Annotated in this window: 52 protein-coding genes (1 of these 52 running past the window's edge); 19 read left to right on the top strand and 33 right to left on the bottom strand. The window is 62.6% G+C overall.

Annotated elements, in window-relative coordinates:
- The 3 genes in view from ACE3PP_RS03125 to ACE3PP_RS03115 are tightly spaced (at most 8 nt apart) and all read right to left on the bottom strand, a layout consistent with a single transcriptional unit that may run on beyond the window.
- On the bottom strand, positions 1-691 hold the 5' portion of the coding sequence (locus tag ACE3PP_RS03125) for a phenylacetate--CoA ligase family protein (RefSeq protein ID WP_374377845.1). It extends 761 nt beyond the left edge of the window; only the first 691 of its 1,452 coding nucleotides appear in the window; the start codon lies at positions 689-691; its stop codon lies beyond the left edge, outside the window.
- 8 nt (positions 692-699) lie between these two features.
- Positions 700-1,419 carry a hypothetical protein gene (locus tag ACE3PP_RS03120; protein ID WP_374377843.1) on the bottom strand — a complete coding sequence of 240 codons (720 nt, stop codon included), beginning with the start codon at positions 1,417-1,419 and terminating at the stop codon, positions 700-702.
- A 3-nt stretch (positions 1,420-1,422) separates the two neighbouring features.
- Positions 1,423-2,103, bottom strand: a complete 681-nt coding sequence (locus ACE3PP_RS03115) for a DUF1345 domain-containing protein (RefSeq protein ID WP_374377841.1) — start codon at positions 2,101-2,103, stop codon at positions 1,423-1,425.
- A gap of 213 nt (positions 2,104-2,316) precedes the next feature.
- Between ACE3PP_RS03115 and ACE3PP_RS03110 the strand changes: the two genes are divergently transcribed.
- Positions 2,317-5,814: an indolepyruvate ferredoxin oxidoreductase family protein gene (locus ACE3PP_RS03110; protein ID WP_374377839.1), complete on the top strand. Its 3,498-nt coding sequence runs from the start codon at positions 2,317-2,319 to the stop codon at positions 5,812-5,814.
- Positions 5,815-5,847: 33 nt separating this feature from the next.
- Here ACE3PP_RS03110 and ACE3PP_RS03105 read toward each other — a convergent pair whose 3' ends face one another.
- From ACE3PP_RS03105 to ACE3PP_RS03060, 10 genes are all read right to left on the bottom strand, one after another.
- Entirely contained in the window at positions 5,848-6,294 is a 447-nt protein-coding gene (locus ACE3PP_RS03105; RefSeq protein WP_374377837.1) for a periplasmic heavy metal sensor, read from the bottom strand.
- The gene (locus ACE3PP_RS03100; protein WP_374377835.1) at positions 6,294-6,593 is read right to left on the bottom strand and encodes a hypothetical protein; all 300 of its coding nucleotides are present in this window, start codon (positions 6,591-6,593) and stop codon (positions 6,294-6,296) included. The genes ACE3PP_RS03105 and ACE3PP_RS03100 overlap by 1 nt, the downstream gene beginning before the upstream one ends.
- The gene (locus tag ACE3PP_RS03095; protein ID WP_374377833.1) at positions 6,590-7,180 is read right to left on the bottom strand and encodes an RNA polymerase sigma factor; all 591 of its coding nucleotides are present in this window, start codon (positions 7,178-7,180) and stop codon (positions 6,590-6,592) included. The genes ACE3PP_RS03100 and ACE3PP_RS03095 overlap by 4 nt, the downstream gene beginning before the upstream one ends.
- A gap of 107 nt (positions 7,181-7,287) precedes the next feature.
- Positions 7,288-7,923, bottom strand: a complete 636-nt coding sequence (locus ACE3PP_RS03090) for an EF-hand domain-containing protein (RefSeq protein WP_374377832.1) — start codon at positions 7,921-7,923, stop codon at positions 7,288-7,290.
- Positions 7,924-8,045: 122 nt separating this feature from the next.
- Positions 8,046-8,402 carry a hypothetical protein gene (locus ACE3PP_RS03085; RefSeq protein WP_374377830.1) on the bottom strand — a complete coding sequence of 119 codons (357 nt, stop codon included), beginning with the start codon at positions 8,400-8,402 and terminating at the stop codon, positions 8,046-8,048.
- The gene (locus ACE3PP_RS03080; RefSeq protein ID WP_374377828.1) at positions 8,399-9,358 is read right to left on the bottom strand and encodes an acetyl-CoA carboxylase carboxyltransferase subunit alpha; all 960 of its coding nucleotides are present in this window, start codon (positions 9,356-9,358) and stop codon (positions 8,399-8,401) included. Before ACE3PP_RS03080 ends, ACE3PP_RS03085 begins: the two co-directional genes overlap by 4 nt.
- Positions 9,359-9,389: 31 nt before the next feature.
- Positions 9,390-10,370 (bottom strand): CoA ester lyase, encoded by a 981-nt coding sequence (locus ACE3PP_RS03075; protein ID WP_374377826.1) that lies wholly within the window; start codon positions 10,368-10,370, stop codon positions 9,390-9,392.
- A gap of 117 nt (positions 10,371-10,487) precedes the next feature.
- Positions 10,488-11,426, bottom strand: a complete 939-nt coding sequence (gene xerD, locus ACE3PP_RS03070) for a site-specific tyrosine recombinase XerD (RefSeq protein WP_374377825.1) — start codon at positions 11,424-11,426, stop codon at positions 10,488-10,490.
- 11 nt (positions 11,427-11,437) lie between these two features.
- Positions 11,438-13,336: a hypothetical protein gene (locus tag ACE3PP_RS03065; protein ID WP_374377823.1), complete on the bottom strand. Its 1,899-nt coding sequence runs from the start codon at positions 13,334-13,336 to the stop codon at positions 11,438-11,440.
- A complete protein-coding gene (locus tag ACE3PP_RS03060; RefSeq protein WP_374377821.1) occupies positions 13,314-13,457 on the bottom strand; it encodes a hypothetical protein in 144 nt (47 codons plus the stop codon). Before ACE3PP_RS03060 ends, ACE3PP_RS03065 begins: the two co-directional genes overlap by 23 nt.
- Before the next feature lie 221 nt (positions 13,458-13,678).
- On the opposite strand from ACE3PP_RS03060, the gene ACE3PP_RS03055 reads away from it, so the two are divergent.
- From ACE3PP_RS03055 to ACE3PP_RS03040, 4 genes are read left to right on the top strand one after another with little or no spacing between them, the layout of a single operon-like run.
- Positions 13,679-14,353, top strand: a complete 675-nt coding sequence (locus ACE3PP_RS03055) for a shikimate kinase (protein WP_374377819.1) — start codon at positions 13,679-13,681, stop codon at positions 14,351-14,353.
- Positions 14,350-15,495, top strand: coding sequence for a 3-dehydroquinate synthase (gene aroB, locus ACE3PP_RS03050; protein ID WP_374377817.1), 1,146 nt, complete (start codon positions 14,350-14,352; stop codon positions 15,493-15,495). The genes ACE3PP_RS03055 and aroB overlap by 4 nt, the downstream gene beginning before the upstream one ends.
- Before the next feature lie 48 nt (positions 15,496-15,543).
- Positions 15,544-16,866: an HlyC/CorC family transporter gene (locus ACE3PP_RS03045; RefSeq protein WP_374377815.1), complete on the top strand. Its 1,323-nt coding sequence runs from the start codon at positions 15,544-15,546 to the stop codon at positions 16,864-16,866.
- A complete protein-coding gene (locus ACE3PP_RS03040) occupies positions 16,859-17,476 on the top strand; it encodes a DUF2889 domain-containing protein (RefSeq protein ID WP_374377813.1) in 618 nt (205 codons plus the stop codon). Before ACE3PP_RS03045 ends, ACE3PP_RS03040 begins: the two co-directional genes overlap by 8 nt.
- On the opposite strand, the gene ACE3PP_RS03035 is transcribed toward ACE3PP_RS03040, so the two are convergent.
- Both ACE3PP_RS03035 and ACE3PP_RS03030 read right to left on the bottom strand, forming a co-directional pair.
- Positions 17,473-17,745: a BolA family protein gene (locus ACE3PP_RS03035; RefSeq protein ID WP_374377811.1), complete on the bottom strand. Its 273-nt coding sequence runs from the start codon at positions 17,743-17,745 to the stop codon at positions 17,473-17,475. The genes ACE3PP_RS03040 and ACE3PP_RS03035 overlap by 4 nt on opposite strands.
- 14 nt (positions 17,746-17,759) lie before the next feature.
- Positions 17,760-18,248 carry a YchJ family protein gene (locus ACE3PP_RS03030; protein WP_374377809.1) on the bottom strand — a complete coding sequence of 163 codons (489 nt, stop codon included), beginning with the start codon at positions 18,246-18,248 and terminating at the stop codon, positions 17,760-17,762.
- Positions 18,249-18,363: 115 nt separating this feature from the next.
- Between ACE3PP_RS03030 and ACE3PP_RS03025 the strand changes: the two genes are divergently transcribed.
- The 3 genes from ACE3PP_RS03025 (at position 18,364) to cobT (ending at position 22,051) form a co-directional block, all read left to right on the top strand.
- Positions 18,364-18,993 (top strand): DnaJ domain-containing protein, encoded by a 630-nt coding sequence (locus ACE3PP_RS03025; protein ID WP_374377808.1) that lies wholly within the window; start codon positions 18,364-18,366, stop codon positions 18,991-18,993.
- A 176-nt stretch (positions 18,994-19,169) separates the two neighbouring features.
- Complete coding sequence (gene cobS / locus ACE3PP_RS03020; RefSeq protein WP_374377806.1) at positions 19,170-20,168, top strand: cobaltochelatase subunit CobS; 999 nt, start codon at positions 19,170-19,172, stop codon at positions 20,166-20,168.
- Positions 20,169-20,188: 20 nt separating this feature from the next.
- Entirely contained in the window at positions 20,189-22,051 is a 1,863-nt protein-coding gene (cobT, locus tag ACE3PP_RS03015; protein ID WP_374377804.1) for a cobaltochelatase subunit CobT, read from the top strand.
- A 3-nt stretch (positions 22,052-22,054) separates the two neighbouring features.
- Here the strand turns inward: cobT and ACE3PP_RS03010 are convergent, their stop codons facing one another.
- Positions 22,055-22,387 (bottom strand): hypothetical protein, encoded by a 333-nt coding sequence (locus ACE3PP_RS03010; RefSeq protein ID WP_374377802.1) that lies wholly within the window; start codon positions 22,385-22,387, stop codon positions 22,055-22,057.
- 193 nt (positions 22,388-22,580) lie between these two features.
- On the opposite strand from ACE3PP_RS03010, the gene ACE3PP_RS03005 reads away from it, so the two are divergent.
- From ACE3PP_RS03005 to ACE3PP_RS02995, 3 genes are all read left to right on the top strand, one after another.
- Positions 22,581-23,429: an SPOR domain-containing protein gene (locus ACE3PP_RS03005; RefSeq protein WP_374377800.1), complete on the top strand. Its 849-nt coding sequence runs from the start codon at positions 22,581-22,583 to the stop codon at positions 23,427-23,429.
- A 146-nt stretch (positions 23,430-23,575) separates the two neighbouring features.
- On the top strand, positions 23,576-25,087 hold the full coding sequence (locus ACE3PP_RS03000) for a UbiD family decarboxylase (protein WP_374377798.1): 1,512 nt from the start codon (positions 23,576-23,578) through the stop codon (positions 25,085-25,087).
- A complete protein-coding gene (locus ACE3PP_RS02995) occupies positions 25,084-25,962 on the top strand; it encodes a 5-formyltetrahydrofolate cyclo-ligase (RefSeq protein ID WP_374377796.1) in 879 nt (292 codons plus the stop codon). Before ACE3PP_RS03000 ends, ACE3PP_RS02995 begins: the two co-directional genes overlap by 4 nt.
- Positions 25,963-25,965: 3 nt before the next feature.
- Here the strand turns inward: ACE3PP_RS02995 and ACE3PP_RS02990 are convergent, their stop codons facing one another.
- The 6 genes from ACE3PP_RS02990 to ACE3PP_RS02965 form a co-directional block, all read right to left on the bottom strand.
- The gene (locus ACE3PP_RS02990; RefSeq protein WP_374377794.1) at positions 25,966-27,132 is read right to left on the bottom strand and encodes an acyl-CoA dehydrogenase family protein; all 1,167 of its coding nucleotides are present in this window, start codon (positions 27,130-27,132) and stop codon (positions 25,966-25,968) included.
- A 139-nt stretch (positions 27,133-27,271) separates the two neighbouring features.
- Positions 27,272-27,514, bottom strand: a complete 243-nt coding sequence (locus ACE3PP_RS02985; RefSeq protein ID WP_374377792.1) for a hypothetical protein — start codon at positions 27,512-27,514, stop codon at positions 27,272-27,274.
- A 70-nt stretch (positions 27,515-27,584) separates the two neighbouring features.
- Positions 27,585-28,289: a hypothetical protein gene (locus ACE3PP_RS02980; protein WP_374377790.1), complete on the bottom strand. Its 705-nt coding sequence runs from the start codon at positions 28,287-28,289 to the stop codon at positions 27,585-27,587.
- A 409-nt stretch (positions 28,290-28,698) separates the two neighbouring features.
- A complete protein-coding gene (locus ACE3PP_RS02975) occupies positions 28,699-29,571 on the bottom strand; it encodes a hypothetical protein (RefSeq protein WP_374377788.1) in 873 nt (290 codons plus the stop codon).
- A gap of 199 nt (positions 29,572-29,770) precedes the next feature.
- Positions 29,771-30,481 carry a hypothetical protein gene (locus tag ACE3PP_RS02970; RefSeq protein WP_374377786.1) on the bottom strand — a complete coding sequence of 237 codons (711 nt, stop codon included), beginning with the start codon at positions 30,479-30,481 and terminating at the stop codon, positions 29,771-29,773.
- Positions 30,481-32,082: a hypothetical protein gene (locus ACE3PP_RS02965; protein ID WP_374377784.1), complete on the bottom strand. Its 1,602-nt coding sequence runs from the start codon at positions 32,080-32,082 to the stop codon at positions 30,481-30,483. Before ACE3PP_RS02965 ends, ACE3PP_RS02970 begins: the two co-directional genes overlap by 1 nt.
- A gap of 446 nt (positions 32,083-32,528) precedes the next feature.
- Here ACE3PP_RS02965 and ACE3PP_RS02960 point away from each other — a divergent pair, with 446 nt between their 5' ends.
- Entirely contained in the window at positions 32,529-33,689 is a 1,161-nt protein-coding gene (locus ACE3PP_RS02960; protein WP_374377782.1) for an MFS transporter, read from the top strand.
- Between the two features lie 59 nt (positions 33,690-33,748).
- On the opposite strand, the gene ACE3PP_RS02955 is transcribed toward ACE3PP_RS02960, so the two are convergent.
- Entirely contained in the window at positions 33,749-35,266 is a 1,518-nt protein-coding gene (locus ACE3PP_RS02955; RefSeq protein ID WP_374377780.1) for an aldehyde dehydrogenase family protein, read from the bottom strand.
- Positions 35,267-35,501: 235 nt separating this feature from the next.
- On the opposite strand from ACE3PP_RS02955, the gene ACE3PP_RS02950 reads away from it, so the two are divergent.
- Positions 35,502-36,194 (top strand): hypothetical protein, encoded by a 693-nt coding sequence (locus ACE3PP_RS02950; RefSeq protein ID WP_374377778.1) that lies wholly within the window; start codon positions 35,502-35,504, stop codon positions 36,192-36,194.
- Between the two features lie 305 nt (positions 36,195-36,499).
- Entirely contained in the window at positions 36,500-38,269 is a 1,770-nt protein-coding gene (locus ACE3PP_RS02945; RefSeq protein ID WP_374377776.1) for a DEAD/DEAH box helicase, read from the top strand.
- 63 nt (positions 38,270-38,332) lie between these two features.
- Here ACE3PP_RS02945 and ACE3PP_RS02940 read toward each other — a convergent pair whose 3' ends face one another.
- The 6 genes from ACE3PP_RS02940 to ACE3PP_RS02915 form a co-directional block, all read right to left on the bottom strand.
- The gene (locus tag ACE3PP_RS02940) at positions 38,333-41,305 is read right to left on the bottom strand and encodes an HD domain-containing phosphohydrolase (protein WP_374377774.1); all 2,973 of its coding nucleotides are present in this window, start codon (positions 41,303-41,305) and stop codon (positions 38,333-38,335) included.
- A 47-nt stretch (positions 41,306-41,352) separates the two neighbouring features.
- Positions 41,353-42,045, bottom strand: a complete 693-nt coding sequence (locus ACE3PP_RS02935) for a substrate-binding periplasmic protein (RefSeq protein WP_374377772.1) — start codon at positions 42,043-42,045, stop codon at positions 41,353-41,355.
- A gap of 224 nt (positions 42,046-42,269) precedes the next feature.
- The gene (locus ACE3PP_RS02930; protein WP_374377770.1) at positions 42,270-43,595 is read right to left on the bottom strand and encodes a S1C family serine protease; all 1,326 of its coding nucleotides are present in this window, start codon (positions 43,593-43,595) and stop codon (positions 42,270-42,272) included.
- A 122-nt stretch (positions 43,596-43,717) separates the two neighbouring features.
- On the bottom strand, positions 43,718-45,622 hold the full coding sequence (locus ACE3PP_RS02925; RefSeq protein ID WP_374377768.1) for a propionyl-CoA synthetase: 1,905 nt from the start codon (positions 45,620-45,622) through the stop codon (positions 43,718-43,720).
- Between the two features lie 191 nt (positions 45,623-45,813).
- The gene (gene leuA / locus ACE3PP_RS02920; protein WP_374377766.1) at positions 45,814-47,511 is read right to left on the bottom strand and encodes a 2-isopropylmalate synthase; all 1,698 of its coding nucleotides are present in this window, start codon (positions 47,509-47,511) and stop codon (positions 45,814-45,816) included.
- A gap of 520 nt (positions 47,512-48,031) precedes the next feature.
- Positions 48,032-48,202, bottom strand: coding sequence for a YdcH family protein (locus ACE3PP_RS02915; protein ID WP_374377764.1), 171 nt, complete (start codon positions 48,200-48,202; stop codon positions 48,032-48,034).
- Between the two features lie 254 nt (positions 48,203-48,456).
- Here ACE3PP_RS02915 and ACE3PP_RS02910 point away from each other — a divergent pair, with 254 nt between their 5' ends.
- Positions 48,457-49,071: a UbiX family flavin prenyltransferase gene (locus ACE3PP_RS02910; protein ID WP_374377762.1), complete on the top strand. Its 615-nt coding sequence runs from the start codon at positions 48,457-48,459 to the stop codon at positions 49,069-49,071.
- Here the strand turns inward: ACE3PP_RS02910 and ACE3PP_RS02905 are convergent.
- A complete protein-coding gene (locus ACE3PP_RS02905) occupies positions 49,068-50,237 on the bottom strand; it encodes an MFS transporter (protein ID WP_374377760.1) in 1,170 nt (389 codons plus the stop codon). The genes ACE3PP_RS02910 and ACE3PP_RS02905 overlap by 4 nt on opposite strands.
- Positions 50,238-50,378: 141 nt before the next feature.
- Here ACE3PP_RS02905 and ACE3PP_RS02900 point away from each other — a divergent pair, with 141 nt between their 5' ends.
- Positions 50,379-50,921 (top strand): hypothetical protein, encoded by a 543-nt coding sequence (locus ACE3PP_RS02900; RefSeq protein ID WP_374377758.1) that lies wholly within the window; start codon positions 50,379-50,381, stop codon positions 50,919-50,921.
- Between the two features lie 6 nt (positions 50,922-50,927).
- On the opposite strand, the gene ACE3PP_RS02895 is transcribed toward ACE3PP_RS02900, so the two are convergent.
- Together ACE3PP_RS02895 and ACE3PP_RS02890 are read right to left on the bottom strand one after the other, a co-directional pair.
- The gene (locus ACE3PP_RS02895; protein WP_374377756.1) at positions 50,928-51,431 is read right to left on the bottom strand and encodes a TIGR02444 family protein; all 504 of its coding nucleotides are present in this window, start codon (positions 51,429-51,431) and stop codon (positions 50,928-50,930) included.
- Positions 51,421-52,518, bottom strand: a complete 1,098-nt coding sequence (locus tag ACE3PP_RS02890) for an ATP-dependent 6-phosphofructokinase (RefSeq protein WP_374377754.1) — start codon at positions 52,516-52,518, stop codon at positions 51,421-51,423. Before ACE3PP_RS02890 ends, ACE3PP_RS02895 begins: the two co-directional genes overlap by 11 nt.
- A gap of 83 nt (positions 52,519-52,601) precedes the next feature.
- Here ACE3PP_RS02890 and ACE3PP_RS02885 point away from each other — a divergent pair, with 83 nt between their 5' ends.
- The gene (locus tag ACE3PP_RS02885) at positions 52,602-53,510 is read left to right on the top strand and encodes a folate-binding protein YgfZ (RefSeq protein ID WP_374377752.1); all 909 of its coding nucleotides are present in this window, start codon (positions 52,602-52,604) and stop codon (positions 53,508-53,510) included.
- 20 nt (positions 53,511-53,530) lie between these two features.
- Here ACE3PP_RS02885 and ACE3PP_RS02880 read toward each other — a convergent pair whose 3' ends face one another.
- Positions 53,531-53,998, bottom strand: a complete 468-nt coding sequence (locus ACE3PP_RS02880) for a hypothetical protein (RefSeq protein WP_374377750.1) — start codon at positions 53,996-53,998, stop codon at positions 53,531-53,533.
- Positions 53,999-54,143: 145 nt separating this feature from the next.
- Here ACE3PP_RS02880 and ACE3PP_RS02875 point away from each other — a divergent pair, with 145 nt between their 5' ends.
- Positions 54,144-55,217 carry a P1 family peptidase gene (locus tag ACE3PP_RS02875; RefSeq protein ID WP_374377748.1) on the top strand — a complete coding sequence of 358 codons (1,074 nt, stop codon included), beginning with the start codon at positions 54,144-54,146 and terminating at the stop codon, positions 55,215-55,217.
- A complete protein-coding gene (locus tag ACE3PP_RS02870; protein ID WP_374377746.1) occupies positions 55,201-55,704 on the top strand; it encodes a cupin domain-containing protein in 504 nt (167 codons plus the stop codon). Before ACE3PP_RS02875 ends, ACE3PP_RS02870 begins: the two co-directional genes overlap by 17 nt.
- The last annotated feature ends 371 nt before the right edge of the window (positions 55,705-56,075 follow it).

Below are 56,075 nucleotides of genomic sequence, written 5' to 3'. Positions count from 1 at the left end.
TGAAGACCTCGCCGGCCAGCACCAGGCGTGGGTGGAAGCGGCCCCAATCGACCCCGCGCGCCCGGCCGAAATCGATCACTTCCTTCAAGAAAGGCGGATAGCCCAGCAGGATCGTCTGCTCGAAATCCGGCCCCAGCTTCTCGACAATGCGGACGATCTCGTCCGGCTTGTTGCCGGGGGTGGCGATCATCAGCCGATAACCCTTTTCGGCCAGCGCGCGCAGGCAGAAGGTCGTAAACATGCCGCCGACCCAGGTGCCCATCGCGAAGCAGACAACGGCGAGTGTCCGTTTTTCGTGCGCCTTGAACATGTCGCGGAAGACCTGTTCGAAGCGGACGGCAATCGGATATTCGTCCGCCGCCGAGCGCGGCCAGAAGGTCGGCTCCCCCGTTGACCCCGAAGAGACCGCGTAGAAATCGCAGCGCGCCCGATCGCCGCCGAAGACCAATTCATCCTGCGAGAAGCGGCGTACGTAATTCGCCTTGTCGAGGAGCGGCAGGCGCGCAAAATCGGCCGGCGTCGCAATGCCGGCGACATCAATGCCCTGCTCTTTCAAGAGCTGCCGATAGGCCGGGACGTCGGCCACAACGCGCAAGAGCAGCCCACGCGCGGCAGAAAAGCCGTCGCCGCTTTCACCCGGCGCCAGCAATGTCCCAAGATCATTTTCCAGAAAATCCTGTCTCGCGTTCATTTTGTGTCCTAGCGATATCTTTGAACGGTCTTGTTGCCATCAGCCGATTTCAACTGCCGCTCGTTTTTGGTATCTACCGCTGCTGCAATGGCATTGGGTTTCAAAAATGCCGGCAAGTTCACGCGGTCCGGTGAGTCGGCCCGGCGCTGCTCATACGACACTTGTTGCAGCCAGGCAGCCATTTCCACCGCGCGCTGCTTTTTGTTCGCAAACAGTGGCAACAAGGGATCCGTGTCGAAGACCAGATTGCCAGCCTTCAGTCGACGTTTCTCGGGAAGCACGAGGCCTGGAGGAAGATTATCGCCCACGATGCGCCACCAACTATGGGAGCCGACTTTGATCTCGATCGCCGCGAATTGCGTCACGGCTGACCATGACACACGTTTCCGACGCCAGAGTCTGCGAAAGGTCAGCCCGTGCTTGTCCATTTCCAAGAACCAGAGGGGGCTTCGCGGGAGTAGCTTGAGAACGCAGCCTATCCAACCAAAGAAAAAGGCTATCAACTCGAGCACATGATACCAATCGAAATGCGTCTTGGCTGACTGGCCACCCAAAATCTGCTCAGGAGCGAATTGGATCAAAGCAAAAACCGGCAGGAACAACAGGACGAGGATTGTCAGCAGCCATTGTCGACTGGGCCGAGGAACAAGCCGCAGGGGGAGCTTCAGAAGCGCCGACGGCACGGTTTTGGCGGGCAAAGTCAGATTGTTGGGGGTTGTTGGGCGCATAGGTCAGATCAAGCTGGCGGCGATGCCGACACTGAGCGCCAGGATCACGGTGTTGAGGAAAAAGCTGACGATGCCGTGGGCCGTCACCAGATGGCGCATCTCGCGCCCCGGGATGGTGACGTCGGAGACCTGGCATGTCATGGCGACGACGGCGGCGAAATAGATGAAGTCCCAATAGTCGGGCGCCTGGCCGCCGGGAAAGTCGAGCCCGCCCGCATTCTTGCCGCCTTCACCTTCATTGTAGAATTCGTGCGCGTAGTGGATCGCGAACAAGGTGTGGACGAGGAACCAGGACAGCACGATCGAGACGGCGCCGGTCGCGAGATAGAGCGGCTCGAGCGGGCCGCTCACCACCTTTGCCTGAGCGAGCACGCGGGCCGCGGCAAAGAGGCTGAACCCCGCCGCCAGCACGGTGAGGATGACGATCTCACCCAGGCTGATATCAAGCTCCCGCGCGCGGCGCGTGATGCGTTCGGGGGTTGAACTGAACATCATCAAGCCGGAAAGCGTCAGATAGACCAGGATGCCTGCATCCCAGGCGATGCTTGATGAAAGAGCCGCACTCCAGCCGGACGCGGCCAGGAGTGGATAGGCGACGAGGATAACGGCCGCCCCGGCGAGAAGCCTTTGCCGCCCTTTCACGTGCGATCCGAGCCCCGTGCGCCGGCTCCGTCTTTGCGCCATGCCAACCCAGCCTTTTCTTCGCCGCGATGCAGCAACAATTCTGCTGCGCATCGGCCCTGCCGACGCGCAATTTCAAACTAGCATGGCGAGGTGCCACGACAAAATCAGTCTAACTCAGGGATGCGGGCGTAAGCGGCTGGACAAAAGGGATGAATCGGATGATCGTCCGAACCATATCAGACTTCATCCGCCAGCTGCCGGAGCCGCCGACCCGTGACCAAGCTCGCCGCCGTTTCCCTCACCGACAAATACGAGATCGACACCGGCCGCGTCTATCTCACGGGCCTTCAGGCGCTGGTCCGCCTGCCCATGATGCAGCGCCGGCGCGACGAGCGCGCGGGCCTCAGCACCGCCTGCTATGTGACCGGCTATCGCGGTTCGCCCTTGGGCGGCATCGACCAGGCGCTCGTCTCGGCAAAGCCATTTCTCGACCGGCACAACATCCACTTCCAGCCCGGCGTCAATGAGGATCTGGCGGCGACCGCCGTCTGGGGTAGCCAGCAATCCGACCTGTTCGGCGACAGCAAATATGATGGCGTCTTCGCCATGTGGTACGCCAAGGGTCCCGGCGTCGACAGGAGCGGCGACGTGCTGCGCCACGGCAACCTTGCGGGCTCGGCCAAGAATGGCGGCGTGCTGCTGCTGGCCGGCGACGACCATACCTGCAAATCATCGACCACCGCGCATCAGAGCGAATATGCCTTCATGGATGCGGGGATTCCGGTGCTTTATCCATCGGGTGTCCAGGAGATCCTCGATTACGGCCTGCATGGCTGGGCGATGTCGCGCTATTCCGGCTGCTGGGTGGCGATGAAGGTGGTGGCCGACACGGCGGAAAGCTCTGGCTCCGTCTCGCTCGACCCGGAACGTTTCCACGTCACCACACCCACCGATTTCGACATGCCGGAAGGCGGGCTCAACATCCGCCTCCCCGCCTCGCCCTTCGCGACCGCCCAGGCGCTCGAGCAGGAGATGCGGCTCCACAAGTACAAGCTCTATGCCGCCCTCGCCTATGCCAAGGCCAACAACCTCAACCGGGCGGTGATCGACGGGCCCAATCGCCGCTTCGGCATCGTCACCTGCGGCAAATCCTATCTCGACGTGCGCCAGGCACTCGACGATCTCGGCATCGATGAGGATTACGCGCGCGAGATCGGCCTTTCCGTCTACAAGGTCGGCATGACCTGGCCGCTGGAGCGCGACGGCATCCGCCAGTTCGCCGAAGGGTTGGATGAAATCCTCGTCGTCGAGGAAAAGCGGGCGCTCATCGAGAACCAGCTCAAGGAGCAGCTCTATAATTGGAGCGAGAATGTGCGCCCGCGCGTCATCGGCAAGTTCGACGAGGCGCGCGAATGGATTCTTCCCTCGGCCGATGAGCTGACGCCCGCGCGCATCGCCCGCGTCATCGCGAAACGGATCGAGCGCTACCTCACCAGCGCCCGCATCCAGGAGCGCCTGAAGTTCCTCGACGCCAAGGAAGCGGCGCTCAAGAACTTCAACCCGCCGATCAAGCGCATCGCTTACTTTTGCGCCGGCTGCCCGCATAACAGCTCGACCAAAGTGCCGGAAGGCAGTGCGGCATTGGCCGGCATCGGCTGCCATTTCATGTCGCAATGGATGGACCGCAACACGGCGACCTTCACCCACATGGGCGGCGAAGGCGCAAGCTGGGTCGGCCGGGCGCCTTTCTCGAAGACCGAGCATGTCTTCCAGAACATGGGCGACGGCACCTATTACCATTCCGGCTTGCTGGCGATCCGCGCCGCGGTCGCGGCCGGGGTCAACATCACCTTCAAGATCCTTTTCAACGATGCCGTGGCCATGACCGGCGGCCAGCCGATGGACGGGCCGCTATCGGTCGCAATGGTCGCACAGCAGGTGGCAGCCGAAGGTGTCGGCCGTGTCGCCGTGTTGAGCGACGAGCCGGAGAAGTATGGCAGCGACAGCCAGTTCCCGCACGGCACCAGCATCGACCATCGCGACCAGCTGGACGCGGTGCAGCGCGACCTGCGCGCGATGAAGGGCGTCACCGTCCTCATCTTCGACCAGACCTGTGCCGCCGAGAAGCGCCGCCGCCGCAAGCGCAAGCTGATGGTGGACCCGCCCAAGCGCGCCTTCATCAACGAACTGGTGTGCGAAGGCTGCGGCGATTGCGGCAAGGTTTCGAACTGCGTCGCCATCGCGCCCGCCGAGACGGCGTTCGGCCGTAAGCGCCAGATCGACCAGTCGAGCTGCAACAAGGATTTCTCCTGTACCGAAGGCTTCTGCCCCAGCTTCGTCACCATCCACGGCGGCAGCCTGCGCAAGCCGCGCCCGAAGCAACTGGATGTGGCGGGGTTCCCCGAACCGGTTCTGCCGGTCCTCACGCGCCCCTACAACATCGTCGTGACCGGCGTCGGCGGCACCGGCATCGTCACCATCGGCGCGCTCCTCGGCATGGCGGCCCATCTCGAGGGCAAGGGCTGCTCGGTCATGGACATGGCGGGGCTCGCGCAAAAGGGCGGCGCCGTATTCAGCCATGTGCGCCTCTCGGAGAAGCCCGGCGATATCTTCGCGACGCGCATCGCGGCGGGGAATGCCGATCTGCTGCTCGGCTGCGACATCGTCGTCTCCGCCTCGTTCGATTCACTCGCCAAGCTTGATCTCGGGCGTAGCCGCGCCATCATCAACACCCATGAGGTTGCGACCGGCGACTTCACCCGCAACGCGGACTGGGATTTCCCGGCCGGCGATCTCAAGGACATCCTGACCAAGGCGGTGGGATCGGGCGCCATCGAGTTACTCGATGCGACGCGCCTGGCGACGGCGCTGCTCGGCGATTCAATCGCCACCAACCTGTTCATGCTGGGCTTTGCCTATCAGCGCGGCCTCATCCCCGTCGGCGGCGAGGCGATCGACCAGGCGATCAAGCTCAATGCCGTCGCGGTCGAGGCCAATCGCCAGGCCTTCGCCTGGGGCCGCCAGGCGGCACTCGACATGAGATCGGTCGAAGAGACGGCGGCACCGACCCATGCAGCCGAAACCGTGCCCGCATCCTTGACCGAGATCGTCACCCATCGACGCCGGCATTTGACCGCCTATCAGAACGCGGCGCTCGCCGATCGCTATGCGCAGTTCGTCGCCAAGGTTGAGGCGGCCGAGAACAAGATTCCAGGGTCGGATGGCGCGCTCGCCCGCGCGGTCGCCTGGAACTATGCGAAGCTCCTCGCCTATAAGGACGAATATGAGGTGGCGCGCCTCTATACCGATGGCAGGTTCCTTGAGGATCTCAACGACCGGTTCGAAGGTGATTTCGAGCTCCGCTTCCATCTGGCGCCGCCGATCATGGCCAAGCGCGATCCGGTGACGGGCCATCTGAAGAAGCAGGAATTCGGCCCCCGCATGCTGTGGGCGTTCCGCATCCTCGCCGGCTTCAAGGGCCTGCGTGGAACGGCCTGGGATATTTTCGGCCGCAGCGACGAACGGCGCACTGAGCGGCAGATGATCACGGATTATGAGGAGCTCGTCACTTCCCTCATCGGCAAACTGGACAGTGGCAACCTGCCCACGGCCATTGCCCTGGCATCGTTGCCGGAACAGATCCGCGGCTTCGGCCATGTGAAGGAAGCGGCCATCGCCCGTGCCGCGTCACAGCGTGCCGCCTTGCTCGCAAAGTTCGAAACGCCGGGCGGTGGCGCGAAGGTCGCGTCGCGGCCGCAGGCTGCCGAATAGAATTTAGGGACGCAGGATTTAGGGGCGCGGGATTTAGGGGCGCGGGCCGATCGCGCGCCAGCCTTCGGCCCATTGCTTGCGCTGCTCCGGCGTCAGTTCGCCGGCAATCTGGCCGAGACCTTCCTGCGCGTGGTGCAGCAGGCGTCCCGCCGATTGTTCCAGTTCGCCGAGCGCCGCATCGAGCGCCGCCGGATCGAACGGATCGGCCGCCAGCGCGTCGGCCACCTTGAGCCGCTGGGCGCGCATTGCCTCACGCTCCTGCTTGAACTCCGGCCCACGGGCTTTCAGCTTTTCCCGGATCACGCCGCGCAGTTCCGGTGGTACCGTCGCCATCACCATGCCGCCCTTGCCGCCCTCGGGTGCACCCCAAGGGGCATGCATGTGACCGGCCACCATGCCGGCCAGAAGAAAGAGGTTGAGGCACAGCGAAAGGATGGCCCCCGCCATCAGCCATTTCGCCTTGGCGCCGGAAATGGTCATCAGAAATCCCCCAGATCGTTGCTGGCGTATAGTGCGCTCGCCAGATAGATGTCCTGCTCCTCGGACGTCGTTGCGTTGCCCCACCCCATTGCGAACCCCATCGTCAGCGACAGGATGGCGGCACTGGCCGCAACACGGGCCGGCGAGAGGAACGTCATGAACCAGCCGCCGCCACCAGCGCGCGCCGAGCGCCGCGCCAGCGCATCGACGCGCTGCGCCAATGGGGCCGGTGCCGCTTCCATGCGCAGCGACCGCCCGAGCAAGGCTTCGAACTCGTCATCCCGCAATTGTTTCGTCATGGCTGCGTTCCTTCCAGTCTGGCGCGGATATCCTTCTTGGCGCGCACCAGCAGTGATTCATAGGCCTTCACCGATATCTCCATCGCCTCGGCCGCTTCCGCGTTGCTGAGGCCCACCGTGTAGCAAAGCGCCATCGCCTCGCGCTGGCGTTCAGGCAATTGCGCCATCGCCGCGCGCACCTGCGCTTCCTGTTCCGCCGCCATCATCTGCGATTCCGCACCCGGTCCCGGGTCAGCCAGCGGCAGATCGGGATCGAGCTGTTCGTTGCGCGGCCGGCGGCGCGCGTCGATGCACAAATTCATCGTCACCCGGTAGAGCCAGGTCGAAAATTTCGCCGCACCAGGTTGCCAGCTATCGGCCTTGCGCCAGGCGCGGGTGAAGGCTTCCTGCGCCGCATCCTCGGCATCGGCGCGCGATCCGGTGATGCGCAAAGCCAGCGAGAAGATCCGCGCGAGATGACGTTCGCGCAATCTGGCAAAGGCGCTCCCGTCACCGCTGCTGACCCGCAGCAGCAACCGGTCGTCCTCGTCACCTTCGGCTGCGGCCTGATCGTTGGCCGCCATGCGTGGTGGCAGTGTGTTCGTCACGATGACTCCGCGTGTGGCGATCCCGGACCTTGGTCCGGGATCGCTGCCGGTGTCAATGATGGCCACGCTGTCGCGCATGATGCCGGCCGGTTAGCGCTCTGCCGGCATCAAGGCTGCGGCGCCGGCTCGTCCGGCATGCCCATGCCTTCCGGTGCATCGGGGCCCTTGTGTCGACGCGGCATTTCATCCTTGGTGATCTTGCCGTCCTTGTTGGCATCGAACTTGGCGAACATCTGATCGCCCTTGGCATTCCATTCTGCGAGCGAGATCTTGCCGTCCTTGTCGGTATCGACACGGGTGATGCCCGGCTTGCCGTCGTCATGCGCCGGCCGCAAGGCCGACAATTCCTCGGCCGTGACCGAGCCGTCGCCATTGGCATCGGCCTTCTCGAACTTCAGCTTGCCGGCCTTCGGCCATTCGTCGGCCGTCACCTTGCCGTCACTGTTCTTGTCGAACCGCTTCAGGAATTTCTCGCCCATGTCGCCCGGTTTCGCATCGCGCTTGGCGCGCATGGAATCGTGGAAGGCCGTCATTTCGGCTTCCGTGATAAAGCCGTCGCCATCGGCGTCGATCGCCTTGAAACGCTCGGCACCCTCCGCCCCGAACTCGGCACGGTCGATGGCGCCGTCCTTGTTGGTATCCGCCTTCTGCCACATGCCCATCTCGGCAAAAGCCGGCGCGGCGATGGCGAAAAAAAGTCCGACAGCACCACCCAACAGCATGAGACGATTGGAATTTTTCATTTACCGACACTCCGTCATGAGGGGGCTCAATTGAGCCCGTTCATGGGATTACACGTCGGTCGGGCAAAGACCCTGCGCGGGATCGTTGCGGTTAGCCGCCAGGGTAGCCAACTGAGGGGCTGTTACATTTCCCCGGCGGAGAGAACGCCATCGCCATTGGCGTCGAGGCGGGCGAAGAGATCGTTGCCGCTCTCGATGAACTCGTCGATGCTGATCTTGCCGTCGCCGTCGAGGTCCGAGCCCTCGAACAGCGTCGAATTGCCCTGGCTGCCGGCATGATCGATTTCATCATGCGACAAATAGAGATCGCCGTTGGTGTCCGCCTGGTTGAAATAGCTCATGCGGGCTGCGTCGAAATCGATCGGCGACATGCCCTGCTCGGCACCGAATTCGCTCGGAAGGAACGGATCTTCCTGCGCCAGCGCCGGACCGGCAAGAATCCCCACCAGAATGATGACAGCGAGCGACGGGCGCGTCATGCGTTGAGACCCTGACGGCCCATGTCGAGGAACTTCTGCCGGCGCTCGGCGCGCACATCGTCGCCCGACAGATTGTCGAACTTCGCGAGTGCCGCTTCGATGGCATCCCCGAGGCGCGACGCCGTCTCACCGCGCGCGCGGTGTGCGCCGCCCAGCGGTTCGGCGACGATCTCGTCGATGACGCCAAGCTGCCGGAGGTCCTCGGCGGTCAGCTTCAACGCTTCGGCGGCATCCTTGGCCTGCTCGGCACTGCGCCACAGAATCGAGGCGCAGCCTTCCGGCGAGATCACCGAATAGACCGAATGCTCAAGCATGATGATGTGATTGGCGGCGGCAAGCGCGATGGCGCCACCCGAACCACCTTCGCCGATGATGGCGGAGACGAGCGGCACTTTGATCTTGAGGCAGGTTTCGATCGAACGGGCGATCGCTTCCGCCTGCCCGCGCGCTTCAGCTTCGACACCGGGATAGGCGCCGGGCGTATCGACCAGGGTCACGACCGGCAGACCGAAGCGCTCGGCCAGTTCCATCAGGCGAATGGCCTTGCGATAGCCTTCCGGCTTGGCCATGCCGAAATTGTGGCGGACACGGCTCTGCGTATCATTGCCCTTTTCATGACCCATGATCACGACGGGTCGACCGCGGAAGCGGCCGAGCCCGCCTTGGATCGCACGGTCGTCGGCAAAGGCACGATCGCCCGCCAAGGGAACGAAGTCGGTCACCAGCGCCGCGACATAGTCGCGGAAATGGGGCCGTTCCGGATGGCGGGCGACCAATGTTTTCTGCCAGGGAGTCAGCTTGGCATAGGTTGCCTTGAGCAGTTTCTCGGTCTTGCTCTGCAACTTGGCGACCTCTTCGGCGATGTTGATGTCGCCGCCGGTAGCCACATGCTTCAGTTCGGCAATCTTGCCGTCCAGTTCAGCAATCGGCTTCTCGAATTCGAGATAGGTCGCCATTCTTGTCACTTACTCCCTTGGCCGGCGTGGATTATTTCGCGCCGGAGATCTGCTTGGCCTTCGCCAGTAGCACCTCTGCCTGCCGGATAGAAGCCAAATCGATCAGGCGGCCATCCAGCGAAACGGCGCCCTTGCCCTCTTTCTGGGCCTGGGCCATCGCTTCCATGATGCGCTCTGCTTTCTTGACCTCGGCTTCGGCCGGGCTGAAGAGTTCGTTGGCAAGCGCGACCTGCGAGGGGTGGATGGCCCACTTGCCTTCGCAGCCCAGCACGTTGGCGCGGGCACCGGCAGCCTTGTAGCCATCGGCATCGCCGAAATCGCCGAACGGACCGTCGACGGGACGCAAGCCGTTGGCGCGCGCCGCCACTACCATGCGGGCGATGGCATAGTGCCACATGTCGCCCCAATGGATGTCACGGTTGCCGGCCGCATCCTTGTCGGTGAGGACCGAATAGGCCGGATTGGCGCCGCCGATATTCGTGGTCTTCGCCTTGGTCGAGGCCGCGTAATCGGCGACACCGAAATGCAGGCTTTCATTGCGCTTCGAAGCGGCCGAGATGGCGTGGACATTCTGCATGCCGAGCGCCGTTTCGATGATCATTTCGAAACCGATGCGCTTCTTGCGGCCGACGGCGGCCTCGCACTGCGTCACCAGCATGTCGACGGCGTAGACGTCTTCCGGCGTGCCGACCTTCGGGATCATGATGAGGTCCAGGCGTTCGCCGCCCTGCTCGATCACGTCGACGACGTCGCGGTACATATAGTGCGTGTCGAGGCCGTTGATACGGACCGACATCTGCTTGGTGCCCCAGTCGATATCGTGGAGCGCCTGGATGATGTTCTTGCGGGCCTGGGCCTTGTCGTCGGGGGCGACCGCGTCTTCAAGATCGAGGAAGATGACATCGGCTGCCGATTTGGCCGCCTTTTCGAAAAGCTGCGGCTGGGAGCCGGGAACGGCGAGTTCACTGCGGTTGAGGCGCGCGGGCGCCTGGTCGACGATCTTGAAGCTCATGTTTTCACTTCCTGCCCAGATGGTTGCGAGAGTTTTTGGCCCGGGGTCCGGGCTGCTGTCAATCCTCGCCTTTGCGCTGCACAATGCCTGTGCCATCAGCGGCATTGTTTAGCTTAATTACTTCTTGGCAGCGATTTCACGCTTGCGGGATGTGGATTTAGCCAGCGGATGGTGGGTTTCGACCAGTGTCTTCAGCCGTTCCTGCTGGACATGGGTATAGATCTGGGTGGTCGCGATATCGGCGTGGCCCAGCATCTTTTGCAAGGATCGCAGATCGGCGCCGTGATCCAGCAGATGGGTTGCGAAAGCATGGCGCAGGACGTGGGGCGAAATCCGGGCGGGATCGACCCCGGCCTTGAGCGCAATCCCCTTGAGCAATTGCCCGAACCGCTGCCGGGTCAAATGCCCCTCCTTGCCGCGCGAGGGGAACAGAAAGGGCGAGTTCTGCGCGCCGCCCAGGAAGCGCGGCCGCGCCTCGAGATAGGTTGTGAGAGCCGAGCGGGCGGGCGGGTTGAGTGGCACCAGCCGTTCCTTGCCGCCCTTGCCGCGCACCGTGAGAAATGGCTGGTCGCGCATCACCACGGCGACCGGCAGGCGCACTAATTCGCTGACGCGCAGGCCGGTGGCGTAGAGGAGTTCGACCATCGCCAGTAGCCGCGCACCCTCGGCCCCATCCAGTTCATTGCAGGCCTTGATGAGGGCCGCCATTTCCTCTTCGGACAGCAATTTGGGCAAGGGCCGGCCGAGCTTCGGCGCATCGAGCGCCGCTGTCGGATCGTCACCGCGCCGGCCATCCTCGACCAGGAAGCGATAGAATTGGCGCAAGGCCGAAAGCCGCCGTGCCTGGGTGCGCGGCGACAGATCGTTGTCGGCCAATTGGCCGAGATAGGCCCTGAGGTCGGCGGTGGCAGCCTTGGCCATTGCAATGTGGCGCGCGGCCAGAAATGTCAGCAGATCTTCAAGATCGCGCCGGTAGGCCGCCAGTGTGTTGTTGGCCGCATTACGCTCGGCCGCCAGCATCTCGAAGAAAGCGCCGATGGCCGGGTCCGCGCTCACCGCGCCAACTTTCACAGGCCGGCAAGAACGGCGATTTCACGCGCGATCCGGCGCGCATCGGCTTCGAGGCCCAGATCGATGAGGCTGCGCAGAGCACTGCCGAGAATGATCGGATCGGCCGCGATCGCCTTGTCGCCGCCGATGCCGACAAGGGCCAGGGTGATTGCCTCACCTTTGCGCTTACCGGCGGCTGCCGCCACGATCTCGGCGGCGGGCGAGCCCAGCGGGATGACGGGCGAGGCCTGGAACGACCCCGCGACCGTGGAAGTCACCGGCCGGTTGAGCCCGGCCAACAGGCTGTAGAGCAGTTCGACGCGCGGATTGGCGGTGCCGCTGGCCTGGGTCCAGGCAGCGACCGGATCACCACTGCCGGGGAGACCGGCGATCTGACCGAGGAGATCGAGCCCCTCCTTCTCACCCGGCCGGCTGAAGGCACGGGTATTGGCGGCGACGGTGTTGAGCCAGTAACCGCCTTTGTCGGTTTGACCGATGACAAACATCAGCCGTGCTGCCTGCGGGGCGAAGAAGGGCATGTCCCGCGAGGGTGCGATCTGGCTCGCCAGCGGTCCATAGAGCTCCGCCTGCACCAGATAATCGCCGCGCTGCTGGGCCTTTTTGAGGGCAGCGTCGATGGCGCGTGCCTTCTGCGCCGGCATCTGGGCGCGGTAGGCCGCTTGATAGAGCTGCGCCCGCAATTCGACCGTATCGCCCATGCTGATGGCGGTCGTCGGGTCGGCGATACCGGCCGGCATCTGCAGATAAAGCTCGGAGAGCTCCTGTGCCGGGATGAGGCCGAAACGATGCGCAAGTTCGGCAGCCGCCACGCGCTCCGGCAGGGGGCGTGTCGCATCGCGGGCGATCATGACGCTGCCACCGGTTCCGACCGGCACCACCGGCGCGGCGCCGATCGCATTGGGTGCCGGCATGCCGACCGTCTTCATCAGCGCAACGTTGAGCGGGTCGGGCACAGCCACGTTCTTCGGCACGCGCTTAGTCTCGCCGTTCGCGAGGGAGGCGAGCGCGATGAAATCCTTGGTGGCCGGGTCAGGATCGTTGCGCTCACGCAGGAGATCGAGGCCGAGCGAGGCCGGATCGTTCTGCTGGCGCATGATCTGGCAGAAGATGACGGCTCGGCGGAAGAAGAGATCCGGCACCTGATTGCGCGCCATCTGCTGGTCGACCATCTGGCAGGCGCCGTTGGTATCGTTGACGAGCAACGCCTTCTCGACAGCTTCCTGCGGATCCATCGGACCGCTCTGCGGGGTCCCTTGCGTCAGCGAGATTGCGGCATCGTTGAAGCCCATCTGGTGGAGCTTGTCGGCCCTGACCGGCTTCAAGGGGTCGACCGGGCCGGAAGCGCCGGCACTGGGCGCATCGGTCAGCAGCAGGCGACGCTGCAGATCGGCCAGCGACGGCACGCTGACCGGGGCCGGCAATTTCGGGACGAGGCCCATCAGCCGCGACACTTCCGATGCCTGCCAGATATCGGCACCGAGCCCCGTCGCGGCCGAAGCCGCCGGGATGTCCGGCATCGGCTGGGTCATGATTTCAGCCGGTGCGCTGGGTTGGCCTGGGGCAGGCACGGTCTGGGCACCGGGTTCGGGCGGCGGCGGCAACGGTGTCGCCGTCGGCGCAGCGCCTGGCTGTGGCGCCGGCTGCTGCGGGGCTGGCTGCTGGGGCGCCGGTTGGACGGGCGGCAGGGGCTGCGCCTCGATCCCGCCACCACTGGCCGGTGGTGTCGTGCCGGTCGTGTTCTGCGGCAGGCCGAGCGGCGTCGGCTCGCTGGAAAGGGCGAAAGCGGTATCGTGAACCGGCCCCAAGAGGGCGGAAACGGTGCCTAGCGCCAAAAGGGCCTGTTGCAGCCCAGCGCGCGCCGATGTCGAGGGCTTATTGCAGCGAGAGCCGGTCATTCGGGATCTGCAGTTCCACCTGCTGGGTCGGTGCCGGCAGCTTGTAAGTGCCGAGAAAAACGATTCCGCCCGCGATGACGACGACAGCGATGCCGATGATGGTGAGGATTGGCTTGCTCATGTCAGGAATTTCAACCGGTTAACCATGGCCCACCGCGACGGATTCGATGCATGCGCTCGGGTCGCGGCCGGGATCGGATTCACCATGCCACAGCGCCGGATTCGAATGCTAGTTCAAATACTAATCACGAATCCTGCCCCGCGGAGATCAACTCGGCGTGACCCCGTGTCACCGGGCGGCAGACCTTGACGACCGGGTTAAGTGCCTGATACCCACGGCAAATGGTCGACACAACGCATGATACGGCGGCCCTTGGCGGCAGCCTCAACCCACCCACGGGCAGCAATGGCCGCGGTGCCGCGCGCGAAGGCGCCGAGCACGGCCTCGACCGGGCGCTCGCCCAATCGGTGCTGGCGCGACTGAAGCAGCCCCTGGTCCTGGTCGGATTGATGGGCGCCGGCAAGAGCTGCATCGGCAAGCGTCTCGCCGGGCACCTCAGCCTGCCCTTCGTCGATGCCGACCGCGAAATCGAAGCGGCGGCCGGTTGCTCGATCCCCGATATTTTTGCCGCGCATGGCGAGAAGGCCTTCCGCGACGGCGAGCGTCGCGTGATCCAGCGCCTCCTCGGCAATCCGGTGCATGTGCTGGCGACCGGCGGTGGCGCCTTCGTCGATCCCACCACCCGGGCCCTGGTCAAGGAACGCGCCATCTCGATCTGGATCCGCGCCGATCTCGACCTGCTGCTGAAGCGCGTCTCGCGCCGCAACGACCGCCCCTTGCTGCAGAATGTCGATCCGCGCGCCAAGCTTGCCGAGCTCATCGAGCTGCGCCATCCGTTTTATGCCGAGGCCGACATCATCGTCGACAGTGCCGACGGCCCGCCCGAAGTGACCTTGGGGCGCGTCATGGAAGCGCTCGGCACGTATCTTACGGAAAGGGAGCCGGCGGCATCATGACGGCTGCCAAGGCTTCTGCCCATGATCTCGCGCGGCCGGAGCGTTTGCGCGTCGATCTCGGTGACCGCAGTTACGACATCCTGATCGGCCGCGGCCTCATCGCTGCCGCGGGCGAACATATGGTGCCACTGCTCGCCAAGCGGCACGTCGTGATCATCACCGACGCCAATGTCGCCAAGCTCTATCTGGAAGGCCTGACCCGCTCGCTTGAAAAGGCCGGTGTCAAGGTCGACAGCATCATCCTGCCCGCCGGCGAGGCGACCAAGAGCTTTGCCGAGGTCGAACGCGTGACCGGCCTGCTGCTCGACATGAAGGTCGAGCGCGGAACGACGCTGGTGGCGCTCGGCGGCGGTGTCATCGGCGACCTTACCGGCTTCGTGGCGGCGATCACCTTGCGCGGCATCGACTTCATTCAGGTGCCGACCACGCTCCTCGCCCAGGTCGATTCATCGGTCGGCGGCAAGACCGGCATCAACACGCCGCATGGCAAGAATCTGGTCGGCGCTTTCTATCAGCCGCGCCTGGTCCTTGCCGATACGGCAACGCTCGACACGCTGCCGCGCCGCGAACTTCTCGCCGGCTACGCGGAAGTCGCCAAATACGGGCTCATCGACGAACCCGGCTTTTTCAGCTGGCTTGAGGCCAATGGCATAGACGTGATCGAAGGCGACGAGGCCGCGCGCCGCCACGCCATCGCCGTTTCCTGCGCCGCCAAGGCCCGCATCGTCGGTATCGACGAACGTGAAAGCGGCGCGCGCGCGCTCCTTAACCTCGGCCACACGTTCGGCCATGCGCTGGAGGCCGAATGCGGCTTCAGCGACGAGTTGCTGCATGGCGAAGGCGTCGCCATCGGCATGGTGATGGCCTTCGACCTGTCGGTGACGCTGGGCATCTGCCCGGCCGATGATGCAGCGCGCGTTCAGCGACACCTGGCCAGCGTCGGCCTGCCGACCGCGCCCGGCGCGGTCCAGGGCCGGTTCTGGTCGAGCGAAAGATTGGTCGAGCATATGGGGCGGGACAAGAAGGTGAAGGATGGCCGCATCGGCTTCGTGCTGGCGCGCGGCATCGGCAAGACCTTCCATCCGGCCCATGTCGACCTTGCCCAGGTTACGGCGATCCTGGAGACCGCTATCGCCGCGTGATCCGCGCAGTCCGCGCGTCGACCCTCTTCTCCCTCGTGGATGGTCAAGATGGATTGGCTTTTGCTGAATATCGGCGCCTTGCTTCTGCTGGTCGTTGGCTCGGCGTTCTTTTCCGGCTCTGAAACAGCCCTTACCGCCGCCTCTCGCGCGCGCATGCTGACCTTGGGGCAGCAAGGCTTCAAGCGGGCGATCGTCGTCAACAAATTGCACAGCCGCATGGAGCAGGTGATCGGCACCATTCTGCTGGGCAATGCCTGCGTCAACAGCTTCATCGCCATTCTGTCGGCCCAGGTCTTCGGTGCCTGGTTCGGCGATGTCGGCGCCGTCTATGCCGGCATCGTGGCAACCATCATCATCTTCGTCATGGGCGAGGTCCTGCCAAAGACATTCGCCATCAACAATGCCGACCGTTCGGCCTTGACGCTGGCACCGATCGTTCTTGTCCTGGTGCGCGCCATTGCGCCGATCACGCATCTGACCCAAATGATCTGCAGCGGCATTCTGCGCCTCCTCGGTGCAAACATCGTCAATGAGCTGGGCGCCGAAGAGCGGATCGAGGAATTGCGCGGCGCCATCGCCCTCCATGCCGGCGCGGACGAAGAAATCCGCGAAGCCGGGCAAATGTTGCATTCGATCCTGGATCTCGAGGACGTGCCGGTTTCCGACATCATGGTGCACCGGCGCAACATGACGATGATCGATATCGAGCAGCCGATCGAACAGTTGGTGGCGGAGGTGCTGCAAAGCCCGCATACGCGCCTGCCGCTCTATCGCGGCCAGGCCGACAACATCATCGGCGTTCTCCATGCCAAGGCCTTGCTGCGCGCCGTCCAGGCCAACCAGTGGAAGCTCGACGGTATCGACATCGTGAGCCTTGCCTCGCCGCCCTGGTTCATTCCCGACCAGACCAATCTCCTTGCGCAGCTGGAAGCCTTCCGCAAGCGGCGCGAGCATTTCGCCATGGTCGTCGACGAATACGGCGCCCTGATGGGCATCGTGACGCTTGAGGATATTCTAGAAGAAATCGTCGGCGACATTTCCGACGAGCATGATGTGACGGTGGCCGGCGTGCGGCCCCAGACCGACGGCAGTCTTGAGATGGACGGCACGGTGACGATCCGCGACCTCAACCGCGAATTCGGCTGGCGCCTGCCGGACGAGGAAGCATCGACCATTGCCGGGCTGGTGCTGTTCGAGGCGCAGCAGATTCCGTCGCCCGGCCAGGTTTTCGCCTTTCACGGCTGCCGCTTCGAGATATTGGAGCGGCAACGCAATCAGATCACCAGATTGAAGGTGACACCGCCGCGCGACTCACGCGCCATCCCAGGGGCTACTCCCGCCGGCCCGACGAAAGCAGCCATTCATGGATAACCCGCTCGACATTCAGCCCGCACCCGCACCGCGCGAGGCGCTGCACACGCGGCGCTATGATTTTCGCGGCTACCGGCGGGCGGACGGCCTCTTCGATATCGAGGGGCGCATGGTCGACACCAAGGATTATGCCTTCCCGAACGATTGGCGCGGCTCGATCGAGCCGGGTGATCCGGTGCATGATATGCGCATCCGCCTCACGCTCGACGATCATTTCACGGTCGTGGACATCGCCGTGGCGACGGCGGCGGCACCCTTTTCCGTCTGCGGCGACATCACGCCGGCCTTTGATGTGCTGAAGGGCAGCACGGTCGCCAAGGGCTGGAGCCGGACCTTGCGCACGCATTTTGCCGGCGCCCACGGCTGCACCCATCATGTCGAGATGCTGCGCGCCCTGGGCACGGTCGCCTTCCAGACCATCTATGGCTATCGCGAAAAAGCCAAGCGCGACGCGGGCCTTACCAAGACGGATGGCCCGCCCACCGAAGCCAAACCGGGCAAGCGCCCCGGCTTCATCGATACGTGCCATGCGCTGGCCAGCGACGGTGACGTTGTGCGCACGCATTGGCCGGACTTTTACGAGGGCCAGCCGGCAAAGACCGGGAGCTAGGCCTCGCCCGGCGCCTTGACGACCAGCGCCAGAGCGTGGACGCCGGCATTGAGATCGTCGGCGAGGGCTGCATAGACGAGGCGCTGACGCTCGACGCGGCTTTTGCCGGCGAAGGCTGCGGCGGTGATCTCGACCTTGAAATGGGTCTCGCCGCTTTCCTTCCACGCCGCATGGCCGTGATGCTGGTTGGTCTCGTCGATCACGTTGAGTTCGGATGGCGCGAATGCCGCCTTCAGCTTCGCCGCCATGCCTTCCGCAACCTTGCCCATGCCGCCCTCAATCCTTACGCGGCTGCGCCGCAGCACTTCTTGTATTTCTTGCCCGAACCGCAGGGGCAAGGATCGTTGCGCCCGACCGAGGCCACGCGGCGCGGCGGGGCCTTGGGGTTAAGCTCGCCATCGACATAGACCCAGCGGCCGTTCTCGCGCTTGAAGGTCGCCTTCTCGTGGTGGATGCCGGTCTGGCCCTGGCGCTTGAAACGGGCGATGAATTCGACCTCGCCGGTCTCGTCCTTTTCGCCACCGCCGACGACGTGCCGGATTTCCAGCCCGCGCCAGTCGATCTCGTTGATCATCATGTCGCCATGTTCGCGGTCGAAGGGTTCCTGCATGTCACTGGCGTGGGTCTTGTCGATATAATCGAGATTGCCCAACTTGAAGGCGCTATAGCGCGAACGCATCAGGGCCTCGGCCGTGGGAGCCGGCGCGCCGTTGATCAAGGGCTGGCAGCACGCTTCGAGCTGTTTCCCGGAACCGCAAGGGCAAGTCGTCATGAGATCAAATCCGTCAGATAAAATTGTGTGGTTCTATTAGGTTAACCTGCGACATCCGGGCTGATGAAAGACCTCGCCCTTGCGATAACGCCGCGCGACCCTCATACTTAATTCCATGTCGAAAGAACAGACCATCCGTTTCCGGCGCCGCAGCCATTTCGATCCTGACCCGCCGCCGCGCCCGGTAACCTGCAACCATGCCGGCTGCAAGGAAGCCGGCACCTTTCGCGCGCCCAAATCACGGGACCGGCTCAACGATTACTACTGGTTCTGCCTGGACCACGTGCGCGAATACAACCGCACATGGGATTATTATGCCGGGATGGGACCCGCCGAAATCGAAAAATCGGTGCGATCTTCCATCGTCGGCGATCGGCCGACCTGGAAACTGGGTCAGCGCACCGCCAGCGGCCGGCAATACAAATTCGCCAACGGCACCCGCTTCGACCTGTTTCCTGAGGACGTTCAGGCCGATATCGAAGCCCGCATGGGGCAGGCCAAGCAGCGCGCGGACAAGGAAGCGCGGGCGCGGGCACGACGAAAACTGTCGGCGGAAGACCAGGCGCTGGCTGTCCTTGATCTGGTGGCCCCGGTCGATTGGGATGTGATCAAGGCGCGCTACAAGGCCTTGGCCAAGCAATTGCACCCCGATTCCAACGGTGGTGACAAAGAGGCGGAAGAACGGCTGAAAGTGGTCAATCAGGCCTACAGCACGCTGAAGCGCGCGGCCGCCTCCGTCGAATAACAGACCGGCACTGGACCATTGCTGCCCCAATCGATGGGCTCAGCTGGCGAATCCGTGCGGAAAATGGCCTTTTGGCAAGCAGGGCTGCTCTGCAGGGAATGACCTAGTCAGCCTGCTGGAATTGCCCTAAAAAGGGCCCCCTTCGAATGCGTTAACGATCCGACGAGCTCCGTATCATGGTCACCCAGAATCTTGCCCAAATCGACAAATCCTCGCAGCCCGACATCAACATTTCGGTCCGCCAGATGTTCGGCCTCGATTCCGACCTTCAGGTGCCGGCCTTCAGCCAGCGCACCGAACTCGTCCCGGATCTTGATGAATCATACCGCTTCGACCATGACACGACGATGGCAATCCTCGCCGGTTTCGCCTTCAACCGCCGCGTCATGATCCAGGGCTATCACGGCACCGGCAAATCGACCCATATCGAGCAGGTGGCGGCGCGCCTCAACTGGCCCTGCATCCGCATCAACCTCGACAGCCATATCAGCCGTATCGATCTCATCGGCAAGGATGCGATCGTGCTCAAGGACGGCAAGCAGGTCACCGAATATCGCGAAGGCCTGTTGCCCTGGGCGCTGCAGCATCCGACCGCCCTCGTCTTCGACGAATATGATGCCGGCCGCCCCGACGTGATGTTCGTGATCCAGCGCATTCTCGAAGTCGAGGGCAAGCTGACGCTCCTCGACCAGAACAAGGTCATCCGCCCGCACCCGGCCTTCCGCCTGTTCGCCACGGCGAACACGGTGGGCCTCGGTGACACGACCGGCCTCTATCACGGCACGCAGCAGATCAACCAGGGCCAGATGGACCGCTGGAACATCGTCGCCACGCTGAACTATCTGCCGCACGATGACGAAGCGAACATCGTCGTCGCCAAATCGCCGACCTATGACAATGAGCAGGGCCGCAAGACGATCGGCGCCATGGTGGCCTGCGCGGAGCTGACCCGTTCCGGCTTCATCAACGGCGACATTTCGACCGTCATGAGCCCCAGAACCGTCATCACCTGGGCCGAAAACGCGCGCATCTTCGGCGATGTCGGCTTTGCCTTCCGCGTCTCGTTCCTCAACAAGTGCGACGAGCTCGAACGGCCGGTCGTGGCTGAATATTATCAGCGCTGCTTCGGCCAGGATCTGAAGGATTCCGCGGTCCAGGCAAATATCCGGGCGTAACGGTCGACTAGAGGGATCTGATGTCTGGGCCGAAGAATCCGGTCGAGGAGTTCCGCCGCGTCACTGGCGCCACCATGCGCGCCATGTCGGGAGACAGGGAACTGCAGGTGAGCTTCGCGCCCAATCAGGGGCCCGCGAGCTTGAGCGGCAGCGAGGCACGCCTGCCGCTGCCCGGCCGGCACTTGCCGGCGGCCGACGTGGCACTCGCCCGTGGCGAAGCGGACGCGATCGCGCTGAAGCTCCGGCACCACAATCCCAAGATCCATGCCCGAGAAGCGCCGAAGAGCCAGCTTGCCCGCGACATCTTCCAGGCGCTGGAAACCGCGCGCGTCGAAGCGATCGGCACCAAGCAGATGGACGGTGTCAAACAGAACCTCAACGCCGCCCTCGACGAGCATTGCCGGCAAAAGGGCTTCGTGCGCGTAGCTTCGCGCCAGGAAGGGTCCCTCCCCGATGTGCTGCGCCTGCTGGCGCGCGAGACGCTGACGGGTCAGAGCGTGCCCGATCTTGCCAAGGGCATGGTCGATCTGTGGCGTGGCGACCTGCCGCAGAAGGTGCGGGAGGATATCGAGCGCCTCAGCGAATGCCTCGACAGCCAGAAGGCCTATGCCAAGGCGACGCGCCGGCTGCTGGCCGACATGGAGCTGGAGGCAAGCGAGGACGATTTCGATCCCGAGGACGAAGAGCCCGAGAACCAGGACGAGCCGGACCAGGACAACCAGGACCAGCAGCAGACCAAGGGCAAGGAAGAACAGAAATCCGACAGCCAGATGGAGCTGGAATCGGAAGCGGCCGAGAGCGCCGCGGCGGAAGCGGAAGATGTCGATTCCGAAGAAACCGACATGGAAATGGATGCGGAGACCGGCGACGAGAAGCCCGGTTCGCCCAAGCGCCGCAACGAACCGGATTTCAGCCGCCGCAACGAGGCCCCCTACAAACCCTTCACGGCGCAGTTCGACGAAGTGGTCGACGCTGCCGAACTCTGCGACCCGGAAGAACTGTCGCGTCTGCGGCAGTTGCTCGACCAGCAATTGACGGCGTTGCAGGCCGTCGTCGCCAAGCTCGCCAACCGGTTGCAGCGGCGCCTTCTGGCCAAGCAGAACCGGTCGTGGAACTTCGACCTTGAGGAAGGCATCCTCGATGCCTCGCGCCTGCCGCGCGTCGTGGTCAATCCGGACCTGCCGCTCTCCTACAAGCAGGAGAGCGATACCGAGTTCCGCGATACGGTCGTCTCGCTCCTCATCGACAATTCGGGTTCGATGCGCGGCCGGCCGATCACGGTTGCGGCCATGACCGGCGATATCCTGGCCCGCACCCTGGAACGCTGCGGCGTCAAGGTCGAGATTCTCGGCTTCACGACGCGCATGTGGAAGGGCGGTCAATCGCGTGAAAGCTGGATTGCCGCCGGCAAGCCCGCCAATCCGGGTCGCCTCAACGACCTCAGGCACATCGTCTACAAATCGGCCGATGCTCCGTGGCGGCGCGCCCGCAAGAATCTGGGCCTGATGCTGCGCGAAGGTATTCTCAAGGAGAATATCGACGGCGAAGCCTTGCTGTGGGCGCACAACCGGCTCGCGGTCCGTTCCGAGCAGCGCAAGATCCTGATGGTCATCTCGGACGGCGCGCCGGTCGACGATTCAACGCTGTCGGTCAATCCGGGGAATTATCTCGAGCATCATCTGCGCGATGTCATCGACTGGATCGAGACGCGCTCCAATGTCGAACTGGTGGCGATCGGCATCGGTCACGACGTCACGCGCTATTACCGGCGCGCGGTGACGTTGGTCGATGCCGAGCAATTGGGCGGCACGGTGCTAGAGCAGTTGGCGGCCCTCTTTGAAGAAGACCACCGCAAGGGCGGTAAGAAAGGCTTCGCCGCCTAACGACTAGCGACGGCGGTGGCGCGACTTGCGCGCCGTCGCTTTCACGACGGCCGGCTGAGCGTCCCAGTGCGTCGCCGTTTCGGCATGACCGCCCGCCCCGTCTCCATCATCCTCTTCGCTTTTCAGCGACATGATCGCCATGCCCATTTGCAGGCTGGCGAAAGTGAGGCCGGTGAAGAAGGTCAACAGGGCGACCGCCAGAATGCCCAGCGAAGATGTCTCGACCAAGCTGCGCAGGCCGCCGACATCAAGTGCAAAGATCACGCCCACGAAGACGGCCGCCGCGGCATAGCCGATCAGCGCGTGTCGCAACATGAACTTTACCAGGGTTGGCATGGGTCAACTCGCTCAGTCTGCATCCAGGTTCAACATATGTAGTATTGCACGGTTCCGACGTCATCCCTAAGTGGTCATTTTGCCGCGAATTGTTGATATTTCGTGATCGAAGATTTCCGCGCCCGCCATCGACCCGAATCGAATACTCGGTTTATCTTCCTCGGAAGAATTCAGCCCCTTCAGGAGGATCGTCATGGCCGCAACCCGCTTACGCACCGCCGTGGCGCCCCTGGCCCTCATTCTCGGTCTTAGCGCCGTCCTGATGGGTCCGGCCCGCGCCGATCTCGCCGCCGCCGAGGCCGCGATCGCTGCCAAGAAATACGACGCCGCCATTGCCGAGCTCCAGCCGCTGGCCGATGCCGGTGACGGCTATGCCAAGTGGAAGCTCGCCCAGCTCTATCTCGCCGGTCATGGCGGGTCCGCGACGGAAGGCGTCGAGTTGTTGAAGCAGGCCGCCGAAGCCGGCGAACCGGAAGCCCAGTCCCGCCTCGGCGTGCTCTATGCCAAGGGCGAGGGCGTGCCGCAGAGCGATGTCGAAGCCTATAAGTGGCTGTCACTGGCAACGCGGGGGGCCGCCCCCGGCGTCTCGCGCGTGATGGCGGAGACAAACCAATCGATCGTCAGCCAGCGCATCACGGCGGAGCAGCGGGCCGAGGCTGTGGCTGCCTCCGAACAGGCGGCCACCGTCTATCAGCCGGCTGCATCTGCTGCTCCGGAACCGGCACCAGTCGTCACCGAGACCCCACCGGCAGATACCGAGGTTGCATCCCTGCCACCCGCCGAGGAGCCGGTGAGCGGTATTCGCCTGCAGCTTGCCTCCGTGCCCAACGAAGCTGATGTCGACGGCGAATGGGCGCGCCTCAAGAAGCGCATCGGTGCGCCGCTCGATGGGCAGTCGCTGCACGTGGAGCGTGCCGATCTCGGCACCAAGGGTGTGTTCTATCGCTTGCAGATCGGCCCCTTCGCCGATCGTGCCACCGCCAACGCCACCTGCAAGGACATCAAGGCCGCCGGTGGCGATTGCCTGCTGGTCGGTCCCTGACCTCGCGCGAAGAAGATCACCAGCCGATATTTAACATTGCGCCGACGGTGAACGCAGCGGTACCTGGCGCGAGGAATAATCCTATCGCAATGCCTATCGCCCGGAGCCTAGCCCGGCGGATTGAAACCCGCTAAATTGCCGCCGCTATGCCATATGAATCCCTGCGCGATTTCATCTCGAAGCTGGAGAGCAGCGGCCGCCTCGTGCGGGTCGCTGCACCGGTCGACCCGCATCTTGAAATGACCGAGATCCAGACCCGCCTGCTTGCCGAAGGCGGGCCGGCGGTGCTGTTCGAGAATCCGGTATCGAGAGAGAGCGGCAAGCGTTACCGCATGCCGGTCCTGGTCAATCTGTTCGGCACCGTCGAACGTGTCGCCTGGGGCATGGACCGCGAACCGGCGGGCCTGCGGGCGCTCGGTGAGACACTCGCATTCCTCAAGCAACCCGAACCGCCCGGCGGCTTCAAGGAAGCTTGGGAGATGCTGCCGCTCCTGAAGACGGCGCTTGCGATGAAACCGAAACAGGTCGGCTACGCGCCCGTGCAGGATGTCGTCCTCACCGGCGATCAGATCGACCTTGCCGAATTGCCGATCCAGGGCTGCTGGCCGGGTGAGCCGGCGCCGCTCATCACCTGGCCGCTGGTCGTCACCAAAGGGCCCGGCAAGGGTAAGTCCGACGATTTCAATCTCGGCATCTATCGCATGCAGGTCTTGGGCAAGAACCAGACCTTGATGCGCTGGCTGAAGCATCGCGGCGGCGCGCAGCATCACGCGCGCTGGGCGGCCGAGAAGCGCGAACCCTTCCCCGCCGCAATCGTCATCGGCGCCGATCCGGGCACCATCCTCGCGGCCGTGACGCCGGTCCCCGACACGATGTCGGAGTATCATTTCGCCGGCATGCTGCGCGGGAAGAAGGTGGAACTGGTCGATTGCAAGACCGTGCCGCTGCAGGTCCCGGCCAATGCCGAGATCGTGCTCGAGGGCCATGTCTCGCTCGAAGACTATCGTCCGGAAGGCCCCTATGGCGACCATACCGGCTACTATAATTCGGTCGAGCCCTTCCCCGTCTTCACGGTCAGCGCCGTCACCATGCGCAAGGACCCGATCTATCTTTCGACCTTCACCGGCCGCCCGCCGGACGAGCCTTCGGTGCTGGGCGAGGCATTGAACGAAGTCTTCATCCCGCTCCTCACCCAGCAATTCCCAGAGATCGTCGATTTCTGGTTGCCGCCGGAAGGTTGCTCGTATCGGATCGCCGTCGTCTCGATGAAGAAGGCCTATCCCGGTCACGCCAAGCGCGTGATGTTCGGCGTCTGGTCGTTCTTGCGCCAGTTCATGTACACGAAGTTCGTCATTGTCGTGGACGACGACATCAACGCGCGCGATTGGAAGGATGTCATGTGGGCGATCTCGACCCGCATGGATCCGGTGCGCGACCTGACGCTGGTCGAACGCACGCCGATCGACTATCTCGATTTCGCCTCGCCGGAGAGCGGGCTTGGCGGCAAGGTCGGCCTCGATGCCACCAACAAACTGCCGCCCGAGACGCATCGCGAATGGGGCGAGAAGATCGCGATGGACCGCGATGTGGTCGACCGCGTCAGTGCGCGCTGGGCCGAACTGGGCCTGCCGGGCAGCGGCAAGGCCATCTGGAAATGAGGCCGGCCGCGGAAAGCTGGGACGCGGTGAAGCCGTGGCGCAAGGAAGCGCGCGCCAAGATTCTCGCCGCCCGCGCCGCCTGTCCGCCCACCTTGCGCCAAGGCATGTCCGCCGCCCTTATGGAGCGGCTGCATCCTTTGCTGGAAGAGGCCGAGGGACCGATCAGCTTCTATTGGCCGTTCCGCGGCGAGCCGGATCTGCGGCCGCTCATGCGCACATTGGCGGCCGACGGTTTCGAGATCGCACTGCCGGTCGGAACCAAGATCGGCGAGCCGCTCACCTTCCGTCCCTGGTCGCCGGGCTGTGCGATGGCGCGCGGCATCTGGGACATTCCCATCCCGGCGACCGATCTTGAAGTAACGCCGCAGACGATCGTCGCGCCGCTGGTGGGCTTCGACGCAGCACTTTACCGGCTGGGATATGGCGGCGGATTTTTCGACCGCACCTTGGCGGCGCGGAAGCGGCCAGCCGAAGTCATCGGCATCGGCTTCGCACTGTTCCAATTGCCCAGCATCAAGCCGCAACCGCACGATATTCCGATGGGCCGCATCGTCACGGAACGCTCAGCCGGCCTCAAGCCCGGCAACGATGCCGCTTCGCCGGTCTGCTATGCAGATGAATCCGACCGCTACTATGCCGGCGATTTCGACGCGGCCGAGATCGCGGAGGCGCTCCAAGCGCTTGCACGCCACTTGCCGCCGGAGCGCCTGCCGCTGCTCGATTTCATCTATTGGCGGCTCGGCACGGAACCACCGTCAAGCGGCGGCAGCGCACCGGCCGATCTTGAGAACTTCTTCGCCAAGCTGTTGCCGCGCGTGTCGGACGACGGCATCCACGCCGCCCTCCAGGCCTTGCGCGCCACGCTCTTGACCTGAGGATTACTGTTCCTTCGACCGCAGCATCTCGCGCGAGATGATGTGGCGCTGGATCTCGGACGTCCCTTCCCAGATGCGTTCGACGCGAGCGTCGCGCCACATCATCTCGAGCGGCAATTCCTCCATCAGACCCATGCCACCGAAGATCTGGATCGCCTGGTCAGTGACCCGGCCCAGCATTTCAGTCGCGAACAGTTTGGCCATGCCGGCTTCGCCATCGGTCATGGTGCCGTTCTGCAGCTTCCAGCAGACATAGGCGGTGAGCGCATCGGCCGCCGCGATTTCCGTCTTCATGTCGGCGAGCTTGAACGAGACGCCCTGGAACTTGCCGATGGTCTGGCCGAACTGCTTCCTGGTCGCCGCCCAATCGAGCGCCAGTTCCATCGCGCGCTCCGCCTTGCCACAGCAATTGGCGGCGATGAAGACCCGCCCGCCCAGCAGCCATTCGCTGGCCACCGCGAAGCCCTTCCCTTCCTCGCCCAGGATCTGCCGCTTGTTGAGGCGCACATTGTCGAAGAAGAGTTCCCAATTGTCATAGGCGCGATAGGAGACGCAGCGCGGGCCGCGCCGGATGGTGAAGCCGGGCGTGCCGCGATCGACCAGGAACGCCGTGATGCGCTTCCGGGGGCCGCGCTTCGTTTCGTCAACGCCGGTCACCGTGAAGACGATGGCATAGTCCGGTTCCCAGACGCCGGTAATGAAATGCTTGCCGCCGTTGATGATGTAATCGTCACCGTCGGCTTCAGCCCGCGTCGTGATCGACATGGCATCCGACCCGGCGCCGGGTTCGGTCAGTGCGAAGACTTCCGACTTCTCGCCGCGCACGGTCGGCAGCAGATACTTGTCGATCTGCTCATCCTTGCAAGCCATGAGGATGTAGGACGGTCGGCCGACGAACTTTTGCACCGCCCAATTCGCCTTGCCGAGTTCGCGCTCGAACAGCATCTGCGACATGACATCGAGGCCGGCGCCACCCACCGATTCCGGCATGTTGGCTGAATAGAGACCGAGCGCCTTGGCCTGTTCCTTGATCGCGAGCCCGATCTCCTTGGGCACATGGCCCAGCTTGTCGACCTCGCGCTCGACCGGATAAAGCTCCTTCTCGACGAAGGCCCGGGTGGTCTCGACCAGCAGGCGCTGCTCGTCGGTTGGCTGGAAATCGAATGGCATCGAACGAACCCCGTGACAAAAAGCGGATAGCACAGCCCAGGAAGGCTGGATTTCGCCTACCTATAGCCTGTGTCACGGCAGGATAAAAGAGTTATTTTACGATCGTACAATAACTCTTTTATCAGTACCTCAGGGCTCCTCAATCCTCGGGCGCTTTGGCGCTGTGTACATCGGCATCCCGCCCACCGCGATTGCTCCAGAAGACCGCCGCCATCAGCGCGATGCTGAGCGCCGAGACGAGAACGCAGCCAACGATCAGCGCCGCCATTCCCCGCCAGCTGATATCGAGCGGCTGGAAATCATTGAACGCCCAGACAGCGAGGCAAACAAAGGCAATCAGCCCGGCGGACGTGGCGGCATAGATGAAAAGCCAGCGCTTCATGCGACTATCTCCGCATCAAGATTTCGGCAACCACCGTAATCACCGCGCCAGCACGCGGATCGTTTTGCCCTTAGACCAATCCCAGCACCGGCTTCAGCCGGTCATTATAGGCGCAGAACCCCTCGAAGGTGAGATCCGGATTGTCATTGAAGACGACATAGACCCCATCCATCAACGACTTCACCAGCGGCACCTTGCCCGTAAGCCGCTTGATCACTTCATCAGGGCCGTAGCCAAGCGCGCGTTGGCAGAGTTCGGCGTCCCAGTATTCAACGACGTTAAGCGTGAAGATGTTGTTGCGGCCATTGACGTCGATGCCTGGCTTCTTCCGCAGCGCCTCGATCTCGGCAGCGTGGATGTTTTCGTACTTCACGACGTAGCTTCCGAAATATCCGTGGCCGGCATATCCCCCGAACGCCTCCATCACTACCGGCAGATGCTCATGCAGCATCGATCGATAGTCTAGGCGTCGGCTGTGGGTTGGAAAGGTAACCCAGACCTTGTCGTCGTAAGTGACGTCATCACCATATACGTAGGTTTCACCCCGGTAGACGTACCGCCCCTGGAGTTCCAATCCGGAAATACCGTATTCAACATCAAAGCTAGCCCCCAGATACTCTCCACAATCCGGCACTGGCGGAACTTCGAGACCTTGCCATCCGAGAGGGGCCGGAAGTTCCTGCATATTGCTGGCAAATGCCTGATGCCGATCTTCAATCGACTCATCGTGGCGCGCTCGATAATGCATATAGAAATCAACAACATTGCGTTTCATTGTTTTCTGACCCCAACTTCAACATACGACGCGTAGCCGTGTTTACGAATAAAACTCAGCGCCGCTTCTGCTGCTTCGTCGCTATCAAACTCATTCATCGGACGATAACCCGGGTTTTGCCCGTCGGCATCCTGACCGCCTTGATTGCTCTAGAACACCACTGCCATCAGCGAGACGCTGAGGGCCGAAGCCAGGATGCAACCGACGATCAGCGCCGCAATTCCCCGCCAACTGATATCGAGCGGCCGGAAATCGTTGAACGCCCAGACAGCGAAGCAAACGAAGGCAATCAGCCCGGCGGACGTGGCCGCACAGATGAACAGCCAGCGCTTCTTGGGACTATCTCCGCCCTAAGGATTGCACGATCGCTCCGACCGCCCCACCGACTGCCGGGCAGTTGCGCGGCTTGCTAGGCCAAGCCCAGCACCGGCTTCAGTCGGTCATTGTAGGCGCAGAACTCCTCGAAAGTGAGATCCGGATTGTCGTTGAAGACGACATAGACACCATCCATCAACGGCCGCACCAACGGCACCTTGCCGGTGAGGCGCTTGATGACTTCATCGCGGCCGCAGCCCAGTGCGCGCTGGCAGAGTTCGGCATCCCAGAATTGGGCGGGCTGTAGCGTGAAAATGTTGTCGCGGCCGTCAGGATCAGCGTTGGCTTTCTCACGGAGAGCACTCCGTTCGGACCGATGCAGGTCCGAGTATTCTGAAGAGTAGAATTTTACATAGGCTGCTGCGCGATAACCACGCACGGCGCCTATCGCTTCGGGGAACTGACGGCACAATGTATCTCGGTACTCGTCGACGTTCAATTTTTTCACCTCAAACGCGAATGTGTCATCCGATGTCTTTTCGTCATAGATGTAGCGCGTGTCCCTAATTCGATAGGCTCCACGGTGCTTCAAATTAGCGTTGCCGTACCTCACGCTGTAACATGCAGCCAAGTCTCCTCTGTCACGAATAGGCGCAGATGGAACCAATGCATTCTTCCATGACAATGGAGAGTTCAAGGCAATCATCCGTTGCCAACGTTCTCGATACAGATCGTCGATGGACTCTTTCGGATCTGGCCGCTGATAGATCCATAGATCCACACGATGCTTACTCATCACTTCTTCCTCAGCTTCTTGAATTTTGCTCGTGCGTGCTTCGTAGCCGTAGTTGCCGAAGATCGAATTTTCTGCGATGCGCGTGATATCCTTGTGCCCTATACATCGGCGCTCTTCTACCCACCTCCATCGCCGCAGGAACAGAAGCAGGCGTCGGGTTCGCCTCAGCATTGTGTCGTTCGCTGCCGCCTAACTGGCTTCCGCCTCGCTACTCGCTCATCCGCGCTGGACACGGCCTCCACTGCAACCAATCAGCCCGCATCCTCGCCAGCAAGGAACTTGTTTCGGCGGCCGCGCGCCAGACGTGTCTTGCTCGTCTTCGCTGCAAGTTCTTCAGATTTCCCCGCTGGCGATCGTGCCGTTGCGATGACTACTGCAGCCCCAGCACCGGCTTCAGTCGGTCATTATAGGCGCAGAACTCCTCGAAGGTGAGATCCGGATTGTCATTGAAGACGACATACACCCCATCCATCAACGGCTTCACCAGCGGCACCTTGCCCGTAAGCCGCCTGGCCACTTCGTCGCGGTCATAGCCAAGTGCGCGCTGGCAGAGCTCGGCATCCCAGTATTGGGCAGGTTGAAGCGTGAAGATGTTGTTGCGGCCATTGACGTCCACACTTTTCTGAGCTTTGAGCCGCTGCAGTTCAGCCTTGTGGAGTTCGTCGAAATCGACCGTATACAGGCCAAAATAGGCAGCTGCTCTATAGGCAGACGATGCCGCGACCAGGTCAGGAAAATGCACCGACAGCAAATACCGGTAATCGTACTTCTTCGACGCAAGATCGAACTCAATGGAAATGCGATCGTCGTCAGAAGAAAGATCGTCGAGATGCTTCGCGTCCCGGATCATGTAGCTGCCGGAGCAACGCACACTTCTGTCAGGATAGCGCATCACAAATGATGCCGAGTAACTTCCCTCACGGCGGTTCGGCACTTCCGGGGTTTCCAATCCCTGCCATCCAAAAGGTGCCGCGACCTGCCCCAAGGATTGGGTCAACTCCTTATGTCGCGTGGCAATGGACTGCCGCGTATCTGGACGCATGTATAGCCACAACCCAAGTTGAGTATCGTAATTGATCATTACTGCCTCACGCGTACAGAAATCAAATCGCCATAGCCGCTACTGGCCAAGAACATAGCTGCCACTTTTGCGGCATATCTAGTCTGAAATTCGTATACGATTTTATATTGGGCTCCATCCACGCCGTCGGTATTGTTCTGGTGCACAGCCTTCTTTATGCGCTCAAGTGTATCTTTCAAATCATTCATTGCGGAAGGCTTCCAGAGCGGGAGAGAGCGCTTGGCATCGATAAGCAAAATGTGGCTACCGTCCTTTGCGATCTCAATTCCATCGAACCTGATAAAGTTCTTGCCGTCAGGGTTGTCGTATCGTAGCGCGGGAACCACGCGCTTCTTGTGTTCGATCGAACTGAAAGCACCGACCGTACCATCATGAAAGATCTTCGCGGGTTCTTTGCCTGTAAAGCTCTCGGTCATGTAGAAGAGCCCCCGATTTCGCCCAGTTAGGGCCTCAGCTTGCAGTTGAGTGAGAGCGATTATTTCATTGCTCGGAAGGTACTGATCAAGGCTGTTGCCGCGGGTGAGGGGTGACTTCTGCAGATCGAGAGCTCCTTCGCTTCTTGCGATCTTGCCGTCGTCCAGGAGATCGCCAAGGACCTTCTCGCCCTTCTTCACCAATCGGTGATTGAGCATCCCGGGCGCAACACCTAAAGCGACGAGCCCATAATCTTCCCACCCCCATTGATCGCCGTGCTCTTTCCAGTCCTTGAAATCAGCAAGTGCGCCGGACAGATCACCGACGATTGGAATGAAACTCGTGAGGAGCTCGACGCCGGTGCCGGTGAGGCCCTGCCGTTCCTGAGCGGCGGTGCTTTCGTATCTCTCCTTCAGGAGGTTGCTGTCGTAGGCATCTCCAAAGGATTTTCCGTCCAAGTAAGCGCCGGCCGCACTGAAGCCCGCGCGTGCTTCGTCACCATAGTTACCGAGGATTGAATTCACGGCGATCCGCGCCAAATCGTCCTCAGTCTGGGTGTCTGCATTCTTCTGCGCCTCCTGCATCGCTGCAAATCGGCCGCCCATCGTTCGTCCGGCGCCGGCATCGGCTTGAAGATTGCTTTTCGCAGGCACTGCAGGTGATGGCTGAGTGACTGGCACCATCTGCGGCGCCGGCTTCACGTCGGCAGCATTGTCATTCGCCGCCGCCTGCACGGCCTTCCACTTCGCCACCCATTCATTCGCGCCGGGCATGGTTCCGGCGGCAGCGATTTGGTCCATGCTCTTGCCGGTGAGAAACCTGTTGCGGTGATCGCGGGCGTCCTGGCTCTCGATCGTCTTCTGGTTCATCTGGCGATACTTGCCGTCCGGCCCCTTATAGAGGCCCGGCATGGCTGCCCCGGCGAGGCCCGCTTGCGCCAAGCCGGCGGTCTGCGGATCGATCTCCTTGCCAAGTGCCCAGGTGTCGGCATTGACGCCCTGCAGGTACGAACTGCCCTGCCACGTCTCCCGTGCTTGGGGCGAGGCGAATTTGAACACGCCGTTTTCCCAGCTGCCGAGAATGCCGTTGCCGTCATCGTTGGCGGGCCCAGGTGCAACAGGTTTGGATGGGGCGAGCGGTGTTGCAGGCGGCCCGGCATTGGGCCGAGGGCGCGGGACGATAGGCATGCCAATCTCCAATGAAATTATATTTTCAACGTAACACAAAATACGTCATTTGTAAAGAACAAAATAGGAACTGTTGCTTAGATAATTGCTTTGGGCCGATTTTCGTCCTCGCAGAAAATGAATGATGATTCAGATTTTGCGTTTCATCGAACTGTAATTATTGACTTTTTGTCGACACTCGGCTACGTTGCCGACCTCAGAAGGAACTCCAATGACCTATCCGCGGCGAGACATGGAATTACGCATGACCGGGCTCTGGCTCGGGCGGCATGCGCTTGTCCAGCTGCCGGATCTGCCGCCGAGCGGACCGCTCGAACGCGGCAACATCGAACGCTAGAGCTCCCCTCGCTTCCATCCATTCGAGCTTTAAGACGTTCCTGAACGGACCGCGCGGAGGCGCGCGCCCGCTTCACCCGTTGCTGCCGTCCGTTGCCGGAGTTTCGACCATGCGCACCCCGCTTTTCCTGTTCCTCCCCGCCCTCATCGCCGTCGCCGGTTTCGAGACGGCGCTGGCCCTCGTCTCGCCCCTGGTGTCCTTGCGGCTTGAAGAGGGCGGCGTTTCAACCGGCATGATCGGCTTCGTCGCCTCCGCCTATTCGCTGGGCTATCTGGGCGGCACGCAGATCTGCCGACAGCTGATCCTGCAATTCGGCGCACGTTCCACTGTGGCGCTGCTCGCCGTCATCGCGGCTCTCAGCCTCCTCGCTCATGCCCTGCTGTTCGATGTGTTGTTCTGGCTGGTGCTGTCGGCCTTGTGTGGATTTGCCATGGCCGGCATCTACACGATTGCCGAAAGCCTGCTCAATGTGCTGGCCAGCCGCGGCAATCGTGGCCGCCTCTACAGCGTCTACATGACGGCATCGTGGTTGACGGCCGGCGCCTCGCCCATCGCCGTGCTGGCGGAAGGCAGCGGCGGCGTCATGAGCTTCATCATCGCCGGGGCCATCATTACGCTCACCACTCTGCCGGTGCTGATCTCGCGCCGGGCGGAACTGCCGGTGCCCGCGCATGGCGCGTTGGGGATGAAGCATTTCCGCGCCGTGCCGCCGGTGGCACTCGCCATCTGCTTCGGGTCCGGCATCATCAATGGCGGCCTGCACGGTTTGCTGCCGAGCTATGCGGTGGAAACGGGCCTGAGCAATGGCGATCTTTCCCTGCTGCTGACCGTCGCGGCGATCGCCGGCATCGCCGGACAGTTTCCTGTGGGACACCTTTCCGACCGCGTGCGCGAGCGCATCTCGGTCGCCAAGGGGATCGTCTTTCTGGGGCTGGCCCTTTGTGCCGGCATGGCACTCTTTGCCGGTGGCGGGATGATGACGCTCGTGATGTTCGTCGGTCTGCTCACCGCGATCATGGCGCCGATCTATGGTGTCGGCGCGGCCCTCGCCAATGACCGCGCCCGCGGCGGCTGCACGCTGGCAACGACCGGCGCGCTGCTCTTCGTCAACGGCATCGGTGCGGCCGTAGGCCCGCTCGGCGCCGGCTTTGCGATGGAAGCCTGGGGACCGACCGGCCTGTTCCTGTTCCTGGCTCTGGCGAGCGCCGCGATCGGCCTCGTCACCGCCTGCCATCGCCGCCTGGAACGCGTCTGGGTGATCGCGCGCTGAAACGAAAACGGGGTGCAGTTGCCTGCACCCCGTTCCATCGATTCCAACTCGGCGACGTATTAGCCGATGTCGAACTTCACACCCTGCGCAAGCGGCAGCTGGTCCGAATAGTTGATGGTGTTGGTGGCGCGGCGCATATAGGCCTTCCACGCATCCGAGCCGCTCTCGCGGCCACCACCGGTTTCCTTCTCGCCGCCGAAGGCACCGCCGATTTCGGCACCCGAGGGGCCGATATTGACGTTGGCGATACCGCAATCGGACCCGACGGCCGAGGTGAAGAGTTCCGCCTCGCGCACGTCGCGGGTGAAGATGCAGGAAGAGAGGCCCTGCGGCACCTCGTTCTGCAGCTGGATCGCATCGGCGAGGTTCTTGTACTTCACCACATAAAGGATCGGCGCGAAGGTCTCGTGCATCATGACCGAGCTCTGCTTGGGCAATTCGACGATGGCCGGCTTCACGTAATAGCCATTGGCGCAGCCGGAGACGCTGACGCGCTCGCCGCCGACCACCTTGCCGCCCTCAGCCTTCGCCTGCTTCAGCGCGTTCTGCATCCCTTCGAAGGAGGCCGCATCGATGAGCGGACCGATCAAGGTCTTCGCATCGAGCGGGTTGCCGACCGGCACCAGGCCGTAGAGCTTCTTCAGGCGCGGCAGCAGCTTTGCGTAGATGTCTTCATGGACGATGAGGCGGCGCAGCGTCGTGCAGCGCTGGCCCGCGGTGCCCACGGCGCTGAAGAGAATGGCGCGCTCAGCAAGCTTCAGATCGGCCGACGGGCAGACGATCATGGCGTTGTTGCCGCCGAGTTCCAGGAGCGAGCGGCCGAAGCGCTTGGCGACGCGCGGCGCCACTTCGCGGCCCATGCGGGTCGAGCCAGTGGCGGAGACGAGCGCCACGCGCGGATCGTCGACCATCACCTCACCCACTTCGCGGGCGCCGATCAGCACTTCAAGGAGACCGTCCGGAATGGCGGTGCCGGTTTCCTTGGCAAAGCGCGCTGCCGCCTTGGCGAAGATCTTGGCGCTGGCGAGGGCCGTCAGCGGTGTCTTCTCGCTGGGCTTCCACACGACGGAATTGCCGGCTACGAGGGCCAGGGCCGTGTTCCACGACCAGACCGCCACCGGGAAGTTGAAGGCCGTGATCACACCGACGACACCCAGCGGATGCCAGGTTTCCGCCATGCGGTGGCCGGGCCGTTCCGAGGCGATGGTGAGGCCGTAAAGCTGGCGCGAAAGACCGACCGCGAAATCGCAGATGTCGATCATTTCCTGCACTTCGCCGAGACCTTCGGTCTTGATCTTGCCGGCCTCGATCGAGACCAGTTCGCCGAGTGCCGCCTTGTGGGCGCGCAGTTCCTCGCCGAGCAGGCGCACAAGCTCGCCGCGCTTGGGCGCCGGCACCTGGCGCCAAGCCTGGAAAGCGGCCTGGGCCTTGGTGATCTTCTTCGCGGCACCCTTGGCATCGTCGCAGACGAGCCGCGCCACTTCACCGCCCGTGATGGGCGAGCGGACGATGAGATCGCCCTTTTTCAGCGCCTTGGCATCGAGGCCCAGCGACTTCAAAACCTTGTCGATTTTCATGATCGGGTAGCTCCAGTTGAAAGGCGGCCCCTGCATGAACCAGCAATGGCAACCTTGTCAACCGACCCCACCGGTGGGACTTTGCCGCACCTTGAGGAACTTCCGCCGAACTCTGGTATTTGGGCGGGCGCCGAGCCCCACCGGAGCGCTTGCCGCCGGCTCGGAAGCCAGCAAGAATACCGGCCGAGACTCCGGGGCTTTACCAACCATCCCTCTGATGTATGGAGACTATTTGATGTTGCACCGTTTGTCGGGACAGCTTCTTGCCAGCTTGAAAAGCGCTGTCATCGCCGGGAGCGCGATGGTCCTGATGGCGGCAACAACCCCTGCATCGGCAGAAAGCCTCCTCGATATCCCGCCGGTGCCAGAATCAGGCCCCGACCAGTCCTGGGCCGCCATCGCCGAAATGGTCATGGTCTATTACGACGTGCCCAATACCGGTCCCGGCGACATGCAATGCAGCATCGCCTATTACCTGACCGGCACGCCGAACTGCTACAAGGCTCAGGATGAAAGCGAATTCACGGCGGTGAGCCGCGCCATCAAGGGCTATCCGCAATTCGCCCATGAATCTTTCGGCGAACTTCCCATCGCCATGCGCTGGGAAGAAGCCAAGACCATCCCACCCGCCGAGATCATCCAGGAGATCCGCTTCGAGCGCCCCATCCTGGTTCAGATCGAACCGGCCCGGAACGAGGGCGAGGCCAAGGCACAGAAGCGCGCCGTCCTCATCGTCGGCTTCGACGGTACCGCCGACAATCTGCAGCTCATCATCAACGACCCCAAGGTCTATCCCGGGACCCAGAACCCCTATCTGGAGTTCGGCGGGCACGTCCGCGACAATAGCGGCCAGTACCAGATCGGCTATGCCGACTTCCAATCCTTCCTGAAATGGTCGGCGACCCTCTACAAGATCAAGCCGGACTGATATTTTGTTGGAATTGCTGGCTGTTTTACCGCTGCGACACCTGAAAGCGTCAAACATCTTGACTTATTGACCGCACTGCATCATATCTACCCTGCATTTCCCGGTGATTGCGCGCATTCGCCACTGACTGGCCGGTCCAACCGGCCCACATGTCGGCGTCCGTCCCGGGATACATTTTCCACGTCATAGAGTCTCAAGCGGCGCGCCTTGGGTTCGCCCGCCGGCTATTCGCCAGCGCGCCCTCGGGTTGCGCCGGTCGTCTCTCCTTGCGGCATGACACCAACTGCCGAAAAGGATTTCAGGCATTGAATACGCATACCCCGACCGCCGGCACCAACGATGTGCTGGCCGACTTCGCCTCGCTCAATCTGGTCGAACCGTTGATGCAGGCCGTGACCGAGAGCGGTTACACTAAGCCCACCCCCATCCAGGCGCAATCGATCCCGGCGCTGCTCGAAGGCCATGATTTGCTGGGCCTCGCCCAGACCGGCACCGGCAAGACCGCGGCCTTCACCCTGCCGATGTTGCAGCGCCTGATGGCGCACCGCAAGCAGCCGCAGCCCAAATCGATGCGCGCCCTCATCCTGACGCCGACCCGCGAACTCGCGGTGCAGATCAACGACAGCATCAAGACCTATGGCCGTCATCTGCCGCTGCGCTCGACGGTGATCTTCGGTGGCGTCGGCCAGGTTCCGCAGATCAACACCATGCGCCGTGGCATCGACTTGCTGGTGGCGACACCGGGCCGTTTGCTCGACCTCATGAACCAGGGTCATGTCACCCTGAGCTCGGTCGAGTTCTTCGTGCTCGACGAAGCCGACCGCATGCTCGACATGGGCTTCATCCGCGACATCCGCAAGATCGTCGCCGCCCTGCCCGCCCGCCGTCAGACGTTACTCTTTTCCGCCACGATGCCGGCGGACGTGACGGATCTCGCCCACAGTCTGTTGACGAAGCCAAAGCGAGTCGAGGTCGTGCCGCAATCGACCACGGCCGAACGTATCGATCAGATCATCTACATGGTGCCCCGTGCCAACAAGCGGAAGCTCCTCGCCGAGCTTCTGAGCGCACCCGACGTTACCCGTACCATCGTCTTCACGCGCACCAAGCGCGGTGCCGACCGCGTGGCCGAGAACCTCGAGCGTGACGGCCACAGCAGCGCCGCCATTCACGGCAACAAAGGCCAGAGCGCCCGTCAGATCGCGCTCAACTCCTTCCGCAATGGCTCGGTAAAGGTGCTGGTGGCGACCGACATCGCCGCGCGCGGTATCGACATCGACAATATCAGCCATGTCGTCAATTTCGACCTGCCGCTGGAACCCGAGAGCTACGTCCACCGCATCGGCCGTACCGGCCGGGCGGGCGCCGCCGGCATCGCCATCAGCCTGTGCGACGGCGAAGAACGCAGCCTGCTGCGTGATATCGAAAAGATCGTGCGCATGAAATTGCCCGTGGTCGACGACCATCCGCTGGCCGTCGGTGCGGATACGGACTCAGGCGAGCAGATCACGCTCGCCAAGGCGCAGCGGATCCGCGAGACGCGCGAGCTGGACCAGTCGCGGCGCGAGCATCGGACCGGCGAGGATCGTGGCCGCCGCAGCAGCCCCAAGCGCGGTGAATCGCGCCACGAGCGCAACCATAACCGCAAGCCCGACCATGCCGGCCAGGAATCGCGGCCGCATCGGGCGGAACGCCCGGCCCAGAACGACCGCCCGCAGCGCAGCGAACAACACCAGCGTGGCGAACGACCGCTGCGTGAGGATCGCCCGCAGCGCAGCGACGCTCAGCGTAGTGAACGGCCCCAGCGCAACGATCACCCGCAGCGAAGCGATCGCCCGCAGCGGAACGACCGGCCTCAGCGCATGGAAGAAGGCGAAAGCCGCTTTGAGGCCGAGCGCCGCATGGCGGCGGCCCGTCATGGTGCGGCACCGCGCCACCGCGATCCGGTCCGACCGGATGGCGAGCAGCGCCGCATCGACTATCGGGGCCGCGCCGAGCAACCCGAACGGGCGCAACGCGAAAAGCGTGGCGGCGGCCAGAGGCCGCAGCGCACCGGCAAGGGTTCACCTCGCTGATTGAACTTGAAGTGCAAGACGCCGGCGATCATCGCCGGCGTTTTTGTTTTCAGCCCCTTCTAGTCAGGCGGCGGGCCTCATCTTGAGGACGAAGTCGATATCCGGCTCGTCGATCTGATCGGGCTGCAGGAACGCTTCGGCATATTGCCGCCAGACCCCGCTTTGCAGGAACAGGTCCAAGAGATCCGGATCCAAGTGATTGTCCTTCTTCATGAAGGCCATGATCTTGATCGCTTCGGACAGCTTCTTAGCCTTCTTGTAGGGCCGGTCGGCCGCCGTCAGCGCCTCGAACACATCGGCAATCGCCATCATGCGCGCAACCGGCGACATATCGGCCCGCTTCAAGTGCTTCGGATAACCGGTACCATCCATCTTTTCATGATGGCCACCGGCAATTTCCGGCACGGCCTTGAGATGCTTCGGAAACGGCAGGCTTTCCAGCATGATGATCGTCTGCGAGATGTGATCGTTGATACGATATCGTTCTTCTTCGGTGAGCGTCCCGCGACCGATGCTGAGATTGTAGATCTCGCCCAGATTCATCTTGTAGCGCGGCAGCTTCAGCTGGAAGCCCCACGGATTGTCCGGCGCGATGATGTCGCGCTTCTCCAGCGGCATGATGTGATCGTCACGATCGGCAAGCAGCGGTTCGTCGATCGGAAGGGGCGGTTCCGGCGTCCGATCCATCCGCTTCTTCTCTTCATAGGAAAGACCCAGCCGATTGCTGAGTGTGCGCCGCCAGCGCCGCGTGCCGATCTGCTTGATCCGCGCGATCTTCGCAGGGTCCATGAATTCGCCACCTTCATTGCACGAGGCGACGAAGGCGAATTCCTCATCAAGTTCCCGGTGGCGGGTCTCCAATTCACGGCGCAGCGACGCCTCGTCCCCGCCGGCCAAGAGCTGCTGCCAAAAATCAATCTCGGCATCCCGCTTCAGTATTTCGAAACGCATCCGGATCTCATGAATGCAGTCGTAAATCGTCTCCAGCTTGGTCGCCTTGTCGACGACATATTCCGGGGTCGTCACCTTGCCGCAATCATGCAGCCATGACCCGATCTCGACGGCCTCCCATTCCTCGGCATTGAGGGAGAAGTCCGCGAAAGGACCGCTGGTCTGGGCACAAGCCGCTTCGGCCAGCATCTTGGTCAATGCCGGGACGCGCGCGCAATGGCCGCCCGTATAACTTGACTTCGCATCGATCGCACCGGCGATGAGCTTGATCAGCGCGTCCATCAGGTCCTTCTGCGCCTGCAGCAATTGCTTGTTCTCAATGGCGATGCCGGCGGAACTGCTGACGGCACGCATCAGTTCGATCAAGCGCGTGCTCGGTGACCAGGCACCATCAGCCTGGTTCCGCGTCCTCACCAGGATTTGCGCACCGATCGGCTCTTGCTTGCGATTGAACAGAGGCACGATCAACAGCGCAATGCGATAGGCGTCTTCGGCCTCGACCATCTCGCGCAGCCCCAGTTGATCGAGCTCGCTATACTCAAGCCGCCGCTCAATCAGGCCAATGCGCCCTTCCCTGACGAAGGCGCCGATTTCACCCTTGATATCAACCGCCGACAGATTCAGTGAACCGGCGATGTGCTCGCCGACACGCGTGTGATGCCAGCGCACGATCTCAGGCTGCAGATACCCGCCCGATTCATCCAGCAGATAGATGGCACCCCCGTCGCTCTCAACAAGGTCTATTGTTTCACGCAACACCAGGTCCAGAAGCGGACGCAAGTCTCGCTCCGCGCTTAGCGCATGCCCAATATCCATGAACTTGCGCAAGGTCACCTTCATCCGGTGCAATGAGCGGCCGAGATCGCCCACTTCCGTGATCGGCGTCTTGACCTTCACATCCTTCTCAAAGTCGAACGCCGCGATCGCAGCGGTTTCCCGCGCCAGCCGGGTCAGAGGCTTCGCCAGCAACCTTGAACCGAACCAACCGAAAGGCAAGGCCACCAACAGAATGAGAAACGCTATCGTCACCTGGCTTTCAACAATCTGCCTGGCGCCGGCGAACAATTCGTCCTCGGGAATTGCCACGAGCATGCTTACCGTATTCTTGCCTTCGATAGTGATGCTCGTCCGCGACAGCTGCCACTGCCTGCCTTCAACGACAGCCGTATTGCGCGCGCCTGCTTCGTTAAGCTGTGCCGCCTGCGCAAGGACAGGAACGTTGAGTTCCTCCAGGCTGACCAGCCGCAAGGATCCATCCGGCCGTGCCGCCGTCATGCGGGCACTGTCGCGATAGGCGACGACCTGCCCACTCCCGCCGATCAGGGCCAATTCAGACGAAGGCGTGATACGAATGCTGCGCAGTTCGGCAGCAATCGATTCAAGTGTCAGATCGAGAGCCACAATCACGGCACCATCGGCCGAGCGACTGGCCAATGTCGCGCCGACCGATTGGGTCGTGAAGAAGATGTAGGGTTCCGTCAGAACAGCGTTGTTCTGGGCGGTGGCCATCTGGAACCAGGGTCGCGTCCGCGGATCGAACCGGTATCTCGGCATGAAGCGGGCATCCAGTAGTTTTCCATCCGCATCATAGTAGCGATACTCGCCGATCATCGTTCCGACCACATCCTGGCTGATCGATTGCACCAGCAGTACCGCCTTGGCCGGCGCCTCGACGGCCTTGCGTACGCGATCGTCGCGCAACGGCCGGAACAGGATGAACTCGCCATTCGGATAGCCGATATAGAGCGCATCCGTGATCGGGTTCTGGTTCAAGGCATCCATCACCAGCGGCAATTGTTGCAGCCGCTCGGCGAGCGTGCTCGCACTGGAAAAGCCGCTATGTGCCAGCAGGGTGATCTGGTTTCGCGCCGGCGATAGAATACGCTGAACCTTTTCGCTGAGCGTATCGCGAATATAGCGCGTAGTTTCGGTGGTCGTTTGCAGCAGAATGTCCTGCGCGCCACGGTAGGTTTGCCAGGCAAAGATCGCAACGACCAGGACCAGCAAGAGTGTGACACCCAAGGTCGCCAGGATGTGCAGGGGCAGTTCCAAGCCCGACTTGGATCGCTTTTCTAGCGCCGGCATTTGACGATACCTCGTGGCAAGGAGATATGGTTTGCGTCCATCTTCTCTCAGTACTCGGCTAGTTGCGGCAAGGCTTCGGCGGCGATATGGCCCGCCGCCAGGCGATGCATCGTGCCATCGATGCGCATCTCTTCGATGAGGCGCAACCAATTGTCGGCTTGCGCACCTGAGAAGGTCCGTCGCGACAAGGCAACCCCGCTGGGCGTCGGCGGTGCGGGCGATGCGTCAACCAGCTTGAACTTCTCGCGCTGCGTCGACTTCAGAAAGTAATAGTAGGTCATCGACGCCGCCAGAATGGCCTGCACGCGCCCCTGCTCGAGAGCGGCATAGAGATCCTGGTGGGTGGCGAACTCGATGACCCGTGCATCTCCCAACAGCGACTTGAGATGATAGTCATAGAAATTGCCGTAGCGATAGCCGCGGACAAGGCCAAGCTTGGCAGATTTTCTGGCAACGAAGGTCGGGAAGTCCGCGGGAGAGGCGCCCTTTGCGGCGGGCACCACCATCATGTTCTTAAAGCCGAAATAGGTTACGAAATGCGCGAGCTTCGCGCGTTGCGGCGTTGAGATCTGGCTGGTCGCGAGATCGATCCGGCCATCTTCGATCCCCGGCCAGATGTCGATGCGCGGCACCTCGGCAATCTCGAAGCTGCAACCTGAGCGGCGTGCCAGCTCTTTCAGGACATCTGCATCCACGCCCTGCCCAAAATGCGACATGGGACCGAGTTCGACTGTCGCCACCCTCAGTGGCCGGGTACAGCCATATCGCTCGGCCGGACTGGCGGTCTGCGCATAAGACGTGCTGGCCACGACAGACCAGACAAATCCTAACATCCAATTTTTGGCGATGGCTCGAAACATCTGGGACCTGCCGTTTGTCACAGGGACATTAGGCCGACCAGCTTAACTTTTTATTAGCGATACTTTGGCCGGGCCGGATTTCAACCCGGCGGTCGACCGTCGCGCTAGTCCAACTTGATGCCGAGACGGTCCAGCGCGTCGGCAATCGGGACGAAGAAATTGATTCCGACCAGATGCGAACCGTCATCGGTGAGGCCGGATTGCGAAATACCGACCACGTTGCCCCGGGCGTCGAGCAGCGGACCACCACTATTGCCCGGCTGGATCGTCGCGTCGGCCTGGATGAGCGGCAAGCCATGCTCATCGCGCTGGATCTGGCTGACGATCCCGCGCGTCACCGTTCCGGCCAGGCTGGGATCGAGCGGCGAGCCGACGGCATAGACCTCCTCGGTCAATGCCACGGAGCCTAGGCGCAGCGGCAACGGTGTATAGGCACCGCCCTCGACGCGCAGCAGCGCCACATCGCGCGCGGGATCGCTGCGCAAGGTGGTGGCATAGGCGGTGACGCCGTTGATGAGAACCACCTTCACCCGCTTGGCGTTGAGGGCGACGTGATGGTTGGTCAGAATAAGATCCGGTGCGACGAAGAAGCCCGACCCTTGCCCGGTGCCGCTGAAGAGGGTGACGACCGATGCCTGGATGCGGCTCATATTGCTCCCGATCGGTGTCTCGAAGGCGGCACTGCGAGCAATGGCCAGCGCCGGCTGCTCGGCCACGCCACCCCACCCGCCCAACGGCACCTCAGCCGCCACCGGCGCCTTCTCCCGACGCACCAGAAGATCGTGAAAACGCCTATCCCCGGCAAGATTGCGCGCGGCGCCGGTGAAGGCTTTGATAATCAGAGCCACTTCGCCATCAGGGACTCCCTCTGGGAGTTCGGCCGACCCGCTCGTCCGCGTTTCCAGAACGACACGCTGCTCCAACGTCGAATAGACCTGCCACGTGACGTCGATGCGCCCCAGTCCGCTTTGCGTGCCCTTCCACTGGCCGCCCCACGTGACCTCGTCACACACATCGAGCGTCACAGTGTCGACACGCCCTCCGACCAGGTATTCGGGTGCGCGCTGTGCGTCGCCGTAATTGCCGAACAGTGCATCCGGATCCCCGACGACATTGTAATTGGCGTCTTTGAGTACACGGTAGAAGCTGTCCGTCATCTCTTCATCTTGGACAGTGATCTTGCCGGCCGCCCAATGGATTGGCTCTGGCACCATGCTTTGGCCACACAGTTTGAAATTGTTGTCGCGGTAAGTGCCGATGGCCTGCCCGCGCTCCAAATTGAATTGGACCCGGTCCAACTGAATGGGGGCAAGGTCTTCGCCCTGGGCGGCAACGGTCATCGCCACGGGGGCCGGTTCGACATGGGTTTGCGCACAAGCCGTCATCATGAGGCCCGCGGCCAGCCAAACCGTGATCGTGCGACCCCGCATCAGTCCCCTCATCGTTCCCCCAAAATTGCAATGGCGGCCCGATCAGGCCGCCATTGCAATTTTGGTGGAACAAAGTGCGTACTGTAAAGAGAAAAATCTATCTCTTTACTAAACCTTTGCGGTCACCCCTGTTTGTTGGCGTAGCCGACGCCCTTCAGCGCCAGTTCGATCTCACCGAGGATTGCCGGATCGTCGATCGTCGCCGGCATGTTGAAGGGCTTGCCGTCGGCGATCTTCTGCATCGTGCCGCGCAGGATCTTGCCCGAGCGCGTCTTGGGCAGGCGGTTGACCACCGTCGCCGTCTTGAAGGCCGCGACCGGACCGATCTTGTCGCGCACCAGTTGCACGCTTTCGGCGACGACCTTTTCCGGCGCCTTGGCAACGCCGGCCTTCAGCACCAGGAAGCCCAGCGGCAATTGCCCTTTGAGTTCGTCCTCGACGCCGATCACGGCACACTCGGCGACATCCGGGTGGCTTGCCAGCACTTCCTCCATGCCGCCGGTGGAGAGGCGGTGCCCCGCCACGTTGATGATATCGTCGGTGCGGGCCATGATGTAGACATAGCCGTCATCGTCGATATAGCCGGCATCCGAGGTCTCGTAATAGCCGGGGAAGTGGTCGAAATAGCTGCGCCGGTAGCGCTCATGCGCGTTCCACAAAGTGGGAAAGGCCGATGGCGGCAGCGGCAGCTTGCAGACGATGTTGCCGATCTCGCCCGGCTTCGCCGGATGTCCGTCATCGCCCAGCACGCGCACATCCCAGCCGGGTGCCGCGCGCGTCGGCGAGCCATGCTTCACCGGCAATTGTTCGATACCCAGGCAATTGGCGGCGATGGCCCAGCCGGTCTCGGTCTGCCACCAGTGATCGATCACCGGGACGCCCAGCTTTTCCTCGGCCCATTCCAGGGTCGGCGGGTCCGACCGCTCGCCGGCCAGGAACAAGGCGCGCATCGAGCTGATGTCGTATTTCTTGATCAGCTCGCCATTGGGGTCGTCGCGTTTGATGGCGCGGAGCGCGGTCGGCGCGGTGAAGAGGGTCCGCACCTTGTGCTCCTCGATCACGCGCCAGAAGGCCCCGGCATCCGGCGTACCGACCGGCTTGCCTTCATAGAGCACGGTCGTGCATCCATAGAGGAGCGGCGCATAGACGATATAGGAATGCCCCACCACCCAGCCCACGTCGGACGCGGCCCAGAAGACCTCGCCGCGTTCCATGTTGTAGATGTTGCGCATCGACCAGTTGAGCGCCACGGCATGGCCGCCATTGTCGCGCACGACGCCCTTGGGCGCGCCGGTCGTGCCGGATGTATAGAGAATATAAAGCGGATCCGTCGCTTCGACCGGCACGCAATCGTGAGGCTTCGCTCCCGCCGCGATCTGCTTCCAATCATGATCGCGCCCGGGCTGCATCTCGGCCAGCGCCTTCTCGCGCTGCAGGATGATGCAATGCTGCGGCTTGTGCTTGGAAAGGTTGATCGCCTCGTCAATGAGCGGCTTGTAGGCGACGACACGGTTGACCTCGATGCCGCACGAGGCGCCGACGATGATCTTGGGCTGGCAATCGTCGATCCGCGTCGCCAGTTCCTTCGCGGCGAACCCGCCGAAGACGACGGAGTGGATGGCACCGATGCGGGCGCAGCCCAGCATGGCGACGACGGCCTCCGGCACCATCGGCATGTAGACGATGACGCGGTCGCCGCGCCGTACGCCAAGTGCGGCCAAGGCGCCGGCAAAGCGCGCCACCTCGTCCAGGAGTTCGGCATAGGAAATATGGCGCTTGGTCCCGGTAACGGGGCTGTCATAGATGATGGCCGCTTGCCCGCCGAACCCGGCCTCGATATGGCGGTCGAGGCAGTTAAAGGCGGTGTTGCACTCGGCCCCGGCGAACCAGCGGGCGGCGGGCGGGTTGCTGCCGTCGATGACATCTTCCCAATGCTTGAACCAGTGCAACTCCTGCGCGGCGTGGGCCCAGAACTCCTCCGGATGCTCGATCGAATGACGATAAATGGCGTCGAACTTCTGCGACATGCGCGCTGCCCCTCCCGAAACCCGGTCGCCATGACGGCGACTCTTCTCGCAGTCGCAGTATCGTCATAACCTTGACCGAGGCAAGGATTTCGAGGTCCGACTTAGGTCGGTGCCGGTGGCTTTAGAAAAAGGGACCGTTCTCGGCGAGAACGGTCCCCATTTTCTTCGGGAACGCATAAATGACAGCGCCGTCAATTGGCCGCAGCGCCGACCTTGCCGTTGGCGACACGGTTGGTGGCACTGATAATCGCTTTCAACGACGCGGTCACGATGTTGGAATCCTTGCCCACGCCGAAGACCGGGCGGCCATCGGGCATCGCCATCTCGACATAGCTCACCGCATTGGCGTCGCTCCCGGCGCCGACCGAATGTTCGCGGTAGTCGACTACCTTGAGGTCGATGCCGGAATGCTTCTTCATCGCATCCATGAAGGCGTCGATCGGCCCATTGCCGCGGCCGGTGATGGTGATCTCCTTGCCCTTGTCGCGGATGCTGGCCGTCAGGTTGCGCAATTCGCTGGCATGGCTGTCGGCCAAGGTCTGGTGGCCGACGAAGGCATAAGGCTGGTCGAGCGACAGATACTCGTCGTTGAACGATTGCCAGATCTGGGTGGCGGTAATCTCCTTGCCGGTCTTGTCGGCAATGTCCTGCACGGCCTGGCTGAATTCGACCTGCAGGCGCCGTGGCAGCGAGAGGCCGTAATCGGTCTCCAGCACATAGGCGACGCCACCCTTGCCCGACTGGCTGTTGATGCGGATGACCGCTTCATAGGAGCGGCCCACATCCTGCGGATCGATCGGCAGATAGGGCACCGCCCATTCGCCGCTGTTCGATTGCTTCATCGCCGCGAAGCCCTTCTTGATCGCATCCTGGTGCGAACCCGAGAAAGCCGTGAAGACGAGATCGCCCGCGTAAGGATGGCGCGGATGGACGGGCAGCTGGTTGCAATACTCGGCCGTCCGCACCAGCTCGTTGATGTCGGAGAAATCGACCTGCGGATCGAGCCCCTGTGTGAACATGTTGAGGCCCAAGGTCACCAGATCGACATTGCCGGTACGCTCGCCATTGCCGAACAGCGTTCCCTCGATGCGGTCGGCACCGGCGAGGATGCCGAGTTCAGCCGCGGCGACCCCGGTGCCGCGATCATTATGCGGATGCAGCGAGATGATGGCCGCTTCTCGGTTCTTCATCTTGCGGCAGAAATATTCGATCTGGTCGGCATAGATGTTGGGCGTCGACATTTCGACGGTGGCCGGCAGATTGATGATGCAGGGCTTCGCCTTGGTCGACTGCCACACATCCATCACCGCCTCGCACACCTCGATCGCATAATCGATCTCGGTGCCGGTGAAGCTTTCCGGGCTGTATTGGAAGACGAACTCGGTATTGCCTTTCTGCTGCTTGGCGAGGTCGCGCACCAGGGTGGCGCCGTGCACGGCGATTTCCTTGATGCCCTTCATGTCCTGGTTGAACACGACGCGCCGCTGCAGGGTCGAGGTCGAGTTGTAGACGTGGACGATGGCGCGGCGGGCGCCCGCCAGCGCCTCATAGGTGCGGGTGATGAGATGGTCGCGCGCCTGGGTCAGGACCTGGATGGTGACGTCATCCGGGATATGCCCGCCCTCGATGAGCTCACGGCAGAAATCGAAATCGGTCTGGCTGGCCGACGGGAAGCCGACCTCGATCTCCTTGTAGCCCATCTTCACGAGCGTCCGGAACATGCGGAGCTTGCGCTCCGGCCCCATCGGTTCGACCAGCGCCTGGTTGCCGTCGCGCAAGTCGACGGAGCACCAGATCGGCGCCTTGGTGATGGTTTTTCCCGGCCATTGTCGGTCGGGCAAATTGATCGGCTGGAACGGCTTGTACTTGGAACTGGGGTCGATACGCATGGCACTTTCCTCGTGCGGAATTTCATCAAAAAGGGCGTGGGTGCGAAGCGACTCTTAAGCCGCCGCCGGTATCCCGGGCCGAACCGGCCCCGGGGACGTCGCTGTCAGCGCCGACGGCGGCGGCTAAGCGAAACCCGGCCGAACGGCTGGACCAAACGCCCTAACATGCTGCTGCTTATGACGATTTTGCGGATCATCGGCAATCCCTGACGGTATCGAAATGCGGTACAAATTTCTGGCGGAGTGGGGCCAAACAGCCCCGCGGCCGGCGCGATTCAGCACGCCGGGGCGGTAAGTCGAAGCGTAAGCGCCAGAATTTGCGTCAGGTTGCTCATAGAGGGGACCTTACCCAGGGGATGGAGGCAAGGTCAAGACTGAAACCGGGGCAGGCGCCGGTCCCAATCCGGCCGTTCCCCAAGTAAAAGACCGCCGGACGGCGCGCCGGGCTTTTGCCCGGGGCCATCGACGGCGGTCTGTTTCAGAGAGAGGGCCTTCTGTCAGGCCCGGAATTTCGCGACGGTCAGTGCGTCTTTTCGAGCTCCGCCAGTTCGTCCTTGATGCGCAGTTTCAGCTTTTTCAGCGCGTGGATGGTAGCTTCGTCAGGGTGGGGACGCCGTTCTTCGTCGGCGATCTTTGCGTCCAAATCGGCGTGCTTTGACTTCAGCGAGTCCACATGCGCAGTCATTGCCATACCCATTCTCCCATCTGTTATCTGTGATCGGATCAAATTGCCGTTGCGAGCATTGGCGCTTTGCTGGTTTTCTGCCTCCTTCGATCGTTTGAAAGCCGCGTCAGAAGTTGAATGCTGCGCCTTTCCGGTCCTTAAGTAAATGAGAGAGAGGGCTTGGCGCTTCAAGATGTCACGGTAAAATCTCCCCGTTGATTAAGCATCCCTGACCCAAACGCGCCGACCCTGCGTCAGCGGCGCCGGAATGAACAAAATCCATGTCTATCAAGCCGCCCGCCGTCCCTTCGCACCCGCCCTCGCGCCTGATTGTCGGCATCTCGGGAGCGTCGGGAGTCCTATATGGGATCAGGCTCCTTGAGCTGCTCAAGGGGTCGATGATCGAGACCCATCTGGTGATGTCGCGAACGGCCGAGTTGACCCTTGCTTATGAGACCGACCGCAAGCTCGCGGCGGTGAAGGCGCTCGCCGATCATTGCCACAGCAATGACGATCTCGCGGCTCCCATTTCCTCCGGGTCGTTTCTGACACTCGGCATGATCGTGGCGCCGTGCTCGGCGAAGTCGCTGGCCGAGATCGCGAGCGGCGTCACGCCGACGCTCATCTCGCGCGCCGCCGACGTCGTCCTCAAGGAACGCCGCCGCCTCGTCCTCATGCTGCGCGAAACGCCGCTCCATCTCGGCCATATCCGCAACATGGCAAGCGTCACCGAAATGGGCGGCATCATCGCACCGCCCGTTCCCGCCATGTATGCGCAACCGCAATCGATTGAGGAAATGGTGGATCAGAGTCTCGGCCGCGTGCTCGACCTCTTCGGCCTGCATCTCGACCATGTGACGCGCTGGGACAAGAACGTCAAGAAACGGCGTACCTAGAATTCCCGCTTCCGCGCCAGGACCAGCAGCGTGAAACTCGCCGCCACGGCGAGCGCCACGATCATCAGCCCATGCGGGCCGATGATGTCCATGGCAAGTCCCGAAGCCGGCGGCGCAGAGACGTTGGCGAACGTATAGGCCATGACGAAGGCGGCATTGACGACCGCGAGTTCCCCGCCGGAATAGCGGCGCCCCATCGCGACCAGCGCCACCGAATAGGCGCCCCAGACACAGCCGCCCCAGATGAAGGCGACGACACCGAGCCAGAACGGGTAGGCGGTCAGCCCGCTCAAGGCCAGCACCGGGCCGATGACGCAGACCGTGCCGCAGATGAGCATCACCGGGCGCGGGCCGATGCGGTCTGCAAGCCACCCCACCGGGAATTGCAGCAGCATATTGCCGGCGATGAAGACGCTGAGCAGTGTGAGCGCGAAGGATTCGTCGAAGCCGACGCGCTGCCCCCAGATGGCAAGGAAACTGAAGAAGGAGGCATCGATGGCGCCGGAAACGATGGCTGCCGACAGCAAGGCCGGCACGGTGAGGAAGACGCCCAGCACATGGGCGCCGCCGCTATCGTCCAGAGCGGGTGCGAGGCGCCGCAGCGGCAGGATGATGATGAGCGAAACGACGCTGAGGCCGATGAGCCAGGGCAAGGCCGACACACCGAGATGGTTGGACCATTTGAGGACTTCCGGACCGGCGGCAAAGCCGGCGGCCATGATGGCCGCATAGAAGGCCACGGCGCGGCCGCGCGTCTTCGGCGATGTGGCGGTGTTGATCCAGGTCTCGGTCACCACCCAGGGCACGCTGCCGGACAGACCGCTGATGAAGCGCAAGGCGAGCCAGATCCAAGGTGAATCGGTGAGCCCCAGCGGGAACATGGTGGCGACGCCGACGACGCTGCAAAAGATCATCGCATTGCCGCTGCCAAAGCGGCGGATGATCTTCTGCGTGAACGGCGCCATCAGCATGACGCCGATGGGATGGGCGGCGGAGATGAGGCCGATCAGCAACCCATCCAGGCCTTGGGCGTCCATATGGAGCGCCATCCACGGCACCAAGCCGCCGAACGAGATGCCGAAGGTGAAGATGCTGGCATAGAGACCGGCCAGCGCCGTGAAACGCTGCCGCTCGGTCTCCTTTGCCATAGCTTCTTGGTTGATCATCTGCCCCTCGTTAATCCTCCGTACAATAGCGAGCCGACTTCACACCTAGAAGCCGAATTCGTTAACGCGCGATAAGATTCGGCACAAAACTTGCTTCGTCATGGATGAGGGACTTGTTTTTACCAGGAACGTGGCCGGATCATGTCCATTACCTTGTTGAATTCATTCGCCAGTGCTGCCAAGTCGGCCCTGAACGCGGAAAAAGATGCCCAGCAAAAAGCTGCCGAGGCGAGTGCCAGCACCGCCTTTGCCGACCTCCTCAATCAGACGGCCTCGACTGGCAATGTGCCGAGTGACACGACGACGGTCAGCGGCCGCTCCAGCAAAGGGGTCATTCCCGCCGTCCTCATCGACGCGCAGCTCGGCGGCGCCACCTCTACGACGGCACCCGCGGAAAGCGGCGCGGAAGCCAAGAGCCTGTCGGCAGAGGATCTCGAAACCACTGAAGACCCGCGCGAGACGTTCCTGGAATTCGCCCGCAAGACGCCCGCTGAAAAGATGCGCGCGATGATCCTCTCCGAGATGGGCTTGACCGAAGAGGATCTGAAGAACCTCGATGCCGAGACGCGTGCCGAGATCGAGGAGAAGATCCGCATCCGTATCGAGGAAAAGGTGCGTGAGAGCATGCAGAAGGAATCCGGCGCCACAATCGCCTCGGCCAACGCATCTTCCCTGCTGAATTGATGCCCGCTAGAGCGCCGCGAGAATAGCGTCGCGGTCGCTGCGATCCTGTTCGCCCATTTCCGCGATCAGGCGCCCCAGATAGAGATCGAGGCCCGCCCCGGCCAGCTGGCGCGGTGCGTCGGCGCTGAGGGGCTGCAGATGTTCGGCCAGGGCCGCAACGATCTTCTGCTGGGCCACCTTCTCCGCCTCCAGTTCGACCGACAGCAGCCCGTGCTTGATCGATTGCCGGTCGGCCGCGGCCACGTCCGGAAACGCGCCCAGCTGCCGGCGCACGGCGCGCAGCGGTTTCAGGATCGTGTCGGACCAGGGTGCCACGGCATCGAGCGCATTCTGCAGCGCCGCATCGCCAACGCCATAGCCGCTCCGCGCCAGCCAGCAGATGGCAAGGATCAGATTGACGTCGGCACCGCGCCGGTCCTGCAGCGACAGGCAGGCCTGCGCCACCGCCTCGCGGCAATAAAGCGCCAGGCTGAACTCCCAGAAATCCTCCGCGTTGAGCCTAATCGCCAAAGCTGATCCCCAGCCCCCGCGCGGTCTTCACCATCGCCCCGTGCGGATCGACGGTCGCGGCCCCCTGGATCGCCGTCTGGATCGGCACGTCGATCACTTGCCGCGAATTCCAAGCCACCATGCGATCGAACTTGCCCGCCGCGATGAGATCGACGGCGTGCACGCCGAAAGCCGAACCGAGCAGCCTGTCCTTGGGCTCCGGCGTCCCGCCGCGCTGGACATGGCCCAGCACCGTGACGCGCGTTTCCGCACCGCTCCGCTTGGCCAGCTCCGCGCCGATATAATGCCCGATGCCGCCATAGGTCTGCATGGCCCCGGCACCGCCGCCATGAACCGAGGTGATCGCCTCGCCACTCTCGGTCTTCACGGCTTCCGCCACGACCACCAGCGCGAAATTGCGCCCGCTCTGGCGCAGGGCCGCCAGCTTCTTTTCGATCGCTGCAAACTGATAAGGAATCTCGGGGATCAAAATTACGTCGGCACCACCGGCGATGCCTGCCGACAAGGCGATGTGCCCGGCATCGCGCCCCATCACCTCCAGCACCATGACGCGGCTGTGGCTCGCCGCCGTCGGCTGCAGATGATCGAGTGCCGATGTCGCGGTCTGTACCGCCGTCTCGAAGCCGATCGAGGTTTCCGTGGCGCCGAGATCGTTGTCGATGGTCTTCGGAATGGCGACGAAATTGAGCCCGCCCTGGATGGCGAGGCGGCGCAGGATCGCGATCGATCCGTCGCCGCCGATGCCGATCAGGGCATCGAGCCCCAATTGCCGCACGCCGTCGATGACCTCGTTCGAGCGGTCGATGCGCTTGCCGTCATCGATCGGAAAGGCGAAGGGATCGCCCTTGTTGGTGGTCCCCAGAATCGTGCCGCCCTGGCGCAGCATGTCGGAGCTGAGCACGGCATCGTCGAGTTTCCGTGCGTCCACGGGGCGTGCCAGCAACCCGGCCGTGCCATTGTGGATGCCGATCACTTCCCAGCCGAAATGACCATTGGCATGGGCATAAACGGCGCGAATGACCGCATTGAGCCCGGCGCAATCGCCGCCGCTGGTCAAAATGCCGATGCGTTTTATCGCCAACGCCATGCCCCCATCGCTCGATCCCCCTTGCCTTTTCGGCCGGCTCTTCCAAGTATTAGTACAGAAACTCCAAGGCACCGCATAGCCACATGATAGATAAGGCTTTTTTCGAACTCAACCCGGATCGCAGCGTGATCGCCGTCAGCGGTCCCGACCGCGTCGAATTCCTGCAGGGTCTCGTCAGCAACGACACCAAGCGCATCGGAGCGACACAGGCGATCTTCGCGGCCCTGCTCTCGCCGCAGGGGAAGTTCGCCTACGACCTGCTGCTGGCGGCCGAGGGCGAGCGCATTCTCGTCGACGCCGAAGCCGCGCGTCGTGGCGAGCTGTTGAAGCGCCTCAAGATGTTCAAGCTGCGCTCGCAAGTGACACTCGAGGATCTCGATTCAGATTACGTCGTCGTGACGCTCTTTGGCGGCGACACGCTGCAGCGTCTCGGCCTCGACGCCAAGGCCGGCGACACAAAGCCGCTCGGCGGCGGCATCGTCTTCACCGATCCGCGCTTGCCGGATCTCGGCGCCCGCGCCTTCCTGCCGCGCGCGACATTCGCCGAAACGCTGCAAGGCCTCGGCTTCGCCGCAGCGCCGGCCGGCACCTTCAAAGCGCACCGCTATGCGCTGGGCCTACCCGAAGGCAGCACCGATCTGCAGCCCGACAAGGCCATTCCTCTGGAATGCGGTTTCGATGAGCTCAACGGTGTCGATTGGCAGAAGGGCTGCTACATGGGCCAGGAACTCACCGCCCGCACCAAATATCGCGGCCTCGTGCGCAAGCGTCTGCTGCCCATTCGCTTTGACGGTGCGCCGCTTGCCGTCGGCACCGACCTTCTTCTCGATGGCAAGGAAGTGGGCGATATCCGCGCGGTCGACGGCGATCACGGCCTCGCCCTTCTGCGCCTGGAATATCTCGATGCCATTCTTTCAAAGGGCATAGAGAACGACGGCACGCGTATTACAGCTTCGGTCCCAGCCTGGATGAAACTGCCCGAGATGGCTTGAGCGCATCGCCCGGAGAGGTCTTAGAAATAGTCTGAAAACGAGCCATAGAGGGCTAAGAGCGCTAGCACGCCGATCCAAACTGTGAAGGCAGATAGGGCAAGCGCCGCCCCCAAGGTCGGTCCGTCGCCGACCTCTAGTGCATTCAGCTTAACAGATCTCATATCTAGGGCATCGAATCCCCTGCCGAGATAGGCGACAAGCAAGATGGACGGAACTAGTGAGGCGGTACTCGCCGCGATAACTAGAAACCCGTCTTGCAAGTCGAAGTCGCCATCCAAGTGCAGATAGAAATTTATCAGCACGATGATTGGGCAAACGATCAGCACCGCGTAACGGTAGAAGTTCCTGACAATCCGCCGCATTGCGGCTTCATCGGTATCCGCGCGCAATAATCGGGCAGGACCCAACTTTAGTAGCGGCAAATAGATGACCTGGCCGCTATCGCTGCGACGGAATGATTTGTTCGTCATGCGATCAAAAAACGCCATCGTTTAACACTCGCGAATGCCTCTTGAAGCAATGCTACTTTCTGCTGATAAACAGGTCAAACAGCATATCTTCTGACGGTGCTTTCGTGTTGAGCCGATCAGGAAGGTTCTCTAATCTCCCCGCTCAAACATCAGGGGAATGATCATGGCGAAGGCGCGGCTTAGGGATCTCGGCATCACATTGGGGCAGATGCAGCCCGGTCCACTGAATGCCATCACCGATGTGGCCGGACTGCGCGTCGGCTACTCGACCCTCATCCGCGATGAACCGCATGTCGTGCGCTCAGGCGTCACGGCCGTCTGGCCGGCCGATGACATCTATACCGATTTCATGTTCGCGGGCCTTCATTCCTTCAACGGCAATGGCGAAATGACGGGCAGCCATTGGCTCAATGAACAGGGGCTGCTGGCGGCCCCCATCACCATCACCAATACCCATGCGGTCGGCATCGCGCGCGATGCGATCTGCGTCCATGCGGCGCGCAAAGGCATCGACCAGGCCTGGCATTTGCCGGTCGCGGCCGAGACCTGGGACGGTTGGCTTTCCGATGCCGAGACCTTCCCCGTGACGCTCGACATGGCGGTCGAGGCGTTGGATGCCGCCAAGGCTGGGCCGGTCGCCGAAGGCAATGTCGGTGGCGGCACCGGCATGATCACGCATGAATTCAAGGGCGGCACCGGCACCGCCTCGCGCCGATTGTCGGCCGAGGATGGCGGTTGGACGGTTGGCGCCCTGGTGCAGTCGAATTACGGCCGGCGTTCGCTCCTGCGCTGCGGCCATGCACCTGTGGGCCTTGAGATCGACACCAAGGCGGTCCCGTCCGCGCATGAGGAACGCAAGACCGAGCAGGGCTCGATCATCGTCATCCTGGCGACCGATGCGCCGCTCCTCCCCATTCAATGCCAGCGCCTGGCGCGCCGCGCCACGACGGGCCTCGCCTGGGTCGGCGGCATCGGCTCCAACGGATCGGGCGATATCTTCCTCGCCTTCTCGACCGGCAATCGTGTCGCCTTGAAATCGAAGATGGCCGATGTGCGCATGCTGGGCATGGAAGAATGCACCGCTCTTTTCCAGGCCGCGGCGGAGGCGACCGAAGAGGCGATCTGGAACGCGCTCTGCGCCGCCGAGACCATGACCGGCTACAAAGGCCACACGGCGCATGCCGTGCCGCATGATCTCCTCAAGCAAGCTGTCGCCCGCTATGCACGCCGCGACTGACGACCTCGTCACCGCGCTGCAATTGCAGCCGCACCCGGAGGGCGGCTTCTACCGCGAGACCTACCGGGCGACGGAGGCCATCCCCAATGCCGGCCTGCCGGCGCGCTTTCACGGCGACCGCGCGCACAGCACCGCGATCTATTACCTGCTGCGCGCTGGCGAGCGGTCGAAGCTGCACCGGATCAAGTCCGACGAGGTCTGGCATTTCTACGAAGGCGATGCGCTCACCATCATCGCCCTCTCGCCCGGCGGGCAGCTCATCGAAACGACCTTGGGCCGCGACTTCGCCCGGGGCCAGGTGCCGCAGCATGTGGTTCCGGCGGGCTTCTGGTTCGGCGCCCTGCCCGCCAAGGGCAGCGCCTTCACCCTCGCCGGCTGCACCGTGGCACCCGGTTTCGACTTCGCCGACTTCGACCTCGGCGAGCGCTCCAAGCTGCTCCACGAATTCCCCCAGCATCGCGCCTGGATCGAACGCCTGACCGATTAGCGCCGCTTCGCGCCCCACTCGGCTTGCGCCGACACCCCCACCCTGACCCTCCCCCTGAAGGGAGAGGGGACTTCACCGAGTTCGTACCGACGTCACAGCAAACTGGTTCTGATTCCCTCTCCCTTCAGGGGGAGGGCCCCGTCGGCGAAGGCCGACATGCGTCGGCGGGGTGGGGGTGCGCGAAGCGGGCTTAGTTGTTCTCATAATGTTCTTGACAAAGAACTAGGAATGTTGTACTAATAGAGCTGTGCACACATATCACCCTGGCTCCCCATCCGGAGCCGCTCGGTTGTCCCTCGGCGCAAGTCCAGCGATGGACGCAGGCCGAAAGCATCCGCCCCTGGTTGAGAGGGGCAGGCTTGGTCGGCGGC

This window comes from Dongia sp., assembly GCF_041910485.1.
Lineage (GTDB): Bacteria > Pseudomonadota > Alphaproteobacteria > Dongiales > Dongiaceae > Dongia.
Note: the sequence above shows the minus strand (reverse complement) of the source record. Positions and strands in the feature narration are given on the sequence as shown.

What these genes read in the sequence shown, in the direction of transcription:
- ACE3PP_RS03025 (WP_374377808.1), top strand. Translation starts at nt 18,364, where the DNA reads ATGTCGAAAGAACAGACCATCCGTTTCCGGCGCCGCAGCCATTTCGAT.
- ACE3PP_RS03080 (WP_374377828.1), bottom strand. Translation starts at nt 9,358, where the DNA reads ATGGCGACCTATCTCGAATTCGAGAAGCCGATTGCTGAACTGGACGGC.
- ACE3PP_RS03075 (WP_374377826.1), bottom strand. Translation starts at nt 10,370, where the DNA reads ATGAGCTTCAAGATCGTCGACCAGGCGCCCGCGCGCCTCAACCGCAGT.
- ACE3PP_RS03100 (WP_374377835.1), bottom strand. Translation starts at nt 6,593, where the DNA reads ATGACGAAACAATTGCGGGATGACGAGTTCGAAGCCTTGCTCGGGCGG.
- ACE3PP_RS02960 (WP_374377782.1), top strand. Translation starts at nt 32,529, where the DNA reads ATGCGCACCCCGCTTTTCCTGTTCCTCCCCGCCCTCATCGCCGTCGCC.
- ACE3PP_RS02950 (WP_374377778.1), top strand. Translation starts at nt 35,502, where the DNA reads ATGTTGCACCGTTTGTCGGGACAGCTTCTTGCCAGCTTGAAAAGCGCT.
- ACE3PP_RS03060 (WP_374377821.1), bottom strand. Translation starts at nt 13,457, where the DNA reads ATGAGCAAGCCAATCCTCACCATCATCGGCATCGCTGTCGTCGTCATC.
- ACE3PP_RS03115 (WP_374377841.1), bottom strand. Translation starts at nt 2,103, where the DNA reads ATGGCGCAAAGACGGAGCCGGCGCACGGGGCTCGGATCGCACGTGAAA.
- ACE3PP_RS02870 (WP_374377746.1), top strand. Translation starts at nt 55,201, where the DNA reads ATGCACGCCGCGACTGACGACCTCGTCACCGCGCTGCAATTGCAGCCG.
- ACE3PP_RS02880 (WP_374377750.1), bottom strand. Translation starts at nt 53,998, where the DNA reads ATGGCGTTTTTTGATCGCATGACGAACAAATCATTCCGTCGCAGCGAT.
- ACE3PP_RS03045 (WP_374377815.1), top strand. Translation starts at nt 15,544, where the DNA reads ATGGATTGGCTTTTGCTGAATATCGGCGCCTTGCTTCTGCTGGTCGTT.
- ACE3PP_RS03035 (WP_374377811.1), bottom strand. Translation starts at nt 17,745, where the DNA reads ATGGGCAAGGTTGCGGAAGGCATGGCGGCGAAGCTGAAGGCGGCATTC.
- ACE3PP_RS02975 (WP_374377788.1), bottom strand. Translation starts at nt 29,571, where the DNA reads ATGCTGAGGCGAACCCGACGCCTGCTTCTGTTCCTGCGGCGATGGAGG.
- ACE3PP_RS02905 (WP_374377760.1), bottom strand. Translation starts at nt 50,237, where the DNA reads ATGATCAACCAAGAAGCTATGGCAAAGGAGACCGAGCGGCAGCGTTTC.
- ACE3PP_RS02900 (WP_374377758.1), top strand. Translation starts at nt 50,379, where the DNA reads ATGTCCATTACCTTGTTGAATTCATTCGCCAGTGCTGCCAAGTCGGCC.
- ACE3PP_RS03120 (WP_374377843.1), bottom strand. Translation starts at nt 1,419, where the DNA reads ATGCGCCCAACAACCCCCAACAATCTGACTTTGCCCGCCAAAACCGTG.
- ACE3PP_RS02990 (WP_374377794.1), bottom strand. Translation starts at nt 27,132, where the DNA reads ATGCCATTCGATTTCCAGCCAACCGACGAGCAGCGCCTGCTGGTCGAG.
- ACE3PP_RS03090 (WP_374377832.1), bottom strand. Translation starts at nt 7,923, where the DNA reads ATGAAAAATTCCAATCGTCTCATGCTGTTGGGTGGTGCTGTCGGACTT.
- cobT (WP_374377804.1), top strand. Translation starts at nt 20,189, where the DNA reads ATGTCTGGGCCGAAGAATCCGGTCGAGGAGTTCCGCCGCGTCACTGGC.
- ACE3PP_RS03030 (WP_374377809.1), bottom strand. Translation starts at nt 18,248, where the DNA reads ATGACGACTTGCCCTTGCGGTTCCGGGAAACAGCTCGAAGCGTGCTGC.
- ACE3PP_RS02980 (WP_374377790.1), bottom strand. Translation starts at nt 28,289, where the DNA reads ATGAAACGCAATGTTGTTGATTTCTATATGCATTATCGAGCGCGCCAC.
- ACE3PP_RS02995 (WP_374377796.1), top strand. Translation starts at nt 25,084, where the DNA reads ATGAGGCCGGCCGCGGAAAGCTGGGACGCGGTGAAGCCGTGGCGCAAG.
- ACE3PP_RS03005 (WP_374377800.1), top strand. Translation starts at nt 22,581, where the DNA reads ATGGCCGCAACCCGCTTACGCACCGCCGTGGCGCCCCTGGCCCTCATT.
- leuA (WP_374377766.1), bottom strand. Translation starts at nt 47,511, where the DNA reads ATGCGTATCGACCCCAGTTCCAAGTACAAGCCGTTCCAGCCGATCAAT.
- ACE3PP_RS03065 (WP_374377823.1), bottom strand. Translation starts at nt 13,336, where the DNA reads ATGACCGGCTCTCGCTGCAATAAGCCCTCGACATCGGCGCGCGCTGGG.
- ACE3PP_RS02985 (WP_374377792.1), bottom strand. Translation starts at nt 27,514, where the DNA reads ATGAAGCGCTGGCTTTTCATCTATGCCGCCACGTCCGCCGGGCTGATT.
- ACE3PP_RS02875 (WP_374377748.1), top strand. Translation starts at nt 54,144, where the DNA reads ATGGCGAAGGCGCGGCTTAGGGATCTCGGCATCACATTGGGGCAGATG.
- ACE3PP_RS02890 (WP_374377754.1), bottom strand. Translation starts at nt 52,518, where the DNA reads ATGGCGTTGGCGATAAAACGCATCGGCATTTTGACCAGCGGCGGCGAT.
- ACE3PP_RS02970 (WP_374377786.1), bottom strand. Translation starts at nt 30,481, where the DNA reads ATGATCAATTACGATACTCAACTTGGGTTGTGGCTATACATGCGTCCA.
- ACE3PP_RS02955 (WP_374377780.1), bottom strand. Translation starts at nt 35,266, where the DNA reads ATGAAAATCGACAAGGTTTTGAAGTCGCTGGGCCTCGATGCCAAGGCG.
- ACE3PP_RS02915 (WP_374377764.1), bottom strand. Translation starts at nt 48,202, where the DNA reads ATGGCAATGACTGCGCATGTGGACTCGCTGAAGTCAAAGCACGCCGAT.
- ACE3PP_RS03055 (WP_374377819.1), top strand. Translation starts at nt 13,679, where the DNA reads ATGGTCGACACAACGCATGATACGGCGGCCCTTGGCGGCAGCCTCAAC.
- ACE3PP_RS02925 (WP_374377768.1), bottom strand. Translation starts at nt 45,622, where the DNA reads ATGTCGCAGAAGTTCGACGCCATTTATCGTCATTCGATCGAGCATCCG.
- ACE3PP_RS02965 (WP_374377784.1), bottom strand. Translation starts at nt 32,082, where the DNA reads ATGCCTATCGTCCCGCGCCCTCGGCCCAATGCCGGGCCGCCTGCAACA.
- ACE3PP_RS02940 (WP_374377774.1), bottom strand. Translation starts at nt 41,305, where the DNA reads ATGCCGGCGCTAGAAAAGCGATCCAAGTCGGGCTTGGAACTGCCCCTG.
- ACE3PP_RS02930 (WP_374377770.1), bottom strand. Translation starts at nt 43,595, where the DNA reads ATGCGGGGTCGCACGATCACGGTTTGGCTGGCCGCGGGCCTCATGATG.
- ACE3PP_RS03000 (WP_374377798.1), top strand. Translation starts at nt 23,576, where the DNA reads ATGCCATATGAATCCCTGCGCGATTTCATCTCGAAGCTGGAGAGCAGC.
- ACE3PP_RS03010 (WP_374377802.1), bottom strand. Translation starts at nt 22,387, where the DNA reads ATGCCAACCCTGGTAAAGTTCATGTTGCGACACGCGCTGATCGGCTAT.
- ACE3PP_RS02885 (WP_374377752.1), top strand. Translation starts at nt 52,602, where the DNA reads ATGATAGATAAGGCTTTTTTCGAACTCAACCCGGATCGCAGCGTGATC.
- cobS (WP_374377806.1), top strand. Translation starts at nt 19,170, where the DNA reads ATGGTCACCCAGAATCTTGCCCAAATCGACAAATCCTCGCAGCCCGAC.
- ACE3PP_RS03085 (WP_374377830.1), bottom strand. Translation starts at nt 8,402, where the DNA reads ATGACGCGCCCGTCGCTCGCTGTCATCATTCTGGTGGGGATTCTTGCC.
- aroB (WP_374377817.1), top strand. Translation starts at nt 14,350, where the DNA reads ATGACGGCTGCCAAGGCTTCTGCCCATGATCTCGCGCGGCCGGAGCGT.
- ACE3PP_RS02910 (WP_374377762.1), top strand. Translation starts at nt 48,457, where the DNA reads ATGTCTATCAAGCCGCCCGCCGTCCCTTCGCACCCGCCCTCGCGCCTG.
- ACE3PP_RS03040 (WP_374377813.1), top strand. Translation starts at nt 16,859, where the DNA reads ATGGATAACCCGCTCGACATTCAGCCCGCACCCGCACCGCGCGAGGCG.
- ACE3PP_RS03105 (WP_374377837.1), bottom strand. Translation starts at nt 6,294, where the DNA reads ATGACCATTTCCGGCGCCAAGGCGAAATGGCTGATGGCGGGGGCCATC.